The organism is Micromonospora sp. NPDC047521 (genome assembly GCF_055587305.1).
On the sequence record NZ_JBVJGN010000022.1, the window covers coordinates 1 to 56116 of the forward strand.

Annotated in this window: 54 protein-coding genes and 1 pseudogene (1 of these 55 cut by a window edge); 25 read left to right on the plus strand and 30 right to left on the minus strand. The window is 69.2% G+C overall.

Annotated elements, in window-relative coordinates; translation table 11 throughout:
• Positions 1–99 precede the first annotated feature (99 nt).
• Entirely contained in the window at positions 100–372 is a 273-nt protein-coding gene (locus tag ACZ6N8_RS29375; RefSeq protein ID WP_466014081.1) for a hypothetical protein, read from the plus strand.
• Positions 373–982: 610 nt separating this feature from the next.
• Positions 983–1960, plus strand: a complete 978-nt coding sequence (locus tag ACZ6N8_RS29380; RefSeq protein WP_466014083.1) for a GNAT family N-acetyltransferase — start codon at positions 983–985, stop codon at positions 1958–1960.
• Between the two features lie 222 nt (positions 1961–2182).
• Here the strand turns inward: ACZ6N8_RS29380 and ACZ6N8_RS29385 are convergent, their stop codons facing one another.
• The 6 genes from ACZ6N8_RS29385 to ACZ6N8_RS29410 form a co-directional block, all read right to left on the minus strand.
• Positions 2183–2956, minus strand: coding sequence for an AAA family ATPase (locus ACZ6N8_RS29385; protein WP_466014085.1), 774 nt, complete (start codon positions 2954–2956; stop codon positions 2183–2185).
• A 659-nt stretch (positions 2957–3615) separates the two neighbouring features.
• On the minus strand, positions 3616–3852 hold the full coding sequence (locus ACZ6N8_RS29390) for a hypothetical protein (RefSeq protein WP_466014087.1): 237 nt from the start codon (positions 3850–3852) through the stop codon (positions 3616–3618).
• Between the two features lie 435 nt (positions 3853–4287).
• Complete coding sequence (locus tag ACZ6N8_RS29395; protein WP_466014089.1) at positions 4288–5133, minus strand: DUF1963 domain-containing protein; 846 nt, start codon at positions 5131–5133, stop codon at positions 4288–4290.
• Positions 5134–5498: 365 nt separating this feature from the next.
• Positions 5499–5930 carry a hypothetical protein gene (locus ACZ6N8_RS29400; protein WP_466014090.1) on the minus strand — a complete coding sequence of 144 codons (432 nt, stop codon included), beginning with the start codon at positions 5928–5930 and terminating at the stop codon, positions 5499–5501.
• 381 nt (positions 5931–6311) lie between these two features.
• Positions 6312–6893: an HD domain-containing protein gene (locus ACZ6N8_RS29405; protein WP_466014092.1), complete on the minus strand. Its 582-nt coding sequence runs from the start codon at positions 6891–6893 to the stop codon at positions 6312–6314.
• A 344-nt stretch (positions 6894–7237) separates the two neighbouring features.
• The gene (locus ACZ6N8_RS29410; protein ID WP_466014094.1) at positions 7238–8497 is read right to left on the minus strand and encodes a glycoside hydrolase domain-containing protein; all 1260 of its coding nucleotides are present in this window, start codon (positions 8495–8497) and stop codon (positions 7238–7240) included.
• Between the two features lie 452 nt (positions 8498–8949).
• Between ACZ6N8_RS29410 and ACZ6N8_RS29415 the strand changes: the two genes are divergently transcribed.
• Positions 8950–9681 (plus strand): response regulator transcription factor, encoded by a 732-nt coding sequence (locus ACZ6N8_RS29415; protein ID WP_466014096.1) that lies wholly within the window; start codon positions 8950–8952, stop codon positions 9679–9681.
• A gap of 74 nt (positions 9682–9755) precedes the next feature.
• On the plus strand, positions 9756–11114 hold the full coding sequence (locus tag ACZ6N8_RS29420) for a HAMP domain-containing sensor histidine kinase (protein ID WP_466014098.1): 1359 nt from the start codon (positions 9756–9758) through the stop codon (positions 11112–11114).
• 57 nt (positions 11115–11171) lie between these two features.
• Here ACZ6N8_RS29420 and ACZ6N8_RS29425 read toward each other — a convergent pair whose 3' ends face one another.
• From ACZ6N8_RS29425 to ACZ6N8_RS29440, 4 genes and pseudogenes are all read right to left on the minus strand, one after another.
• The gene (locus ACZ6N8_RS29425; protein ID WP_466014100.1) at positions 11172–13166 is read right to left on the minus strand and encodes an MMPL family transporter; all 1995 of its coding nucleotides are present in this window, start codon (positions 13164–13166) and stop codon (positions 11172–11174) included.
• A gap of 903 nt (positions 13167–14069) precedes the next feature.
• Positions 14070–15215 (minus strand): hypothetical protein, encoded by a 1146-nt coding sequence (locus ACZ6N8_RS29430; protein WP_466014102.1) that lies wholly within the window; start codon positions 15213–15215, stop codon positions 14070–14072.
• Positions 15212–15784, minus strand: a complete 573-nt coding sequence (locus ACZ6N8_RS29435) for an RNA polymerase sigma factor (protein WP_466014104.1) — start codon at positions 15782–15784, stop codon at positions 15212–15214. The genes ACZ6N8_RS29430 and ACZ6N8_RS29435 overlap by 4 nt, the downstream gene beginning before the upstream one ends.
• A gap of 144 nt (positions 15785–15928) precedes the next feature.
• Positions 15929–16146: pseudogene (locus ACZ6N8_RS29440) on the minus strand (IS5/IS1182 family transposase); the annotation flags it as partial.
• Positions 16147–16448: 302 nt separating this feature from the next.
• On the opposite strand from ACZ6N8_RS29440, the gene ACZ6N8_RS29445 reads away from it, so the two are divergent.
• The gene (locus ACZ6N8_RS29445; protein ID WP_466014106.1) at positions 16449–17630 is read left to right on the plus strand and encodes a M23 family metallopeptidase; all 1182 of its coding nucleotides are present in this window, start codon (positions 16449–16451) and stop codon (positions 17628–17630) included.
• A 172-nt stretch (positions 17631–17802) separates the two neighbouring features.
• On the opposite strand, the gene ACZ6N8_RS29450 is transcribed toward ACZ6N8_RS29445, so the two are convergent.
• Both ACZ6N8_RS29450 and ACZ6N8_RS29455 read right to left on the minus strand, forming a co-directional pair.
• Complete coding sequence (locus ACZ6N8_RS29450; RefSeq protein WP_466014108.1) at positions 17803–18621, minus strand: hypothetical protein; 819 nt, start codon at positions 18619–18621, stop codon at positions 17803–17805.
• 196 nt (positions 18622–18817) lie between these two features.
• Positions 18818–19654, minus strand: a complete 837-nt coding sequence (locus tag ACZ6N8_RS29455; protein ID WP_466014110.1) for an SDR family NAD(P)-dependent oxidoreductase — start codon at positions 19652–19654, stop codon at positions 18818–18820.
• A 4-nt stretch (positions 19655–19658) separates the two neighbouring features.
• Between ACZ6N8_RS29455 and ACZ6N8_RS29460 the strand changes: the two genes are divergently transcribed.
• Positions 19659–20129, plus strand: a complete 471-nt coding sequence (locus tag ACZ6N8_RS29460; RefSeq protein WP_466014112.1) for a winged helix-turn-helix transcriptional regulator — start codon at positions 19659–19661, stop codon at positions 20127–20129.
• Between the two features lie 179 nt (positions 20130–20308).
• On the opposite strand, the gene ACZ6N8_RS29465 is transcribed toward ACZ6N8_RS29460, so the two are convergent.
• Positions 20309–21397 carry an epoxide hydrolase family protein gene (locus ACZ6N8_RS29465; RefSeq protein WP_357986520.1) on the minus strand — a complete coding sequence of 363 codons (1089 nt, stop codon included), beginning with the start codon at positions 21395–21397 and terminating at the stop codon, positions 20309–20311.
• A 210-nt stretch (positions 21398–21607) separates the two neighbouring features.
• On the opposite strand from ACZ6N8_RS29465, the gene ACZ6N8_RS29470 reads away from it, so the two are divergent.
• Positions 21608–22192, plus strand: a complete 585-nt coding sequence (locus tag ACZ6N8_RS29470; protein WP_466014115.1) for a dihydrofolate reductase family protein — start codon at positions 21608–21610, stop codon at positions 22190–22192.
• Between the two features lie 161 nt (positions 22193–22353).
• Here the strand turns inward: ACZ6N8_RS29470 and ACZ6N8_RS29475 are convergent, their stop codons facing one another.
• The 3 genes from ACZ6N8_RS29475 to ACZ6N8_RS29485 all read right to left on the minus strand — a co-directional run bounded on the left by ACZ6N8_RS29475 (position 22354) and on the right by ACZ6N8_RS29485 (position 24799).
• Positions 22354–23361, minus strand: a complete 1008-nt coding sequence (locus ACZ6N8_RS29475; RefSeq protein ID WP_466014117.1) for an RNA polymerase subunit sigma-70 — start codon at positions 23359–23361, stop codon at positions 22354–22356.
• Between the two features lie 200 nt (positions 23362–23561).
• Positions 23562–24023, minus strand: coding sequence for a nitroreductase/quinone reductase family protein (locus ACZ6N8_RS29480; protein WP_466014119.1), 462 nt, complete (start codon positions 24021–24023; stop codon positions 23562–23564).
• Positions 24020–24799: an SDR family NAD(P)-dependent oxidoreductase gene (locus ACZ6N8_RS29485; RefSeq protein WP_466014121.1), complete on the minus strand. Its 780-nt coding sequence runs from the start codon at positions 24797–24799 to the stop codon at positions 24020–24022. Before ACZ6N8_RS29485 ends, ACZ6N8_RS29480 begins: the two co-directional genes overlap by 4 nt.
• 128 nt (positions 24800–24927) lie before the next feature.
• Between ACZ6N8_RS29485 and ACZ6N8_RS29490 the strand changes: the two genes are divergently transcribed.
• The 3 genes from ACZ6N8_RS29490 to ACZ6N8_RS29500 all read left to right on the plus strand — a co-directional run bounded on the left by ACZ6N8_RS29490 (position 24928) and on the right by ACZ6N8_RS29500 (position 27387).
• Entirely contained in the window at positions 24928–25584 is a 657-nt protein-coding gene (locus ACZ6N8_RS29490) for a TetR/AcrR family transcriptional regulator (RefSeq protein WP_466014123.1), read from the plus strand.
• Between the two features lie 349 nt (positions 25585–25933).
• Positions 25934–27163 carry a cytochrome P450 gene (locus ACZ6N8_RS29495; protein ID WP_466014125.1) on the plus strand — a complete coding sequence of 410 codons (1230 nt, stop codon included), beginning with the start codon at positions 25934–25936 and terminating at the stop codon, positions 27161–27163.
• Positions 27160–27387: a ferredoxin gene (locus ACZ6N8_RS29500; RefSeq protein ID WP_466014127.1), complete on the plus strand. Its 228-nt coding sequence runs from the start codon at positions 27160–27162 to the stop codon at positions 27385–27387. Before ACZ6N8_RS29495 ends, ACZ6N8_RS29500 begins: the two co-directional genes overlap by 4 nt.
• 81 nt (positions 27388–27468) lie before the next feature.
• Here ACZ6N8_RS29500 and ACZ6N8_RS29505 read toward each other — a convergent pair whose 3' ends face one another.
• Positions 27469–28050: a dihydrofolate reductase family protein gene (locus ACZ6N8_RS29505; protein WP_466014129.1), complete on the minus strand. Its 582-nt coding sequence runs from the start codon at positions 28048–28050 to the stop codon at positions 27469–27471.
• 66 nt (positions 28051–28116) lie between these two features.
• Complete coding sequence (locus ACZ6N8_RS29510) at positions 28117–28440, minus strand: helix-turn-helix domain-containing protein (protein WP_466014131.1); 324 nt, start codon at positions 28438–28440, stop codon at positions 28117–28119.
• A gap of 258 nt (positions 28441–28698) precedes the next feature.
• Here ACZ6N8_RS29510 and ACZ6N8_RS29515 point away from each other — a divergent pair, with 258 nt between their 5' ends.
• Positions 28699–29352: a Type 1 glutamine amidotransferase-like domain-containing protein gene (locus ACZ6N8_RS29515; RefSeq protein ID WP_466014133.1), complete on the plus strand. Its 654-nt coding sequence runs from the start codon at positions 28699–28701 to the stop codon at positions 29350–29352.
• 90 nt (positions 29353–29442) lie between these two features.
• On the opposite strand, the gene ACZ6N8_RS29520 is transcribed toward ACZ6N8_RS29515, so the two are convergent.
• Entirely contained in the window at positions 29443–29790 is a 348-nt protein-coding gene (locus ACZ6N8_RS29520) for a VOC family protein (protein ID WP_466014135.1), read from the minus strand.
• A 104-nt stretch (positions 29791–29894) separates the two neighbouring features.
• Positions 29895–30752, minus strand: coding sequence for a LysR family transcriptional regulator (locus ACZ6N8_RS29525; protein ID WP_466014137.1), 858 nt, complete (start codon positions 30750–30752; stop codon positions 29895–29897).
• Positions 30753–30853: 101 nt separating this feature from the next.
• On the opposite strand from ACZ6N8_RS29525, the gene ACZ6N8_RS29530 reads away from it, so the two are divergent.
• Positions 30854–31732 carry an NmrA family NAD(P)-binding protein gene (locus ACZ6N8_RS29530; RefSeq protein WP_466014139.1) on the plus strand — a complete coding sequence of 293 codons (879 nt, stop codon included), beginning with the start codon at positions 30854–30856 and terminating at the stop codon, positions 31730–31732.
• A 291-nt stretch (positions 31733–32023) separates the two neighbouring features.
• Here ACZ6N8_RS29530 and ACZ6N8_RS29535 read toward each other — a convergent pair whose 3' ends face one another.
• The 5 genes from ACZ6N8_RS29535 to ACZ6N8_RS29555 form a co-directional block, all read right to left on the minus strand.
• Positions 32024–33289 (minus strand): prolyl oligopeptidase family serine peptidase, encoded by a 1266-nt coding sequence (locus ACZ6N8_RS29535; RefSeq protein WP_466014141.1) that lies wholly within the window; start codon positions 33287–33289, stop codon positions 32024–32026.
• A gap of 238 nt (positions 33290–33527) precedes the next feature.
• Positions 33528–34790, minus strand: a complete 1263-nt coding sequence (locus ACZ6N8_RS29540; RefSeq protein ID WP_466014143.1) for a Gfo/Idh/MocA family protein — start codon at positions 34788–34790, stop codon at positions 33528–33530.
• Between the two features lie 10 nt (positions 34791–34800).
• Positions 34801–35607, minus strand: a complete 807-nt coding sequence (locus ACZ6N8_RS29545; RefSeq protein WP_466014145.1) for a carbohydrate ABC transporter permease — start codon at positions 35605–35607, stop codon at positions 34801–34803.
• Positions 35604–36521 (minus strand): carbohydrate ABC transporter permease, encoded by a 918-nt coding sequence (locus tag ACZ6N8_RS29550; RefSeq protein WP_466014147.1) that lies wholly within the window; start codon positions 36519–36521, stop codon positions 35604–35606. The genes ACZ6N8_RS29545 and ACZ6N8_RS29550 overlap by 4 nt, the downstream gene beginning before the upstream one ends.
• A 16-nt stretch (positions 36522–36537) precedes the next feature.
• Positions 36538–37845, minus strand: coding sequence for an ABC transporter substrate-binding protein (locus ACZ6N8_RS29555; RefSeq protein ID WP_466014148.1), 1308 nt, complete (start codon positions 37843–37845; stop codon positions 36538–36540).
• A gap of 95 nt (positions 37846–37940) precedes the next feature.
• Here ACZ6N8_RS29555 and ACZ6N8_RS29560 point away from each other — a divergent pair, with 95 nt between their 5' ends.
• The 4 genes from ACZ6N8_RS29560 (at position 37941) to ACZ6N8_RS29575 (ending at position 42864) form a co-directional block, all read left to right on the plus strand.
• Positions 37941–39065: an ROK family protein gene (locus ACZ6N8_RS29560; protein ID WP_466014150.1), complete on the plus strand. Its 1125-nt coding sequence runs from the start codon at positions 37941–37943 to the stop codon at positions 39063–39065.
• 64 nt (positions 39066–39129) lie between these two features.
• Positions 39130–40416: a family 16 glycosylhydrolase gene (locus ACZ6N8_RS29565; protein WP_466014152.1), complete on the plus strand. Its 1287-nt coding sequence runs from the start codon at positions 39130–39132 to the stop codon at positions 40414–40416.
• Between the two features lie 147 nt (positions 40417–40563).
• Positions 40564–41721 carry a cellulose binding domain-containing protein gene (locus tag ACZ6N8_RS29570; RefSeq protein ID WP_466014154.1) on the plus strand — a complete coding sequence of 386 codons (1158 nt, stop codon included), beginning with the start codon at positions 40564–40566 and terminating at the stop codon, positions 41719–41721.
• A 30-nt stretch (positions 41722–41751) separates the two neighbouring features.
• Positions 41752–42864 carry a glycoside hydrolase family 53 protein gene (locus ACZ6N8_RS29575; protein WP_466014156.1) on the plus strand — a complete coding sequence of 371 codons (1113 nt, stop codon included), beginning with the start codon at positions 41752–41754 and terminating at the stop codon, positions 42862–42864.
• A 21-nt stretch (positions 42865–42885) separates the two neighbouring features.
• On the opposite strand, the gene ACZ6N8_RS29580 is transcribed toward ACZ6N8_RS29575, so the two are convergent.
• A complete protein-coding gene (locus ACZ6N8_RS29580; RefSeq protein ID WP_466014158.1) occupies positions 42886–43749 on the minus strand; it encodes a TIGR03620 family F420-dependent LLM class oxidoreductase in 864 nt (287 codons plus the stop codon).
• Positions 43750–43920: 171 nt separating this feature from the next.
• On the opposite strand from ACZ6N8_RS29580, the gene ACZ6N8_RS29585 reads away from it, so the two are divergent.
• Both ACZ6N8_RS29585 and ACZ6N8_RS29590 read left to right on the plus strand, forming a co-directional pair.
• A complete protein-coding gene (locus ACZ6N8_RS29585; RefSeq protein WP_466014159.1) occupies positions 43921–44682 on the plus strand; it encodes a cyclase family protein in 762 nt (253 codons plus the stop codon).
• A 13-nt stretch (positions 44683–44695) separates the two neighbouring features.
• Positions 44696–46327 carry a thiamine pyrophosphate-binding protein gene (locus ACZ6N8_RS29590; RefSeq protein ID WP_466014160.1) on the plus strand — a complete coding sequence of 544 codons (1632 nt, stop codon included), beginning with the start codon at positions 44696–44698 and terminating at the stop codon, positions 46325–46327.
• An 18-nt stretch (positions 46328–46345) separates the two neighbouring features.
• Here ACZ6N8_RS29590 and ACZ6N8_RS29595 read toward each other — a convergent pair whose 3' ends face one another.
• Together ACZ6N8_RS29595 and ACZ6N8_RS29600 are read right to left on the minus strand one after the other, a co-directional pair.
• On the minus strand, positions 46346–46495 hold the full coding sequence (locus ACZ6N8_RS29595; protein ID WP_466014161.1) for a hypothetical protein: 150 nt from the start codon (positions 46493–46495) through the stop codon (positions 46346–46348).
• 14 nt (positions 46496–46509) lie between these two features.
• On the minus strand, positions 46510–46719 hold the full coding sequence (locus tag ACZ6N8_RS29600) for a transglutaminase domain-containing protein (protein ID WP_466014194.1): 210 nt from the start codon (positions 46717–46719) through the stop codon (positions 46510–46512).
• Between the two features lie 142 nt (positions 46720–46861).
• On the opposite strand from ACZ6N8_RS29600, the gene ACZ6N8_RS29605 reads away from it, so the two are divergent.
• Together ACZ6N8_RS29605 and ACZ6N8_RS29610 are read left to right on the plus strand one after the other, a co-directional pair.
• Entirely contained in the window at positions 46862–48301 is a 1440-nt protein-coding gene (locus tag ACZ6N8_RS29605; protein ID WP_466014163.1) for a glycoside hydrolase family 43 protein, read from the plus strand.
• Between the two features lie 29 nt (positions 48302–48330).
• Entirely contained in the window at positions 48331–49806 is a 1476-nt protein-coding gene (locus ACZ6N8_RS29610) for an RICIN domain-containing protein (RefSeq protein WP_466014165.1), read from the plus strand.
• 57 nt (positions 49807–49863) lie between these two features.
• Here ACZ6N8_RS29610 and ACZ6N8_RS29615 read toward each other — a convergent pair whose 3' ends face one another.
• Positions 49864–51102 carry an MFS transporter gene (locus ACZ6N8_RS29615; protein WP_466014167.1) on the minus strand — a complete coding sequence of 413 codons (1239 nt, stop codon included), beginning with the start codon at positions 51100–51102 and terminating at the stop codon, positions 49864–49866.
• Between the two features lie 152 nt (positions 51103–51254).
• On the opposite strand from ACZ6N8_RS29615, the gene ACZ6N8_RS29620 reads away from it, so the two are divergent.
• From ACZ6N8_RS29620 to ACZ6N8_RS29630, 3 genes are all read left to right on the plus strand, one after another.
• Complete coding sequence (locus ACZ6N8_RS29620; RefSeq protein ID WP_466014169.1) at positions 51255–51689, plus strand: glutaredoxin domain-containing protein; 435 nt, start codon at positions 51255–51257, stop codon at positions 51687–51689.
• A 291-nt stretch (positions 51690–51980) separates the two neighbouring features.
• Complete coding sequence (locus ACZ6N8_RS29625; RefSeq protein ID WP_466014171.1) at positions 51981–53198, plus strand: cellulose-binding domain-containing protein; 1218 nt, start codon at positions 51981–51983, stop codon at positions 53196–53198.
• Between the two features lie 31 nt (positions 53199–53229).
• Positions 53230–53712: a hypothetical protein gene (locus ACZ6N8_RS29630; protein ID WP_466014173.1), complete on the plus strand. Its 483-nt coding sequence runs from the start codon at positions 53230–53232 to the stop codon at positions 53710–53712.
• A gap of 121 nt (positions 53713–53833) precedes the next feature.
• On the opposite strand, the gene ACZ6N8_RS29635 is transcribed toward ACZ6N8_RS29630, so the two are convergent.
• A complete protein-coding gene (locus ACZ6N8_RS29635; RefSeq protein WP_466014175.1) occupies positions 53834–55048 on the minus strand; it encodes a cellulose binding domain-containing protein in 1215 nt (404 codons plus the stop codon).
• 266 nt (positions 55049–55314) lie between these two features.
• On the opposite strand from ACZ6N8_RS29635, the gene ACZ6N8_RS29640 reads away from it, so the two are divergent.
• Positions 55315–55812 (plus strand): YcxB family protein, encoded by a 498-nt coding sequence (locus ACZ6N8_RS29640; RefSeq protein WP_466014177.1) that lies wholly within the window; start codon positions 55315–55317, stop codon positions 55810–55812.
• 137 nt (positions 55813–55949) lie between these two features.
• On the plus strand, positions 55950–56116 hold the 5' portion of the coding sequence (locus ACZ6N8_RS29645) for a DUF6069 family protein (RefSeq protein ID WP_466014179.1). The gene runs 247 nt beyond the window's last position; only the first 167 of its 414 coding nucleotides appear in the window; it begins with the start codon at positions 55950–55952; its stop codon lies beyond the right edge, outside the window.

A 56116-nucleotide genomic window follows, 5' to 3' on the forward strand; every position in this document is an offset into this window, starting at 1 on the left:
TTCGCCACCGCGGCAGTATCCACGGCGGCCATCGATCCTTCGGACATCAGGTGCTGCTCCTTGATCAGGAGTTACACCGTTCGTCTTACAGTCCCCATCGTGGAGAACGGCACCCCGAGCGGGTCACCGCGCACCGAGCAGGCACAGTGCGACTCACTGTCGGACATGCTCGGCGTCATCCTCACCGAACAAGAGTGGATGAACATCACCCACTACGAACTGTTCAGCCTCAGGGACGCCGACAGCAGCTCCACGGAACCCTTCGGGACACTGGGCATCGTCACCGACACCTACCGACCCAAGCCCGCCCTCGCCGTCTACCGCGACATCGTCCGCAGCACTGGCCCGCTGCCCGTCACCAGACATCCCTGAGCGCGGCGATCCGAACGCAGCGAGGCGGGTAGCCGACCTGCGTCCACGAGCAGTTCACCGACCGGATGGTTGACGGCTAGCGCGTTGGTTTCGGCCCAGGTGCCGTTCGTGGAGTACTTCTTCGACCTGTTTGACGATGAGGTGGACGTGATCCTCGCGGCCCCGCAGACCGGCCACTTCACCGGGGCCCAGGGGCGCGAGAAACTGGTCGGGTTCTTCAGCGTGTTCGCACCTGGTGCTAGCCGGCTCGACATGGTCGAGGTGATCGCCAAGACCGTCGCCGAGGATCGCGTCGTCTTCGAGGACTGGGCTCGGGGTGTCTTCTTCAATGAGCCATACGCGCCCGGCACCGCATTCACGTTAGGGTCCGGAACGGCAAGGTCGTCGGCTTCCACGAATACAACCGACTGCTCGACTGAACACCACCCGTCGGGGCGCTTTGACCAGGGAGATGCTGAGCCGCCAGGGACTGGAAGCCGGCGACCGGACCATCCAGCCGTTCCTCTCTTGACTGTGGACATGCCTGATCTGTGTCCAGCCGCGCCCTGCCAACCCGACGCTGCGCGACCGGCCCCCCACGCGAGGCGTTGGCCCGATAAGATGACCGTCGATGAAGATCCCGCCTTGGAAACCCGCCACGCTGGCCGATGCGGTGTCGCTGGCAGCCCTGTTCCGACGAGTCGAGGCGGTTGCGCCCGTCGGCCTCGAGCAGCACGCCGATGACGTCACGACGCGGCTGGCGGCTCTCGGGCCGGAACTCGGGTCGGGTACCCGGGTCGGCCGCGATGAGGACGGGGACGTCGCCGCGTACGGGGAGGTCGCGGAGATGGGCGAGGTCGATCATGTCCTCCGGATCCGGCTGGCCAACGTGGTCCGTCCCGACACCGCGAGCGACGTCCGTGCGGAGTTGTACCACTGGCTCCTCGGACAGGCCCAGCAGGTGCGGCAGGCCCGCGGATCCGCGCAGGCGGCCGTCCTCGGCACCCGGTGCGCCGAGAACGATCGCGTCGGACGCGAGCTGCTGGCCCGGCACGGCTTCGAGTTGGTCCGGCACGAGCGGGACCTGGTCCTGGCGCTGCCGGAGTCGCTGCCCACAGAAGTGCTGCCGCCTGGCCTGGTGTCGAGCCCGGTCGACGAGCGCTACGAGGAGCTGGCGCGGCTGGCCCACAACGAGGCCTACGCCGACAGCCCGTCCGCGATCCGACCAGACCCGCGCACCTGGCCAGCGCACGCCATCGCGCACCCCCGATTCCTGCCCGACCTGTCCTGCCTGGTGCTCGTGGAGGCGGACGGGGCCGAGAACCCGGTGGCCGGCTTCCTGTTTGCGCTCGCCGACGACGACACGGAGAAACCCACCGCAGTGCTGCACTGTCTGGGCAGCCGAGTTTCCTGGCGCCGCCGTGGCCTCGCCACCGCCATGATCACACACGCCCTCCGCAGGGCTCGTTCCGCAGGCTTTCACCAGGTTCGCCTCCGGGTGAGTGACACCAATCCGGCGGCTCTCGCGCTCTACCGCAAGCTCGGCTTCGTCGGCTCGGGGCGCGGGTACGCGGTGCTGATGCGACGCCTCGGCCCTGATCCCAGCTGACACTGCGTTGCTCGGCTCACTCGACCGGGCAGACGGCGTGACAGCGACTTCGGCGAGCTCGCGACCGGACGCCTGGCCATCGCCCGCGAGCGACCACGAAAGAGGGCATCGATCGCCATTACTCGACCATAATCCCAGTTCATGGCCATCCCGGAAGGCGCGGACACGGGACCGGGCGACCGGAGGCCGACCAACCCACCAGGCTCTTTGTCTCGCCCGGGTTCAGTTGCCATCGCGGAACAGGTGGTGCAGGTAACGCTGCGGGTTGGACAGAAACGAGCGGGTCAGTACTACCGGCTGAGCATCGTCGTAGTCGACGTGACGGATAACGCCCTCGGGTTCGATCTGCAGGATTCTGGCGTGCGGGACGGCCAGCAGGATGGGGGAGTGGGTGGCGATGACGAACTGTGCACCAGCCTGAGTGAGGTCGCGAATGCGAGCAAGCAACGCCAGGCAGCCATGCACGGACAGGGCGGCTTCCGGTTCGTCGAGCAGATACAGGCCCTGAGGCTTGAACCGGTAGGTGGCCAGGTCGAGGAACGACTCGCCGTGGGATCGTTCGTGCAGGCTGGTGCCACCGTAGCCGTCCACGACACCAAGGCGGTCGACCTCGGTGGCCACGTTGTAGAACGACTCGGCCCGCAGGAAGAACCCGGTGCGCGGCTTCCTGGTGCCGCGTACCAGTCGTAGGTGTTCACCAAGAGACGACTCGGTGGCCCGCGTGCTGAACCGAAAGTTGGCGGATCCGCCCTCGGGGTTGAACCCCGCCGCTACCGCGATCGCCTCGATCAGAGTTGACTTGCCGGTGCCGTTGCCTCCGGCCAGGAACGTCACCGCCGGATCCAGCTCCACTTGGCCGGCCGCCCGTAGGCCGGCGACGACGGGCAGCGTAAACGGATAGGCGGACCGGTCCGCGTCGTCATCGGTCAGCTCCACGCAGCGCAGGAACCCACTGCTGTCTCGACGCGAGTCCGAATCCTCGTCTCCACTGGCCATCAGGTTACCCCTTCGCGCCGCCGTTCTGTCTACCATTTCGACCGTGTGTGACCAGGCCGGAAGATGCTCCGACGGTACGCCCGTTACGCGGCTTCTGCTGTCACCGTCCGCAGGCAGATGCTGCCGCCCTTGCTTAAGCGCGCGCGGGACGCGGGCGAGGATCTGTACTGCTGGTGCTGCCTGTGACTTGCAAGGGAGCGGTGCCAGGCCCGGATAGGTGGAGCGGACTGGGAGCAGCGGGGCACCCTGAACGGCCTTGAACTGCATCCAACGGCGTTGAACGGCGCTCAAATGCACCCACCCCTACCTGTGACTACACGTTCAGGCAGGTCAGAGCGGGCCCGGCGTCCTGTTTCACACCGAAGAGGTCGCTGGTTCGATACCAGCATCGCCCACTCTCAGTTCTTGCAGGTCAGAAGCCCGTTGCCGGAATAGCCGGTAACGGGCTTCGCTGTATGTGCCGCTTACATTGGGAGCAGCGCGGTTGGCTCTGGGTTCGGACCGCCATGAGCCGGCCGCTGTGAGACCTGATTTGCGGTCCCGAGCGGGCCTGCTGGCTAGTTGAGGAGTCGGGGCGACCGCTGCCGGTGCCGCGTGGCGATGGGTGTCCCCGGTTATGGCTCATGGGTTGACTGGTGGCCGACGGTCCGGTGGTTGGCTCATTCGGCGGTCCACATTGCGAGGTCGTGTACCCAGGTCTCGGTGCTCTGCCGGGACTTGGCCGCCCACTTCGTTGCGTTCCGTGACGCGAAGTGGTCCAGGACCTTACGGTCAGTCGCAGTCCATGCGGGAAGCTGCGCTAACCATTCTTCCGCCTGTTCGGCGCTGTGTCCGCTGCCGATCAGCCACTGGACGAGCAACGCGAGTTCGCCCCATGCGGCGGCTTTGGTTGCCACGCCCAATCGACGATCCGTAGGCCGAGTGGCGTCACGATCAAGTTGGCCGGGTCGAGGTCGGAGTGGATAAGTGTCTCGCCGTCCATCGCGGGGTGTGCGAACCCGAGCCGGGCTGCGGGGGTGAACCACATCTCGCCGGGCGACAGGTCGGGGTGGGGACCGGCAAGATGCTCGGTCCCCACCACCAGCCAGCCATCGGACTCGAAATGCCACAGGACTGCCGGCGGGTGCCGGCCGATGGCCCGGGTTGTCGCCAGTTCGAAGCGCAGCGACGCTCAAGTCGCCGGCGGCCGCCTTGACGAAGATCCGCCCAGCGGGTCCGGTCACCGTCGAGGCGATCGCGGGCGCAGCAGGCCGAAGGTGGTCCGTTTCGTCTCAATCGTCGTTCAGATTTCGGCGAGCGTCAGCGTGACGTGCGCCGCCTGCCGCATCGGATCACGCTCCGTCCAGGTGGACGTAGACTCGGTCGAAGCGCAGTTTGGCCAGATCCTGGCGCGGAATCACCCAGCTGATGAGGTTCTGCTCCCCGCCGTTGACCATGTCGGTGCCATCCGCCGAGGCCAGCAGAACCCAGTCCTCGTCCTTCGGTGGTTCCGTGCCGGGGACCGGCGGCCGTGCGCCGCCGATCGAAGCCGTCGGATCGGCGGCCCCCAAGGCTGCGTCAATGGGACCGTTGTTGAGCTCGATGGGACAGCCGCCCAACTGCACCCCCCTTTCGCCGAGCGGGTATTCCTGCGATTCTTCCCACGCCCTGGCCAGGTCCTTGCCGCGCGGATGCTCGGGGATGTTGCTGTCGTCGGCAGGGTGGAGAGGGTGATAGGGGACGATCGTCAGACGCAGACTCTCCACGGGCCACGGGCCATCTCCGTCTTCATTGTCTTCGTTCTCGTCTTCGTCTTCATCGCTCCAGGGCCGCTCGGCGACGGCTGCTCCGGCGGGGACATACAGCACCGTGCCTCCAAAATCGCAACACCCGTCGCCGTCGTCGTTGGAGAACAGCAGCAGCTGACCGTCGGAGGGCAGGGGCAGGTCTGTCGCCTCGGCAGGCAGGGCCGCGCAATCGATCGAGGCGACAAGAGTGAACGGTGGGTGGGGCACGTCGGCCGGAAGCCACGGGTTGCCACCCCACCGGCCCGCCACCGGCCCGTCTCCGCAAGGGAGGAGCGTCGCAAACGGGCGGAGGTCGCTAATCCATCGTTCGACATCGGCGGGCGGAATGCTCTGCTCGGCCGCCTTGGCGCGGAACGGATCGATAAACTTTTGCGAGTACGTGGAACTCATGCGCGCGCAGTGTAGAGATGAGCCCCGACAGGCCAGGGTGAGGGTGGCTGTGGATCACTGCCATGTCGTCCACAGGACGCGACAGAGGCCTTAAGCAAGCCCGACAAGGCGCGGCGATCGTGGGCGTGCTTCCCGATCGATCGATGCGGCTGCGGGAGCCAGCGCTGGCGCCAATCAAGGTACTGGGCCGGCCTTCTCTGCATCTCCGCGACCTTGCCGTGCGACACCCGTACCGGCGGCACCCGGCGCACCTTGCCGGAGCCGGTGACGACCTTGACGAAGGGGGTCAGAACGCCGTCGATCGGCCGCTTGGAGGAATCCAGACGACGCTTGCCTGGGACCGTTCAAACTGTTGATCATGGCGATCATCGGCCGACGGCCTTCCCGGCGGCTTGGATGAAGCGGTCCACCGATTCGCGGTGTGCTCTCCAGGCCGCATCGACAAGATCGTCCTTCCGACCTGGCAACCGCCACGCCCTGCCCAGCTGCTTTCCAGCAGCATCCAACGTATCGACAGCGGCGGCAAGGCGTCGATCGGGGCAGAGGATCCGCAGACGGGCTTCAGCTAGGCGATACTGGTGGAGATCCCAAGCTGCAACCGCGCCGACGGCATCAAGGTGGCGTTCTTCCCATACGCGGTTTCGATAGTCTTCGGAGAGCGCCACCACCGCGGCACAATGATCGAGAAGCGCCGCTCTGGCCCGTTCCCTGGTGTCCGAACGGCGGAGTAGGTACTGGCCCAACAACGCCATCGCGGCGCCGGCGAGAGCGCCCAATAGACCAATCCAAGCTGCCACAGTGTGACGGTAGGTGGTAGCGGCAACACCCTTGGCGGCCCGTCGTTTGATGGAGACCTTCGGCGACGGTGCCACCGGAGACCGCGTTGTCAGGAATGACGACCACAAGCGGGCCAATTCGAACCTCTGCCGGCTCCTTCGGGAGTTCAACGGGCAGCAAGCACCGACGGCCGACCAGCGCTAAGCGGTGGTGGTCTCGTTGCTGTCGACAGCAACGGGGCGGGACGAGGGCAGCCTACGGCAGCCGGGCGCGGACAGCCGTCCGAGGTCGGAGACGCGGACGGACCCTTCCGGACGGAGCACCCAGAACTTGCAAGCGAGGGGTCAAGGCCGGCGGGGCCATGAGCCCCTCGACGGTAGATCTAGGGATGTTCCTTTGACTTACTCCGGCAGCGGTGGAGGGGTGAGCCAGGCGAGGGGTTGTCCGCTGAGAGCGGCGTCGGCGAGGCGATGGGCACTCGCTGTCTTGAGCGCCGCTCGTGAACTGTCGATCCAGCGCTGCACGTCGTCGACGCCCTGGTGGCGATACTCGACGGCCTGGACGAGGCATTCCAGCTTGTCAGCGTCACGAGCGACGATGGCTTCGAGGGTCTCACCCCCCTCGTACTCGGCAACTGCGGAGTTGATGGCGTCGGCGACGGCCGGCGGGCAGGCAGCGACCTGGTCGGCGGTCACGGCGGTGTTGGGTACGGCGGTCAGGTAACGCTTGGCGATGTGCGGGATGTCGGTGATCCGGGTTTCCTGGGTGTCGTGCAGGACGCACAACATGGACACCTTGGCCGGGTCGGCACCTTCCATGGCCGCGAGCATCATCCCGATGAGTGCGGTCCGGAACGAGTGTTCGGCAATGGACTCGGGGTGCTTGACGCCGGCGGACCACCAGCCGGTCCGGGCGGCACGTTTGAGGACACCGGCCTCGAAGATGAAGGTCATCGCTCCGGCGGCGTCGCGATCCTCGGTCATCTACCCGTCCCCGCTGCACAGACGCTTCCTCGGCTGGCTTCGGTGAGCATCCTGCGGCCCGGCGACGAGAAGTTCCACTACAGCGACGGCTCCCACAGGTGGATCCCACCGGACCCGGACTACGACCAGGAGGTCTGGGACGAGCAGGTCCGCCAGGGGAGGTGGCCATCCTGCTGCCGTACACCGGAATCGGGTAGATCTCCATCGTCACCGAAGAGCGGGCACGCCGGAGCACCTGCATGGCGGCCCGCGGGTGGACGTCCAGGTCGACCAGCAGCGTTGCCAGGTGCGGCGCTGCGGTCCATGTCGACAGCCGGCGGGCGTCAATTGTCCAGTGAGCGAGTTCAGACCCGGGTGATCCGTACGGCGTCGGCGACCACGAGGCCGGTGCCGCTGGTCCAGCGACTCACGCCGACCTTGTTGCCCGTGCCCGCCGCCAGGGTGAACACGCCGATCGAGACCCACCTACCGCCGTTGACCCGCTGGTTGACGGAGACGGACCTGCTGCCTGTGGTGGTCTCCACAAGGTATGGCGTCTGGTTGTTGTAGCCCGCGTCGGCCGGGTACCACACCGAGATCTCATAGCTTCCGGTCGCCGGGATTGTCGACCGGAACCAGGCGACGTCGCTTGACGACACCGGACTGGTGAACCGGTAGTCGGTGCCGAACCGTTGGCCGGAGTAAGCCGACGTGCCCCATTCAGTGCTCGCGGTGAACCCGCCCGAGGCGCTGTTGTCGATGGTCGTGGTCCACTGCTGCGGCGGGGTCTGCGTAACCCTCACGTCGAGGTAGTTGCGGTCGATCTTCATCGTGACGCCACCCCACGTCTCGGTGACCTCCCCGGCGTACTGGTGTACGCGTTGCTGGTTCGCGTAGTAGGCATCGGCGCAGTAACTTCCGGCGTCCGTGTCAGCCACCCCGTTCCACCAGGCGATCCAGATCTGGTCGAGTCGCGTGTAGCTCGGGTTGTCGTATGCCTCGCAGACGTCCTTGATGCCCGACGAACCGCTGGAGTACATGCCGGCGAGGTAGCCCCGTACGTGCAACTGCTCGGTCCAACCGGACAGGAACGACAACACGGCGGCCCGGCACGACGCGTTCGACGGGTACTGCTCGATGTCGTTGTAGATGGTGCTCGCAGTGCCGATGCCCAGTGCCTGGGCGGCATTCGCGGCGCTGTTGGCCGCGGAGACGCCTTGCGACCGGGCGGTGGTGGGATCGGCGGACATCTTCGGCGTGCGGGTGCCGCACGGTGCCTGGTAACCCAGTTCGATGGGAATCAGCCGCCATCCGTTGCTGGTCTGGTTGGCCACCCAGCTTGCGGTGAGGTTGGGCTGGGAACAGGAGCGGCTCGCCCCGCTGATGTAGATGCCGACCGCGCCGTAGGGCGAACTGGCCCGCCACGCGTTCATCGTGGCCTGTGACGGAGCGGCGCAGGTGTCGAATCCCCGGCCGGTGAAGGTGCCGGGTTGCGGGCCGGTGGCCAGCGGCGTCACTGCGGTTGATGCTTGTGTGGGTGTCGCGGCCACAGCAATCGACTCGGCGGGCGCCACGATCACCGCGGCAACGGTGAGACTCGCCAGCCACCCGGCAGTGACTCTCACGTCGCCTCCATGTGAAGAAATTATTGCCTGGGAACGGGCAGTGCGAAAGATTTCTACCATGAATCGATGAGCAGCAATAGAGGGCCGCCCGGCTGCTCGGCGTTCCAGCCGCACCGCAGACGGAGGCGGGTCGGGGTTCGTCCGGGCCGCTGATCCTCATGGTGACCGGTCTGCTGTACACCGATGTCCGGTCGCCGACTTCCGCCCTGCCGGACCAGTGGCAGGGCCCGTTGGCAGAGACGTCGATCCCACTCGCGATGCCGTGACCAGCGCATCCTCTGTGGCGACCTCTTCGGCACACCCGAAGGCATCGACCTTCGAAGGTTCAGGTCATCACCCCGGGACGCACGCTCGCTCATGCCGGCAACAGCGCACCTGATCATGGCGATGGGAAGCTGCGGTCCACCGTGCGCCCAGACCTTCTAATCCTGGCCTCAGGTTGATCGGGGACCATGAGCGGCAAAAGCATCGACTGGAAGGGGCGCGTCGGCGTGCGGATCATGATCGCGGATGATGAAGCGGCCATCCGTGAGTCGCTGGAGCGGGTTCTCCAGGTCGAGGGTTACGACACCAGTACCGTCGCCAACGGTCTCGCCGTACTCGACGGGGTCGGTCGGGCCGGCGGTGACACGCTGGATCTGTTGATCCTCGACGTGATGATGCCCCGCCTCGGTGGGCTGGAGACCTGCCGGCGGTTGCGGGCGGCGGGTCGGGATCTGCCGGTGCTGATGCTGACCGCTCGTGACCAGGTCTCGGACCGGGTCGCAGGGCTGGACGCGGGCGCCGACGACTACCTGCCCAAGCCGTTCGCCACCGAGGAGTTGCTGGCCCGGGTGCGGGCCTTGCTGCGCCGGCGCACGCCGGGCGACGGGGAGTCGCAGGTCCTGTCGTTCGCCGACGTCCGGCTCGATCCCGACAGGTTCGAGGCGTGGCGGGGCGGGCGGCCACTGCGCCTGACCCGGACCGAGTTCTCCCTCCTGGAGGTTCTCGTGCGTAACGCGACCCGGGTGTTGACCCGCGACGCGCTGTTCGAGGCGATCTGGGGCTTCGACATGAGCGCCACCGCCAACAACCTCCAGGTGTATGTGAGCTACCTGCGCCGCAAGATGGAGGCCGAGGGTGAGCCGCGATTGATCTACACGCTGCGCGGCCTGGGATACACGTTGCGGGAAAGCCCTCCGTGAGCAGGCCCGCCGACCGAGAACCGCGCCGGCTGACCCGATGGTGGCGCCGGCGGTCACTGCGGACCAGGCTGACGGTGATCGCGGCGACGGCCATCGCGGTCAGCGTGTTCATGGCCTTCCAGGTAGCCAGCGAGCTGCTGGACTGGGAGCTGCGGGACACCGCCGAGGATCAGCTGCGCGCCGACTCCCACGTCCTGGCGACGGACGCGGAGCGCGCCGGTCTGGCGCAGGTCCAGCTACCGCCGTACCCCGGATCCGGTCGACTGGTGCGGGTCATCCTGCCCGACGGCTCGACCCGGACGCCGGCCGGCCAACCCGCGCTGCCCCCGGTCAGCCAGCACGCCGGGCGCGTGGCGCAGGGCGCGTCGGCCGACCTGATGGAGTCGAACGACATCGACGAGGACGGCTACCTCATCTACACGCTGCGGGCGGGCGACGGCGCGGTCCAGGTGGCCCGCGTCGCCGACGACAGCCCGATCAACCGGTTCGGGTTCGGTATGCTGCTGATCGGGCTGCTCTGCGTGGTCGGCGGCGCCCTTGTCGGGCGGACCGTGGCGCGGGCCGGGCTGGCACCGATCGACCGGCTGACCGCCGCCGCGGTACGCGTCGCGCACACCCAGGATCTCGACGCCGACATCCCGGATGAAGGCGGCGGGGAGATCCGGCGGCTGATCCGGTCGATCAACGACATGCTCGCCGCGCTCCGGGACTCCCGGCGGTCCCAGCGGCTGCTCGCCGAAGACGCCGCCCACGAACTCAAGACCCCGCTCACCAGCCTGCGCCTCAACGTCGAACTGCTGATCCGGCTCGATCGGCGCGGCACCCTGGACAGCGCGCTGCCGGCGGAGAGCCGGACCCGGCTGCTCAACGACCTCGGCGCCCAGGTAGCCGAGTTGAGCACCCTCGCCGCCGAACTGACGGACCTGGCGCGCGGTGACGTCACCGACGAGAGCACCGACCTGCTCGACCTCGCCGACGTGGTGGTGGCCGCCGCGACCCGGGCGCGTTCCCGCGTGCCCGACATCGAGGTCGCGCTCGACGTCACCTCCGTGTGGGTGAGCGGGCGTCCCGCTGCGCTCCAACGGGCGGTGCTCAACCTCATCGACAACGCCGGCAAGTGGTCTCCCGCGGACCAGCCGGTCCAGGTCCGGCTCCGTGCCGAGGGCGCGTCGGCGGTGCTCGAGGTCGACGACGCCGGGCCGGGCATCGACGCTGCCGACGTACCGCGGGTGTTCGACCGCTTCTACCGTGCCGACAGCGCCCGGGCGTTGCCAGGATCCGGTCTGGGGCTGTCGATCGTTCAGCGGGTCGTCGACGCCCACGGCGGCCGGGCCACCGTCGCCCGCTCCGCACGCGGTGGCGCGCTGCTTCGGATCGACCTTCCGGCCGCGGCCCCGCCCGGTCGAATCACGCGGCCCACCGCCGGGTCATGAAAAAGATCCGGGACGGGGCCTGAGGCTCCGTCCCGGATCTCGCCCGTGCCGCCGCGCTCACCGTGGCAGCGCGGGCTCCTCGTCGTCGGCGAGCGACTGTTCCCCGTCCGGCGGCTCCACCGGTCGGGACAGCCGGCTCGGCCACCACATCCGTCGGCCGATCAGCAGGGTGAGGGCGGGCACCAGGACCGATCGCACCAGCAGGGCGTCGAGCAGCACGCCGAAGGCGACCAGGAACCCGACCTCGATCAGCATCACCAGCGGAAGTGAGACGAGGACCGCGAACGTGGCCGCCAGGACCAGGCCTGCCGAGGTGATGACGCCACCGGTGGCGGAGAGGGCCTTGAGCATGCCCTCTCTGGTGCCGAGACGCACGGCCTCCTCCCGGGCACGGCTGGCCAGGAAGATGTTGTAGTCGACGCCGAGCGCCACCAGGAACAGGAATGCCAGCAGCGGCACCGAATAGTCGATGCCCTTGAACCCGAGGATCGTGTCGAAGACGAACACGCTGCCGCCGAAGGCTGCGGCGAATGAGACGACCACGGTGGCCATCAGGACCAACGGGGCCACGACGGCGCGCAGCAGCAGCCCGAGCACGATCAGGACGACGGCGAGCACCAGCGGGATCACCAGCTTCTCGTCGCGGCTGGTGGTCACCTCGGTGTCGAGGTTCTCCGCACTCGGCCCGCCGACGATCGCCTCCGCACCGCTCACCGCGTGCACGGCGGTGCGCACCCGCTTGATCGTGTCGTACTCCGCGACGGTGTCCGGCGCGTCCGTCGGGAACACGGAGATGTCTGCCCAGCCACCCGTGGTCTGACCCGGGATGGCCATGGCCACACCACGGGTGCCCTTGACGATGTCGAGCACCCGCTCCTGGTACGCCGGCCGGATGAAGATCGTCATCGGCTGGCCGCCGAGCTCCGGGAAGTGCTGGCGGAGAACGGTGAAGCCGGTGACCGACTCCGGCGCGGACAGGAACTGGTCCTGCTCCCGCAGGGCGCCGGTATTGCCCGCCAGCCCGAGGGCGAGCAGGCCGAGGACTCCGAGCGAGCCGAGCGTCGCCATCCACCGGCGGCGGCTGATGGCGGTGCCAAGCCGTCCCCACAGCCCCGGCTTCTGCTCGGCGGTCGTGCTGAACCGCGGGATGGCCGGCCAGAAGATCCGCCTGCCGAGCACCACGAGCACCGCCGGGAACAGCGTCAGCATGGCCACCAGCGCGCACAGAATGCCTGCCGCACCGATCGGGCCCAACCCGCTGGTGCTGTTCAGGTCCGCGACGAGCAGGCAGAGCAGGCCGGCGACCACGGTGGCCGCGGACGCGACGATCGCCGGCGCCGCGCCGCGCAACGCGTGGACCATCGCAACCCGGACGTTCTCGTGGTGGTGCAGTGCCTCCCGATATCGAGCGATGAGCAACAGCGCGTAGTCCGTGCCGACGCCGAATACCAGGATCGTCAGCAGCGCCGAGTTCTGGTCGTTGACCACGATGCCGAAGCCTTCGACGAGCAGGTAGACGGTCGCCATCGCGGTCAGTGCGGCCGCGCTTACCACCACCAGCGGGATGAACCACAACACCGGGCTGCGGTAGGTGAGGATGAGTAGGAGCGTGACGACGACGATGGTGGTGAGGAAGACCTGCAGGTCGATGCCGTCGAAGACGGCGTCCATGTCGCCGTCGACCGCAGCCGGGCCGGTCACGTCGAGTTCCAGGCCGGCGGGGCGGTCCATCGCGGCGTCACGCAACGGCCCGACGACGGCCTCCGGTGCGCCGTAGGTCGTGCTCACGTCGAGGGTGAACATCATCGCCTTGCCGTTGGTGGAGAGTCTCGTCGGTGGGCCCTCGTCGTCCTCGCCGGCCGGGGCCGCCACCTTCGGCGGGTACCGCTTGGCAAGGGTGTTGTAGTGGCGCTCGACCGTCGCGCGGTCGGCGTCGGTCATGCCGCCGGCGCGGTGGTACACGAACACGAACGTGTTGTCCTCACCGCCGGGGAGACTGTCTTCCAGCACCGCCACCTTGGTGGACTCGGCACCGGCCGGCAGGGTGTCCACGGCTCTGTCGGTAGTGACCGAGCTCAGCTTTCCGCTCAACGGCACCATGACCGCCGCCAGCGCCACCCACAGGCCAATCACCAACCACGGCACCCACCGGCCTGCCAACCGACCGGCCGGCGCTTCCCCGGACGGCGCTGCGTTGACTGCCATCACTAGCCTCCTACAGACGGGTCACATCGCTTATCTGATGCCGACTTCGTACCGAGCGAATCTGAGACGACTGTTAAAACGGCGCTCAGGCCGGTTGGCCGAACCAGGTGCCCAGCGCACGCGCCACGGTGGTGGCGTCGAGGGCCTGCCCGGTCGGCAAGGCCCAGGCGACACAGCCGTCGGGCCCGGATGAGCAACGCGTTGACGTCCACCGGGTCCGTGCGGGCAGCGACGGTGTAGACCCGTCCGGTCCACGCGGTCGCGGCGGTGTCGATCGAGCGGGTCCGGGACGACATCGTGGTGGGACGTCGGTGCCGCTCACCCGCCGAATGTCCTGCAGTCCCTCGACGTGAGCGGCTGCACCTGCCGCGGCCGCACCACGTTGACACCACCCTTGACCAGCAGCCGACGCCGCTACACCGCCGCGTGCACCCAGGCACCTCGCTCTTGTCCGGCTATCCGCCGCCCGATGCCTTGGCGTGGCCTGGCGCAGTTGGCAGGCACATGACGCTCGACGCAGGGCTTGACCGGGCGTCACTCGGCGGTGCGCTCGGTTCGAGGCTCGACGTTGCCGACGTTTACGGTGATACCAGCCCGATGGTGAGCAGCCTTCTGCCAGGTGCACACAACCCTCGGCCGTGCGAACAACCAAAAAACGGTGCGGGCCGCCTCCAGGCGGCCCGCACCGTTACCGAACGCCGGGCGCATTACGCCCGTCTGCCGGAATGCTGGCGGGTGGGAGTTCCCGGCCTACAGGTCGGCCTTCGTCACACGGGAGGATTCGTACGTCGTGAAGGCCTGGGGGAGGCCCGGAACGGTGGAGACGTTCTTGACCAGCATTCCGGTCTTGGCGTCAATGGTCAGCACCTCGCTGACCTCGCCGCCGAACACCTCGGGGCCGGCGGTGATCGTCAGCGTGGCCTTGCCGTGGGTGGTCGAGTTCTTGACGCTGACCCCGGAGACGGTGGACAGCAGACGCAGCACACCGGCCCGGACCTGCGTGTTGCCGTCGCCGGCGGACAGCGCTTGGGTGCTGTACGTCCACAGGGCGTTGTCGAAGTGCCGCTGAACGGCCTCGGGGCTGTACGGCTTCGGCTTGGCGTTGCCGCCCTTCTGCTTGATAATCACCTGGGCGGCCGCCTGCTGCTTGTCCCACACCGCCTTCTGCGCCGCGGGGTCGAGGCCCACCAGCGGATCCTTGGCTGCCTTGAGCATCTGGGTCCGTCCGTCGGCAGGGCTGCTGTCCGCCGCGGCGACGGCTGCCTTGAGGAGCGGAGCGTAGCCGCCGTCCGTCATCTGATCCTGGTGACGGGCGATCGCCCGCTTGATGTCCTTCACGCTGTTGCCCGAATAGATCGCGTGACCGTCGGTGTACAGCGTGTAGACGACCTGCATGGTCTTGGTGCCGTGGACCTGCGTCGCCTTCACCAGCCACGCGTCGCCCGCCGACGGGGCGACCGTCTTGATGGACCCGGCCAGGGTCATCAGCGGCGCGCGCTCGGCGGACCCGTCGACGGTGGTAGAGCCCGAGGTGGCGGCCGACGAATCCTTGCCGGCCTCCACGCCCCCGGTCGCCGGCGAGTTGAGCACCACAGCGACAACTGCCGCCGCTGCGGCAACCCCCACCCCGGCGCCGATGCCCAATCGGCCCGCGATACCGACCCGGCGGCGGCGCTGAATCGCCGGGCTGGATTCGTCGTTCCGCGTGGTTGTCGTCGTTTCCATGGTTGAAGTCGCCTCCATAGTCGTGTCCTCCGCTGATATCGCGCCCAGCAGCCGCACGGTTCCGGGGTCGGCCATAGCCGCCCGCAGCATCGCCCGCGCCCGCTGATACGCCTCCGGGCGGAGTGGTTCTGCGCTGCCCAACGCACCGACCAGATCGAGCTCGTCGGTCATCGGTGTCTCTCCTTCGCGCTGTTGCGGTCCTTCAGAAGCGCGGACACCCCCGGCGCGTCGCGCAATGCCGTCCTGGCCTGGCTCAGCAGCCGCCGCGCGGTGCCGGCCGGTATGCCGAGTGCCCGCGCGGCGTCGGCCGCGGTCAGGTCCTCCCAGGCGACAAGCCTCAGGACCTCCCGCTCTTCGGGTTTGAGCCGCGTCAGGGCCGACCGGAGCACCGCCCGCGCGTCCACGCCGAGGTCCACCGCCGACCACGGATCCCATCCAGTAGCCACGTCCGGCACGTCCGCGACCAGGTCCTCGGCCGGCCGGGACCGCCAGTAGCGCCGCAAGCGATTCAATGCCACCCCGTACAGCCACGGCCGCGCATCGTTGTACGACCGGTCGTACAGTCGCCGCGACTCGAACGCCGCGACCCAAACCTCGCCCAGCAGGTCCTCAGCCGCCTCCCGCCCCGCCCGGCGAACGAGGTACGAACCGACGGCGGCCTCATGACGCTCGACCACCTCCACGAAGGCGTCGACATCGCCATCCAGCGACCGGCCTATCAAATCCGCATCCGAAGCCATGGCCCTCCTCGGCAAAGTCCGCGCTTCAACCTGTCATTGCCGATCAGTCGGGGAAGTGTTCAGGCACCGAGGTCCGAGGGCGAGCGGAGTTGTCGCCGCACCTGCTCCGCGGATTGGCCGTCAAAGTCGATCTCACGTCGCTTCGGGCAGTGCGGCCGAAGCCCAGACGAGACGCCCGGCCGCGTCGGCGATGACCTGGACCTTCACGCCATGGCGTTTGTGCTTTCCGGAGGAGCACGGCTTCTGCTCGGCGACGCGGTCGATCGGGATCAGCGTGCCGCCCAGTATCGCGTAGGCAAGCCGCCGTATGCGTTTATGGGGGTGTCCAGGTCTTCTGCAGTCGCGCTGAGCAGGACGATCGCTGCCCGTGGCGCTGGTCTAGCTCGCTCACCTCGTGGTGATCGGCGGCCCGCGGTCGGGTCGCCGTAAGGCGTACCGGCAGGTACCGCAGACGCCTGCGCCCACCTTGGCGCTCCACCCGTCGCCGACCGAGGGTGAACAGTCAGTGCAGGGGTTCGCCGGACCGTAGTCCGTCGACGAGGAGCGCGACCATGCGCCGGCCGTAGTGGAACAGGTAGACAGGTTTTCATATACGTACATCGATCTCTCGTATATCGTCCTCCAGATATGTGTCAGCCTCTCAACCCCCTCTGGAGAGGACATGATGAGTACTCGACCCTGGCTCGGTACCGTCCTGGCGGTCCTACTCGTTGCCACCATGACCAGCACCGTGCCGAGCGGCGCCCACGCCGCGCCGGCCAACGACGTCACCACCGCCGTACAGCAGAAGCTGCTCGCGGAGGCCGCAGTCGCGGCGGACCAGGCGTTCCGGACCGCCGACGTGGCCGACACCCGGGTGACCGTCACCCGCAAGGACGGCCGGGCCTGGGCCTTCGGCACCGCCGTGCTCGTCGCCCCGCAGGGAGAGGATTTCCACCCGTCCGGTTGGCTCTTCGTCGCCCGGCAGCAGCGCGGCGGCTGGCAGGTCGCCTTCGAGGGCGAAGCCACCTTCGCCGAACTGACCGCGGCCGCGCCCGCCTCCGTCGTCGCCGAGCAGGAGAGGGACACCTTCACCGCTCCGAAGACGATGGCCGCCAACGGGGACTTTCGCACCGGCATGCGCCTGCCGTTCACCGTTGGCCAGTCCTGGATCCTCCGGGGCGGCCCGCACGGCTGGTCCGGCTCCCCGCGACCGTTCAGTTCCATCGACCTCTACGGCGGTGACGAGCGGGTGCTGGCCGTGCGTGCCGGCACCGCGTACACGATGTGCAAGGGCTGGATCCGGGTGGTCCACGACCGGGGGTACGCCACGGACTACTACCACCTCTGGAACAACATCAACGTCGACGGTGCCTCCGTCTCGGCGGGCACCTTCCTCGGCAACACCGGCACCGACATCACCTGCGGCGGGAGCGCCAGCAGCCGGCACGTGCACCTGGGGCTGCGGCAGAACAGCGCGTACGTCGCGGTTGCCACCCACAACCTCGGCAAGTGGGTGCCGCGAGAGGGCAGCGCGGCCTACGAGGGCTACGCGCTGCACGGCTCGAAGCGCGTGAACGTCAAGGGCACGCTCTACAACTACGGCGCGCTCGGCTTCACCGAGGGCATCGTCGACAGCAACGGCGGCACGTCGGTCAGCCGGCGGTCCGGGCCGGGCACCGGGTACAGCGTCGTCGGCTCGATCGCGGACGGCGCCACGGCGGCGGTGGCCTGCTCGGCGAACGGCACCACCCAGAGCGGCCGCTGGGGCACCACCACCCTGTGGAACCAGCTCACCGACGGCACCTGGATCCCCGACGCGTACCACTACACCGGAGCGGCCAACCCGGTCAACGGCTGGTGCTGACGCCCCGAGCCACCCGGCGCTGGTGACCGGCAGCGCCACATCGACGGCCGGGGCGGTCACCCTGCGACGCGGCGAGGTGGGAATCGCCGCGTCGCAGGGACATGACCGACGATCTGGTAGGGGACGCTCCGCTCACGGGGACGCCGCCTGCGGGGCTGTCGGCGTGCCACGATCAACTCCAGGTAAAGCCGGCGAACTGTTGCTTGAACTGCTTCAGAGTCAAGCCGTGGCCCTCTGGTGGTTCGAGCGACAGGGAGTAAGTGACCTGCCCGACCTCCCACCAGACCGTCCAAGAGCCCGTTGTGTCGTAGCTGGTGATGATGCCCCGTCCTGAACGGACCGGGACCGTGGCGATAGTGGCCGATCGGTGTGCGCTGGTCGTCGGCTCCGCGTTGATGACCAGCATTGTGCCGCCAGGGCCTCTGTAGCGCTGAGACCAGCGTGCGTCGCGGGACGTCAGGTGTCCGCCGGAAGGGTCCCACCGCTTGTCTGCAAGGACGTCCGGCACATCTCGTTCGTAGTACGTCGGATGCGGCTGCGGGGTGGTGGCGTCGCGCAGAACTCTGTCACCCAGGGGTTCTTGTAACGACACGAAAGCCTGCGCGGCGTCACCGGTGACGGGGCATTCTTCTTCGTCTGCTCGTACGGCGCTCATGGTCACCGAAATGACCACCTGGGTGCCATCCTGGTGGGTGATCGTCGCTTGCGGTAGAAGCTCGGGCTCCCCGTCGCAGATCACCCTGTCCATGCTGGTGGCCACGGTGATCGAGGTGTCATTGCGAGCGACGAGCGCTGCGACCCATGGCAGCGCAACGGGTCCTCCCGGTGTCGAGCCTCGGGTTCCGTTTTGTGGTGCCGCCGACGCGGGGGATGTCGCCTCCTGCGGAGGCTCGGCTGCGGCGTCTCGGCGATCTGTTCCGCAGGCACCGCACAGCAGCGTGACGAGCACTGCTGCGGTGATGCGCACAACCTTGCGCGAGCTACTCAGCACGGCCCGAGCCTGCCACGATGTTCAAGCTGCCGCTGACCCCTCGCCGCATCCTGGACGTGACTCCGATCTGCGGTTCAGCCCCGACAGGGACTGTTGAGCGTGACGCTGCTCGGGCCGCGCGAGGTGGAGCGCCACGAACGCGAGGATCACGGACCTACAGTCGTTTGAAGCCGCGATGGCGGGAGTCACCATCTCCCTACGGACAGGGGAACACCTCATTCAGAAGTTTCTCCGTGAGGTCCATCAACCGCTCGGCGTCGCGGGGGTCGAGGGTCGGAAAACTGGGTGGAAGTAGCTTCCCCCGGTCTATGGCGGTCACCGGCGCGGCCGGCGGCGCATCCACGAACTGGTGAATGGGCGCCACTGCGTCTGCGACAGGTCGGGCCGCCACCGCTGCCACCGCCAGCAGCCCTCGGACCACCAGCGGGAGGGGGCTTCGGTCGCCGCTCCTGGTGAATCCGGGATGGTAGAGCACGTACCGGGCGCGGCTGCCGGACCGCTGGCCGAAGCCCACGCCGAGCAGGTCGATTGCTCGACCGGCCTGCAGCTGTGCGGCGATGGCCGAGTAGCCCGACGCCAGCTGCAGGTCGGCCCAGTGCAGCCGGCCTTTGGTGACCCCGACACCAGCGACGTTCACGATCACCGGCGCGGTAGCCCGATCCAGGGCCGGGCGCAGGCCGAAGCTGAGCAGATATCGACTGAGGTAGTAGAGCGCGAACGTGCGCTCCAGGCCCTCGGCCGTCACGATGCGTCGCGGTGCCACAGCATTGGCGAACAGCGCCAGCGCGTCCACGACCTCGTACTCGGTAAGGATGTGCTCGATGACCTGCCGCGTCTCGGCCATGCTGGACAGGTCGACGCGAAGGAAAGCGATCGAGCCCCCGGCCAGGGCCTCGCCGCGTTCACGGCTGCGGCCGAGCACCAGGACGCGATCGCCGCGCTCGGCCCGCCCCAGGGCCAACGCACGTCCCATCCCGTTCGTGCCGCCGCTGACAACCACGACGCCCATCTCGTCCCCCTTATCGTTGCTCATCGGCGTGCTCATTCTGGGCAGCCCGCCGACGGAGGCGAAAGAAGGCATCTTCATGTCCATAAGTAACATCGGTGTGAGTGCCTCACTGCACGACCATCGCCTGCCGATGCCCGTTCCGGTCGGCGAGTACGAGCGTTGTCCGGTCACCGACGTGCTGCGCCGGGTGAGCGACAAATGGACCCTGTTGCTGGTCACGATGCTCGGCCGACATCCGTACCGGTTCAACGAGTTGCATCGGGCCGTGGAGGGCATCAGCCCGCGCATGCTCACCCGAACCTTGCGGACGCTGGAGAGTGACGGCCTCGTCGAACGTGAAGTGTTTCCGACGTTGCCGCCGAGCGTCGAGTACCGGCTGACGCCGCTCGGCGTCAGCCTTCTAGAACCGCTCTCCGCGTTGGCCGACTGGGCGGTCGTCCACCACGCCGAGATCGCTGCGGCACGTCAGCGGGCGGAACACTCGGTCGCGCGTACCTGATGACGGCCAGGCGACCTGCGTCCGCGAGCAGTTCGCCGACCGGATGACTGACGGCTAGCGGGCGGTCTTCGGCGCTGTGGACGCTGCCGATCAGGCATCGGACGAGCAACGCGAGTTCGACCGGGTACGCGCGACCGGTCCGCCACCCGCGCGGAACTGCCGCCGGTCGAGTTCCGGGATCACCGCAGCGCGCTGAAGAAGGCGCGCAGGTCGGCAGCGAGCAGGTCGGGCTCCTCCTGGGCGAAGAAGTGGCCGCCGACCCTGGGCTCGTGCCAGTGGGTGAGGTTGGCGTAGGTGCGTTCGGCGAACGACCGGGGCAGGCCGGCGTCCTCCACGCTGACCGTGATACCGGCGGGCACGGCGACCATTGGCAGATGTGGGGCCAGACGGTCGTCACGGTAGGGCCGGAAGGACGTGCCGATGCAGTTGGTGACCCAGTACAGCATCACGGTGGTCAGCAGTTCGTCGAAGCCGAACCGGCGGGAGATGTCGCCGCCACAGTCGCTCCAGCGCTGGTACTTCTCGATGATCCATGCGGCCAGTCCGGACGGCGAGTCGCTCAGCGCGGCCGCAAGGGTGTCGGGCCGTGTTTCCTGGAGGATTCCGTAGCCCCAGTCATCTTGGGCCTTCGCGTCGAGCATGGCGATGAACGCCTCCTCGGCTGGGCTGAGGTCGCCCCTGCGGTCCGCTGGCGGGAACTTGATGTGCTGCGAGAAGACCCCGATGACCCGATCTGCGTGGCGGGCGCCGAGCCACGTCGACACGCCGGACCCGATATCGCCACCGTAGGCGCCGAAGCGGTCGTAGCCCAGACGGGTCATCAGCTCAGCCCACACGTCCGCGACAGCCGCCTCGGTCGTCGGGCCCTCGGCGAGTGGTCCGGAGAAGACAAAGCCCGGCAGGCTCGGTATGACGAGGTCGAAGTCTGCGAGCCGGGAGACCAGGGGCAGCATCTCCGTGTACGTGCTGGGCCAGCCATGGGTCAGGGCCAGCGCCGTGGCGTCGGGCGATGCCGAGCGGACATGAACGAAGTGCACTGGCGTGCCTCGGATCGTGGTGACGAACTGAGGGTACCGATTGAGGGCACGCTCGACCGCACGCCAGTCGAATCCATCGAGCCAGTACCGGACCAGACCTGCCAGGTACCCAGGGTCGGTGCCGGCGGCCCACGGCTCTCCTGGGGCGGCCGGCGCGAGTCTTGTCCGCGAAAGCCGAGCCCGCAGGTCGTCCAGGACGGCTTCGGGCACATCGATGTGGAAGGGCGTCACCCGATCATGATTCCATCGCAAGGAGTCACTCGGCAGCCGCCCGAATGGGCAGAGGCCCGGACGACGCCACGGCCGCGCCCGGGATCGGGGGGAGCAGCAGTGTGAGCCGCCATTGCCCGCGTCGGGCCCACAGCCGTGAATGCGGGACTCCGATTAGGTTCCCGCGCCGCGCCCGTCTGTACCTGTGAGATCGACCTACGGGAGGCTGGCATGACGCGGAAACTGACCTTTGGCATGAATGTGACCCTGGACGGCTACATCGCCGCGCCCGGCGGCCACCTTGGCTGGAGTGGGGGTGACGGGCCGGACTCGTCGTCGGGCGACGAACTGTTCCAGTGGTGGTCCGACCGGGTGGGGGCGACGGACCTGGCGCTGTATGGGCGCAAGCTGTGGGAGGCGATGAGTTCCCACTGGCCGACCGCCGACGAGCAGCCCGGCGCCACGCAGGCGGAGATCGAGTTCGCCCGCCGCTGGCGGGACATGCCTAAGGTGGTGTTCTCCTCGACGATCAGCACGGTCGACTGGAACACCCGCCTGGTCACCGGCGACGCGGTCGCCGAGATCACTCGTCTCAAGGCCGAGGACGGCGGCCCGATGGACATCGTCGGCGCGACGCTCGCCGGGGCGGCCATGCGGGCCGGGCTGATCGACGAGTACATGCTGGTCACCTACCCGGTTCTGGTGGGCGGTGGCACGCCGTTCTTCACCGCGCTGGACAGCTGGGTGCACCTGAACCTTCTGGAGACGCGGGCATTTCCCGGCGGTGTCGTGCTGACCCGATACGAGACGAGGTGATGAGCACGCGTCAGCTGCTCGATTCGTGAGGCCAGATCGGAATCCTTACGAGGAACGACGGCGTCGTCGATGGTGACGATGTTCTTCGGGAGTGACGGCGCCCCGCCGGCAACGCCGGCGGGGCGGTGGCCTTCGTCTTGTGGACGAGGGGACCTGTGTGATCACAGGGTCTGGGGCAGGTCCAGCCATGGTTTGTCGCTGGCGTCGAATCCGGTGAGCTCGGCGATCTTCCCGTCGACGATGCGCAGGACCGCGATGGCGAACAGCCGGTGCTCCGGGTCGTCGGGGGTGCGGAGGTACAGCACGGCGGCAGGCGTGCGGTTGACCGTCGTCGTGACACCGCGCCAGTCGTCGTAGCCGGGCTGGAAAAGCCCATTGGCGACCCAGCCGTCCACCGCGTCCTTGGCCGTGATGACCGAGGTGCCCGCCTCGGGAAGCATCGCGAAGCGCAGGTCGTCGCGGAGCAGGGACATCAGCCCGTCGAGGTCGTTGCGCTCATGGGCCTCGATATATGACCTCACCACGGCGCGCTCGTCGTTCGACAGCTCGTGCGTGGCGGGGCTCCGCCAGTCGAGGCGGCGGTCGGGCAGCTGCTCGCGCATCGTCACGCGCGCACGCTGCAGGGCGCTGGTCACCGATGCGACGGTCAGCTCGAGGGCTTCGGCGGCCTTCGACGCCGGCCAGCCCTGGACGTCGCGCAGGATGAACACCGCCCGCTGCCGCGGCGGCAGGTGCTGGACGGCGACGATGAACGCCAGCTCGACCGTCTCCCGCGCCACCGCCGATTCCTGCGGGTCCTCCGGGAGCATCCGGTCCGGGTAGGGCTGCAGGTATCGCACTTCCGAGCCCACGCCCGGCCGCTCGGCAGTCACGGGTGTGCGGTCGTTGCGCTTCGCGAGGAAGTCGAGGCAGGCGTTCGTGGCGATCCGGTACAGCCAGGTCCGCAGGGCCGCGTGGCCCTTGAACGACTCCCGCTTGTTCCACGCCCGCAGGAACGTCTCCTGCGTCATGTCCTGGGCGTCCTCGTAGTTCGCGAGTATCCGGTAGCAGTGCACCTGCAACTCACGCCGGTGCCGCTCCGTGATTCGTGCGAACCGCGCCGTGTCGCCCGAGCGGACCGCCGCGATGAACGTGGCCTCGTTGGCGCCCAGCGGTCTAACGTCGGTCATGGTCGTCAATCCTTCCAGTGTTGCGAGAGAGCTACCAGGACTGACGACGTGGCGGACGATTTATGATCGGTGCTAAGAGACGCTTCCCGGGTCCGAGAGGTGGCTTTCTGAACACCAGGTCGATTTCGTGCCATGCGGTGGCTCCAGCATCTGTTCCGTTCGTTCCGATGACAGTGCGGTCTCGCAGCATGCGGGGCGGCTCAGTCGAAGTCGATTCGCATCAGCCTGCTCGCGGCCCAGTCCTCCAATCGGGTCGGCCTGATGGTGCCAGGGTCGTGGGGCTGGTTGAGGTCATCGACGATGGCCGCGATGACTGAGGTCCGTTCGGTGGGATCGGTGACCGTTGTCGCGTGCGCCGGCAGGTCTGCTCTGACGCCGTTCTTGAGGTGGAAGGTGAAAGCGGGGTTCGCTCGTAGGTTCGCGTACCAGCCGGTCGCGCCTCCGCCCGCTCCGCTGCACAGATAGGTCGCGCCGTTGGCGCGATAGAAGAAGATTTCGATACGGCGGGGTCGTCCCGTGCGCCGGCCGGTGGTGGTGATGTCCACGATTCGTTCGCGGGTTCCGGCCGCGGGTGTGATCTCGATGGCGCGCCTGACCTCTTGCGGCAGGTGCGCAAGTGGATCGGGTGCGCCGCTCTCACCACGCTGGTCTGCGAAGTTCATGCGGTCTCCTTCTGTAGAGCGGGGCCGAGGAGCAGTCCGCCGTCGATGACATACTCGGCGCCGGTGACGAAGGCCGCGTGCGGTGAGATGAGGAACAACAGCAGCGCAGTGATGTCCGCGGGCTGCCCCAGTCGCGGGACGGCGAACGGTTCGGGCGAGTAGAAGTCGGCGATCGGGGCGGCGCTGCCGGCCGCCGGCTCGGTGATGAACGGGGTGGCGACAACGCCGGGGTGGATGGCGTTGACGCGGATGTTGTCGCGGCCCAACTCAAGGGCAGCGGTCTGCGTGAGCCCTCGGACCGCCCACTTGCTCGCCACATAGGGCGCGTAGAAGGCGGTACCGCCCATGCCCATGGTGGAGGCGATGTTGACGATTGCTCCTCCCCCCGCGCGACGAAGCGCCGGTGCGGCCGCCTTGATGCCGAGGAAGGTGCCGGTGAGATTGATGTCGAGGATGCGATCCCACGTAGCCCGTCCGGTGGCCTCGATGAGGGCCGGCGGGTTCTGCACCCCGGCGTTGTTGACCAGGACGGTGAGCGCACCGAAGGCCTTCTCCGTCTCCGCGACGGCGGCGGCCCACGACTCCTCCTGAGAGACGTCGAGGCGGACGAAACGCGCCAGGTCTCCCAGTTCGGCGGCGAGGTCGGCGCCGCGCTCGGCATCGATGTCGCCGATGACGACGTTGGCGCCTTCGGCGTGCAGGGCGCGAACGTGGCTGGCTCCCTGCCCACCGGTGCCGCCAGTCACGAGAACTGTCTGATTGGCGAAGCGGGACATCTGATCCTCCACGTACGTACGAGGGGCGGCAACCCGTGGAACTGGGTGGTGAGTCGCGCGACTCACCACACCGAAGCTACGCCGCGGGGAGTGGTGAGTCAACCCACTCACCTCGCTATGATGGGCGCATGACCCCAACGCCGTCGGCTTATCACCAGCGCGTGGCGGAGGAGAAGCGCGCGCTCATCGTGCAGGCCGCTACTGAGCTCTTCCTCGAGTTGGGCTACGACCGGGCGTCACTGGCGCGTGTTGCCGACAGTGCTGGCGTGTCAAAGGCAACGCTGTTCAAGCAGTTTCCGACAAAGGCGGCGTTGTTCGACGCCATCGTCATCGACTCCTGGGCCGAGAACGACATCGCCGATGTGCCGCCCGCCGGCGACCTGACGGCCGGCCTGACGGTTCTGGGACGGCGGTACGCGACCCTGGTGAGCCAGCCGGAGATGAGGGACCTGTTCCGCATCGTCATCGCCGAACTGCCACGCTTTCCCGAACTGGCCAAAGCGCATTTCTCGCAGGGCAAACTGCCGTACTTCGAGTCTGTCCGGATCTACCTCCTGGCCGAGCGCGACGCGGGAGTGGCGGATATCGCCGACCCGGAGCTGGCCGCCACGCAGTTCCTCGGGATGATCTCCAACTATCTGTTCTGGCCGAGCCTTCTGCTCCCGGACTGGACGGTGAGCCCTGAGCGCACAACCACGGTTGTGGAAGAGGCCGTTCGAACCATGGTTGCCCGGTACGGCGTCGATGCTCACCACCGGGACCGCGAGGCGCAGGGCCGCCGATAGGTCCTCGCCACAGACCTCAGGCGTTGGCGCACGGCGCAGGGCTCGGGCGTGACGGCCGACGGTGACGCCGGGCCGGTGCAGGGTAGGCGGGGTGGACCCGCCAGACAGGCCGCACTGGCGTGCTCGACGAGCGCCGGAGTGGACGCGGTTCGCCACGAGAACGCTGTCGCGTACGGACGCGGACCGGTCGCCATGGCGATCATCGACGTCGGTCGCTACGATCCGATATCGAAACATCACTGAGCGTTGATGTGCGCTGCCTACGAGCCCTGGACGCTGCCAATCCGGCCCCGCCCCGCCACATGGTGCCGGCCTCGAGGATCACGCCGTCTCGACGAAGGGAACCCGGATGACGGAGAGCCCGCAGACCACCGAGAGTCGAACAGTTCCGCCCGCGCGGCCGTACCCGTTCAGTGTGCCCGACCGCCTCGTCGTCGATCCGACCTATGGCGACCTGCGCGAGAACGAGCCGATGACCCGGGTGAAGCTCCCCTACGGCGAGGAGGCGTGGCTCGCCACCCGGTACGACGACGTCCGTACGGTCCTCGGCGACGTGCGGTTCGGCCGCGCCCCGGCCGTCCAGCGCGACGAGCCCAGGCTCACCCCGCGCCAGCAGTACAGCGGCATGCTGACCATGGATCCGCCCGATCACACGCGGCTGCGCCGGCTGGTGGCGAAGGCGTTCACGGCACGTCGGGTAGAGGCGCTGCGCCCGCGAACCCAGGAGATCGCCGACGCACTGGTCGACGACATGGTCCGGCTCGGTCCTCCGGCCGACCTGGTGGAGCACGTCGCCACGCCGCTGCCGATCCAGGTGATCTGCGAGCTGCTCGGGGTCCCGTACGCCGACCGCGACCGTTTCCACATCTGGTCCGAGGCGATCGTCTCGACCACCTCCCTGCCCCTGGAGACCATCCAGGAGTACCTGAACAATCTCTGGGGCTACATCGGTGATCTGGTCGCCGAGCGCCGCCGCGAGCCGGGGATCGACGACCTGCTCGGCGCGTTGGTGCGGGCCCGCGACGAGAATCAGGACCGGCTCAGCGAGACCGAGCTGGTGGAGCTGGCTGGAGGGCTGCTCGCGGCCGGCCACGAGACCACGGTGACCCAGATCCCCAACTTCGTCTACGTCCTGCTGCACAACCCGGACCAGCTGGCTCGGCTGCGGGCCGAGCCGTCGCTGGTGCCGGCCGCGGTCGAGGAACTGCTGCGGTACGTGCCGCTCGGCGTCGGCTCGTCCTTCGCCAGGTACGCCAAGGAGGACGTCGAGGTCGGCGGGGTGCTGGTCCGGGCAGGTGAGCCGGTTCTCGGCTCCCTGTCGTCGGCGAATCGGGACGGTGCCGTCTTCGCCGACCCGGACCGGCTGGATTTCGACCGCGAGCAGAACCCGCACCTGGGCTTCGGGCACGGCGTACACCACTGCGTCGGCGCGCAGCTGGCCCGCATGGAGTTGCAGGTCGCCGTCGCCACCATCGTGACCCGCCTGCCCGGACTGCGGCTCGCCGTACCGGAAGCCGAGCTGCGGTGGAAGCGCGGCATGTTGGTGCGGGGCCTTCTCAGCATGCCGGTGGCCTGGTGAGTGCCGCGTGGCGGATCGGGGTGGACTCGCGTCGCTGCATCGGCACGAGCATCTGCGCCGGTACCGCGCCCGAACACTTCCGCCTGGTCGACGGCCTGTCCGCGCCGCTGGCCGACGTCGTCGCCCCGGACGACGTCATCCTCGACGCCGCCGACTCGTGCCCGGTGGAGGCGATCACGGTCCGCGACGCCACCGACGACAGACTGATCGCGCCGGAGGATTGACCCGGAACCGCGCCCGGCCGCCTGGTGGGAAGCCGATGCCGTTCGCGGTGCCCGCCAGCGGCTCCGAAGGCACCATGAGGGTCAGCGGCGTACCCGGTAGCGCAGGTGGAGCACCCGGTTGCCCTGGATCACCACGTCCGGATCCTCCAACAGGTGCTGCGCGTCGACCGACCCGAAGTAGCGCTTGCCGGACCCGAACACGACGGGTACGACGTCCATGCGTACCTCGTCGACCAGGCCCGCGGCGAGCACCTGGCCTCCGACGTCGCCGGCGGCGACCTCGACCACGCGGTCACCCGCGAGGTCCTGCGCCGTGGCCACTGCCGCCTCGACGCCGTCGACGAAGTGGAACGGCGCCTCGGGGTCCCAGCCCTCGGGCGCCGGCCGGTGCGTCACGACGACCACGTGGTCGATTCCGCTCGGAGGCTTCCCGTCCCAGCCCTCCGTCAGGTCGAAGACGTGGCGGCCCACGACTGTCACCCCGATCTGGTCCCAGTACGGCCGGATGTAGTCGAAGGACCTCTGCGACACCTTCAGCGCGCCGCTGGAGTCCAACGGGACGTCGCCGCTGGACAACCAGTCGAACAGCGGCCCGGGCTGGTCATGTTCGTCTGCCACGAAGCCGTCCACCGACACCGAGCTGTACAAGACCACCGTGCCCACAAGGCTCTCCTCTGCGTCGGGATGCCCACAAATTAGCGTGTCGTGAGCTGCCACTCTTGTAGGAAATCAATCCAACGGCAGCGGCCAGCCGTCCAGCGCGTTGCCGGGATGTTCGCGCAGGAACCGCCGTCGGACGTCGAGGTACCGGGTCGGCGTGAGCCCGGTGAACGCCCGGAACTCGTGGCCGAAGTGGGCCTGGTCGAAGTAGCCCGCGCCACAGGCGAGATCGCCCCGGTCGATGGGTCCGGCCGGGTCGATCGTCGACACGGCGGCGGCGAAGCGCCAGGTGCGGGCCAGCCACTTCGGCGTGACGCCGATGATCTCCTTGAACCGCTGCGCCAGATGGGTGTTGCTGACACCGGCTGCCACGCTCAGGTCGCCGATCGCCACCGCGCCGCCTGTCGCTTCGATGACCCCGCTCGTGTGGCTGATCAGCCCCGTCCGGCGGCGGTCGCGACACTCTGGACACGTACTCCACGGCCACAGCATCACCGACGCCCCGCCTGCACCGCACGCCGGGACGGTCCGGCCCGGCGAAGCGGCGACCTGCGCATCCTCTGTTTCGCTAGGGTGTCCAGTCTGTGCTCCCCTGCACCGGATCTCTCCACTCTCGGGGGAGCGTCATTACCGCTACGTACGGGAGTAAGCGTGAAACTTCTTCTCACGTCCGCGGGCGTCATGAACCCGAGCATTCGCGATGCGCTTGTCGACCTGCTGGGCAAGCCGATCGCCGACTCCAACGCCCTCTGCATCCCTACGGCTGCACACCCGATGGGCGGGCCAGCCTCGGCCTGGCGCTTCATCACCGGGCAGACACCCCTGCCCATGTGCGACCTGGGCTGGAAGTCGCTTGGCGTCCTCGAGTTGACAGCGCTGCCCAGCATCGGCGAGGAGAGGTGGGTCCCCTGGGTCCGGGAGGCTGACGTCATGCTCGTGGCCGGTGGCGATACGACGTACCTGTGCCACTGGATGCGGCAGTCCGGGCTGGCGGATCTCCTACCGTCTCTGCGGGACACCGTCTGGGTGGGGTTGAGTGCCGGGAGCATGGTGCTGACCCCCCGGATCGGTGCGGACTTCGTCGAGTGGCAGTCCGCGCCCGACGACCACACGCTCGGCGTCGTCGACTTCTCGATCTTCCCGCACCTGGGTCTCGAGCCGGACAACACCATGGCTTGTGCCGAGAAGTGGGCGGCCGAGATCGCCGGTCCGGCGTACGCGATCGACGACCAGACGGCCATCAAGGTGATCGACGGCACCGTCGAGGTCGTTTCCGAGGGGCACTGGAGACTGTTCCCCGCGTAGCCGCGACCAACAGTGATCGGCGTGGCGAAGCATCCACTCCAGAAGCGACGAGGGGCTTGCTGGACGGTAGGCCGTCGGCCCTTCTGCCGGTCAGCGATGGCTGACGACGTTCACCACCTTGCCGTCCGGGTCGCGGACGAAGAAGCGCCGGACGCCCCACTGCTCGTCGGTAATGGGGTGCACGATCTCTGCGCCCGTCGCGCGTACCGCCTCGTAGGCGGCGTCGACGTCATCGACCTCCACGCTGAGGTCCGGGTTCACGGAGGCAGCCGCATCTTTGGTGATGAGGATGATCTGGGCGGTGGGGTCGGACGGTGAGACGAGGTTGACCACCCAGCCCAGGTTCATCTGCTCACGGAAGCCCAGAAGCTGGTAGAAGCCGCTGCTCGCGACAGGGTCGGTGGTCGTGATGTCGGGTACGGCGCGGCGAATCGTCATTCCGGATTCTGGCATGTCAAGTACTTCAGATGGGGGCCACTCCCACTCGCCTGTGGAGTCCCGGACACGCCACAGCGAGGAGGGTTGGCGTCGGGCGGCGCGCCTCAGCTGCGGAGCAGGTGCTTCTCGGGTGCCTCGGCGATCTGCCGGGCCACGCGTACGAAGGCCGCCACCGCGGGCGAGCGCGACTCGGAGGGCCAGGCCACCTTCAGCGTCACCGGTTCGAGCTCCGGCACCGGGCGGAAGGCGGTACCCGGCCGGGCGTACCGTCGAGCCACCCACTCCGGCAGGAACCACACGGCGGTGCCCACCTCGACCAGATTGAAGATCTGCGCGAGGTCCAGCGGCCGCTGGTTGCCCACCATGCGGGCCCGTTCGGCCGGTGACCCGTCGGGGAGCCGCCGGCCGGCCAGGTCGGCCAGTCGGATGGTTGTCCGCGCGGCAAGCGGGTCGGCAGCCGGTAGCGCGACCATGCTCGGCCCGGTCAGCAACAGCTCGCTGTCCAGCCCGTCCTCGTCGCCGAGCGCCGGTATCAGCGCCACGTCGGCACGCCCGTCGCGCAGCGCCGGCACCTGCTCGCCGCGCCCGCCGAGCAGCAGCTCGACAGGCATGACGTCGTACGCCTCAAGGATCAACGGCAGCAGGCCGCCGTCGTAGTCGGCCTTGAGCGCCAGCCGTAGGGCCGGCGTCTCCTGCCCGGCCCGGCGGGCCCGGCGTTGGGCGGCGCCGATCGCGTCCAGTGCCACCTTGGCGTCGGCCAGCAGGGTCTCGCCGGCCGGGGTCAGTGCCACCTGCCGCGTGGTACGGATCAGAAGCTGCACGCCGAGCTGCCGCTCCAGATCACGGATGGCGCGCGACAGCGGCGGCTGGGCCATGCCGAGCCGCTCGGCGGCCCGGCCGAAGTGCCGCTCCTCGGCGACCGCCACGAAGTAGCGGAGCTGCCGCGTCTCCAGATCACTCATACCGCCACGGTATCAATCCAGAGGAAGATGGTCTTTCCGCTCTGCCGCCGATCCGCGTTGACTGGAGTCGTCAGTTACCCCACCGAACAGGGATGAAAGCCATGATTGTGGTAACCGCTCCGACCGGCCACATCGGCGGCCAGCTGGTCCAGGATCTACTCGAGGTCGGCGCGCCCGTGCGGGTGGTGGCCCGTGACCCCGCGCGGCTGGCGCCGGGCGTCGCCGAGCGGGTCGAGATCGTTCGAGGTTCGCACGGCGATCCGACCGTCATGGCCGAGGCGTTCGCCGGCGCCACTGCCGTCTTCTGGCTGGTGCCGGCCGACCCGCGGTCGACAAGCCTGGACGAGGCCTACTCCGGCTTCACCCGCCCGGTGCTCGAAGCGCTGGCCGCCGTGCCGCGCGTGGTCGGCATCTCGGCGCTGGGCCGTGGCACGCCGGTGGCCGGGCGGGCCGGGCACGTGACCGCGACGCTCGCGATGGACGACCTGATCGCCGCGACAGGCGTGGCGTACCGGGCCTTGACCATGCCGTCCTTCATGGACAACGTGCTGTGGCAGCTCACCCCGATCACCCGGCAGGGAGTCCTGTACGGGCCCGCCGTGCCGGACCTGTCCGCGCCCACCGTGGCCACCAGGGACATCGCCGCGGTGGCCGCCCGCCTGCTGCGCGACGACACGTGGACCGGCTTCCAGGAGGTGCCAGTCCTCGGCCCCGAGGACCTCACCCACAACGAGATGGCCGCCGTCATCGCCGACGTGCTCGGCCGTCCCGTCCGCTACCAGCAGGTTCCCGGCGAGGCCTTCAAGGAGAACATGCTGCGGACCGGCGTCTCCGAGGGCATCGCACAGGGCAGGCTGGACATGGCCGTGGCCAAGAACGAGGGCCTGGACAACGGCGTCGCCCGCACCCCCGAGTGGAGCACACCCACCACCTTCCGCCAGTGGTGCCTCGACGTGCTCAAGCCGGCCGCCGACGCATGAGATGACGTCATCCGGCTGCCTGACATCAGGCAGCCGGATGGCTGCGTGAGGGGCTCGGACACCGTTCGCCAGCGGTTGCCTCGGCGCGCGGCGCCGCCATACAGATGGACACCTGAGCCCCCGCCGGGCATTGGCCTGTGCGGCGCCGCGCGCGCCGCGCTCCACCGCACACGTACCCGCTGGACGACGAGCACGCTCACACCATGGCCCACGGCCACACGTCCCGCCAGCCCGTATCCGTTCATGCCACGGCTACGGATGCGCCACGGTGGCGGGTGTGGACACGGCTGATCAGCGGTGACGGCGGACCATCCACTGCCAGATGTGTTTGCCGTTGTGACTCGGGTCGTTGCGGGCCACGTAGATCCAGGACCAGTGGCCGGGGAACTGGTAGCCGTTCCAGACGACATGGTCGTACAGGGTGATCAGTGATCCCGGGATGAGGTCGTGGGCGTGGATCGTGTTGGTTTCCGGTGGCACGGTGTCGTCGTCACGCGAGGTGACCAGCCATGTCGGGGTCTGGATGCTCGCCAGCTCCGCGTCGGTGATCAACGGCGGGCCCTCCCCGCTGAGCGGCTCGACGACGCCGCAGATCGGCACCGACGCGGCGAACAGGTCGGGATAGGCGACTGTCATCTCCAGCGACATGTAGCCGCCGTTGCTGCAACCGACCACGTAGATCCGGTCGGGGTCGACACGCTTGCGGCGTACGAGGTCGTGGACGACCTCGCGGATCAGCGGGGCGAACCGGGGGCCGTCCTCCATCCAGTAGGAGGTGCTCTGCGGAGCGACGACGTACGCGCCGGAGAAGATTCGTTGAGCCTCCGGGGTGGCGAAGCCCAGTGCCCCGCGGTTGGCGCGCAGCGTGGTCTCGTTGTCGTAGTAGTCGTCGGGCAGTGAGGCGCCCTCGCCGCCGCCGTGCAGCCAGAGGATCAGCGGCCGCCGACCGTGCCGGGGCGAGTGGTCGGGGGAGTACAGCCGGTATTTCAGGCCCGAGCCCGAGACGTGGTGGCTGAAGGCGTCCACCTCCGGGTTCGACAGCCGCCCCTGCACGAAGCGCGTGATGGTGAGCGGCGGGCCGTGTCGGCGGACGAGCGGGGTGTTCTGCGTGATGGTGTAGACGAGATCCAGCCGGACGTTGCGGCCCCTGCTCACGATGTAGCCGAGGGTGCCACCGCCGAGTTGACCTTCGGCGGAGCTGAGCTCCAGCACGATGTTTCCGTGCCGGTCGAGCCGGGCCGCGGTAACCGTGCGGTCCAGGTCGTACTCGCTGAAGATCAGGTCGCCGGGAGCGATCGGGATCGGGCTGGTGGCCTTGGCATGCACGGTGAACGTGCCGGGGCTGAGCCCGGCGGGATCGATCGGGCCGAGCCGGCTGGTGTCGAGGGTGACCGAGGTGACCTGCTCACCGCCGTCGAGCGTTCTCGCGTCGAGGGTGAAGCTCACGCTGGCGCTGCGGTGGCCACCGGCCTGGACGGCGGTGCCGGGCAGCGCCAGGCCCACGGCGGCACCGGCGCCACCGGCCAGGACGGCGCGACGAGTGACAGACGCGGACATGCGGGCCCCCGATGTTTGCAATGTAGACGCTCGTCGATCAGTTCCAAGCTAGTGCCGCAGAGATCCGCTGGCAACCGGTGCCGGCACGGGGTGAGCGGAGCGCCCTGGCCGCTGAACCTGGCGCTGTCGAGAGGCGGTAGGGCGGCGTCCCCCATGCTCCTGACTCGACAGTCCTCCCGCCCGGGGCGATCACCTGTCGATCACCCCGGGTTCCGTTCGGCGGTCGGCCCGCCCGTGCCTACATCGCCGTGGCGGGACTGAGCTCGACGACGCTGCCCGTGGCGCGGGACTGCTCGGCCGCCCAGACGACCCGGTGTGAGGAGATGCTCTCCTCGGGCCCGGAGGTGACCAGTGAGTGGTCCCCGGTGGAGACCGCCGCGATGAACGCCTCGATGAGTGCCCCGTCAGCGCCGCCGTGTCCGTCGGCGGCCGAGGCGTCGCCGGCGGGATCCAGGTCGATGGTTTCGACGGTGTCGGTGAGGAAGTCGTGGACGCGCAGGGTGCGGCCGTCGCCCTCGATGCTGCCGAGCGTGCCGAAGATCCGGGTCTTGCGGAAGTCGAGCGCCGTGAAGGCCGTCATGGTGAACGCGACGGTGGTGCCGCCTTCATATTCGAGATTGACCACCTGGTGGTCGACGACGTCGTTGCGGCCCGCGTAGACGCAGACGCCGTACGGGCCGTCCTCCAGGGCTTTTCGGACGCCGTCCGCGCTGACGTCGTCGGTGAGTACGCCCAGCGGCCACGCCTCGTGGACGGGGTCACCGAGAAAACGTTCGTAGATCCGGACCGCGGAGTAGGCACACGATCGTTCGACCGGGCAGTCGACGCAGCGCGTGGTCGCCCCGGCCGGGCGGTTCTCCGGCCGGAAGTGGGCGAGGCCGCCGAAGGAGGAGACCCGCCGGACCGGTCGGTCGATGAGATGGCCGAGCCAGTCGATGTCGTGACACGACTTGGCCAGCAGCATCGAGGAGGACTCGGCCTCCACCGCCCAGTTGCCACGTACGTAGCTGTGGGCGTGGTGCCACCAGCCGACGGGCTCCAGGTGGTCGATGCTGACGATGGCGCCGATCCGTCCGGTGTCGAGCAGCCCCTTGAGGATCCGCGAGTAGGGCGTGTAGCGGAGCACGTGGCAGACGGCGAGGAGAACGTCGTTGTCGACTGCCGCATTGACGATCCGCTCCGCCTCGTCGGGCAGCGGCGCCATCGGCTTCTCCAGCAGGATCGCGTAGCCGAGTCCGGCGAAGGCCACCACCGGCTCGACATGCGCGCGATCGGGGGTCGCGACGATCACCGCGTCGGCGAGCCGGGGGTGTGCGGCGAGGTCTTCCCACGAGGCGAACCGGTGCTCCGCGGGTACGTCGAACTCGTCGGCCAGCGCGGTGCGGCGGGCGGGGTCGGGATCGGCGACAGCTGCGATCGTGGCTTCTGTGGTGCCGGCGGCGAGCCGCGCGTACGCAGCGCCTCGCGCTCCGGCACCGACGATCGCCAGAGTGATGGACATCAGGTGTCTCCTATTTGATGGCGCCGGAAAGGATGCCTTTGACGAAGTGGCGCTGGAAGAAGAGGTAGAGGATGACCACGGGCACAATGACGATGATCGTTCCGGCACTGAGCAGCGGGATGTTGCGGCCGTAGGCCTGGATGAACTTGCCGAGCCCGGACGGTGCCGTGCGCATCGCCGGGTCCTGGATGAGGATCAGCGCGAGCAGGAACTGGTTCCACGCCCACATGAAGTAGAGAAGGCCGAGAGTGGTGAGCGCCGGCCGTGCGGTGGGCAGCAGGATCCGGCGCAGGATCTGCCCGCCGGACGCGCCGTCCATCTCGGCGGCCTCGGTGAGTTCCCGGGGCAGCGACTCGAAGTGACTGCGCATCCAGAACACCCCGAACGGCATGAATGCCCCGATGAGCGGCAGGATGACCGCCCAGTAGGTGTTGAGCAGACCGATCGACTTGAGGTCGTAGTAGAGCGGGATGACTATCGACTCGTACGGCAGGGCCAGGCCCAGCATGAGTAACGCGAAGATCGGTCCCCGGACGGCGAGCCGCATCGTCGCCAGCCCGTATCCGGCGAGTGTCGCGAGCACCACCGCGAGGGGTACGACGCCGAGCGCGATGATCAGACTGGACCGCATGAGGTCGGCGAATCCGCCGGTCGACCAGGCGTCGACGTAGTTGTGCCACTGCGGATCCGACGGCCACGCCAGCCCTGGGCTCAGATTGTCCTGTGGTTGCAGTGATGCGGCGAGGATCGCGTAGAAGGGGACGAGCACCGAGGCCGCGGCGGCCAGCAGCGACAACCGGGTCAGCGACCGGATCATGGCTTCTCCCGGGTGAGGCGGTTCAGGGCGAACATGATCGCGCAGGTCAACAGGGACAGGACGACGGCGAGCGCGCAGGCGGTGCCGACCTGCCCGGCGGTGAAGGTCAGCCGGTAGATGGCGACGCCGGGCACCATCGTCGACTCGCCGGGGCCGCCGGCGGTCATCACGTAGACGACGTCGAAGCTGGCCAGGGCGGCGATCACGGTGACGGTCGCCGCCACCGACAGTTCCCGGCGCAGCCCTGGCACGGTGACGTGCCAGAACTCGTGGATCGCGCCGGCGCCGTCGAGCCGGGCGGCTTCGTAGAGGGACGGGTCGATCTTGCCGATGCCGGAGTACAGCAGCAGGAAACAGAGCCCGGTCGAGACCCAGGTGCCGACGACCCCGACCGCCGGATAGGCCCAGGTGAAGTCGCCCAGCCAGGCCCGGGTCAAGTCGGACAGGCCGACCGCGCTCAGCAGCGCGTTGAACGGTCCCTCATCGTCGAAGAACAGCTTCCACACGCTGCCGACCGCGACGAGCGGAAGGATCTGCGGCAGGAAGATCACGGTCCGGATGAAGGGCATGCCCTTCCAGGGAACGTTCGCGACGAGCGACGCCAGCACCAGGCCGAGACCGATCGGGATGACCGAGTAGAAGATGATCAGCCCGAAGGCGTGGATCAGGGAGAGCCGCAGCGCCGGGTCGGCGAGGATCTCCCGGTAGTTGTCGAGCCCGGCCCAGGTGGCGACGCCGATTCCGTTCCAGTCCCAGAACGAGATCCACAGGCTGTGCGCCCAGGGTGCGATCACGAAGGCCGCGTAGAAGAGCAGCGCCGGCGCGGTGTAGAGCAGCGGTACGAGTCGTGCCCGCGACCGCCGGGCCCGCACCGGCGTCGCGGGTGCGACGACGGTACGGTCCCGGACGGTCACGCGGTTCGCGAGGCTGTCAGCCATGCGTCTTGGCCCAGTCCGCCTGGACGGCCCGGACGAACGCGGCAGTGTCGCTCTTGCCGGCGATCAGCTTCTGGGTCTCGGCGACCAGGGTGTCGTTCATGGTCGCGGTGGCGTTGTTGTTGAACCCGATGAGCCCGTCATCGGCGTTGACCTTGTTCCACGCGGCGACCAGTTCGGCGGAGATCGTGCCCGGCTCGGCGGTCACGGTCGAGGCGTCCGAGGGCAGGAAGCCCTGGGCGAAGGAGGCCTTGGCGGCCTCCGGGCCGCGCAGGAAGTCCAGGAAGGCGGCAGCGGCCTGCGCGTTCTTCGACTTGCGCGAGATCCCGTACGCGACCGAGGTGCCGATCGCGGTGGCCTTCGGGCCGGGGAAGGGCACGAAGCCGGCGTCGCCCTTCAGTGCGTCGCCGATCTTCTTGGAGTCCCAGGATCCGTCGACGAAGAAGACGCCGTCGCCCTTGGTGAACTTGTCCACCGCGCCCTGGAGGTCGATGCCGTTGGCGTCCTTGGAGTAGTAGCCCTTCGTACCCCAGTCGGTGATGCTCTGGGCGCCCTTGGCGTTCCCGGCGGTGTCGAAGGTGGCTCCGCCCTCGCCGAAGACCCACTTGGCGTACGCCCCCGGGCCGTCCGTGGACTGCCCGATGAGCTGGATCGGGAAGGCGGCGTGGCCCTCCTTGTTGCCGAGCTGGAGCGGGGTCTCACCGCCGGCCTTGGCCTTGGCCAGCGCGGCCTCCAGGTCCTCCAGTGTGGCCGGAGCCGCGGCGATGCCGAGCTTCTTCAACTTGGCCTTGTTGTAGTACAGGCCGACCTGGGAGAAGGACGCCGGTGCCGCGTACAGGTCGCCGGAGCCGAGGGTGGTGCCGTCCTTGGCGACCCGCCACTGGTTGAGCTGTCCGGCCGGGTACGCCGACTCCCAGCCGTACGCCTTGGCATAGGGCTGGAGGTTGAGGATCAGCTGGTCCTTGACCGTGGTGCCCACCGCGTTGAGCAGCACGATGTCGGGCGAGGTGTCGCTGGACAGCGCGAGGTTGAGCGACTTGTTGTAGTCGTCGTACGTGGTGTCGACGTACTTAATCTTGACGTTGGGGTGCTTCGTCTGGAACGCCGGGATGATGTCCTTCATGGCGGCCCCCGACTCGGGGGTGGCGATCAGGTTGAGTTCCACAGGTCCGCTCGGAACGCCGGTCTGGACGGGCGTGTTCGCGTCGGCGGCCGGTTCCTCGCCGGAGGAACTGCCGGGTGCGCACGCGCCGAGCGCGAGGAGCACGGCTGCCGCGCTGAGCGCACTCTTCACGGATGTCATGGACTTCATAAGGTCTCCCAGGGCAGGAGTAGTTTCGAAGGAAACTTGCGTTCGCTATAGTGAGCCGTCTACGAACGCACGTCAAGGGGCAGCGAATGACCGTAGGTGATGCTCTTCCAGGCGGGGACCAGAGCGCCTTACGGCACCTGAACACGCGTCGTGTGCTGCGGCTCCTCTACGAGGGGCCTTCGCTGACCATCAGCGGTGTCGCCCGGGAGGCCGGGCTGTCCCGCCCCACCGTGCAGGGCATCCTGACCTCGCTGGTGGAGTCCCGGCTCCTGGTTCTGGACGGATTCGACAACGCCCCGACCGGAGGACGGCCCGCGCAGCGGTACCGCTTCGCCGCGGACGCGGGCATCCTGGCCGGCCTCGACATCGGGGCGCACGCGGTGTCGGTGCGGATCACCGACCTCGCCGGCGCGCAGGTGGCGGCCGCACGGGCCGCCATCCACCCGGACCTGGACCCGACCGGGCGCATCGACGCCGCTGTCAACCTGCTGCGACGGACGATGCCGGCCGACTCGCCACGGTTGTGGGCGGCCTGCGCCGGCTCCCCGGGCATCATCACCGACGGTGTCGTACGGCTGAGCGTGGCCATTGCGGACTGGACCGGCACGGCACTGGCCAAGGAACTCACCGCCCGTCTGGACTGCCCGGTGAGCGCTGTCAAGGACGCGAACCTCGCGGTCCTGGCCGAGCACCGGGTCGGTGCCGCGCAGGGGGTCGACCACGTCCTGTACGTGCATGCCGGGCACCGCCTCGGCGTCGGCGTCCTGGTGGACGGCAGGCCGTTCGGCGGCGGCCGCGGGGCTGCCGGAGAGATCGGCCGGCACCCGGGCCTGGGCTGGGAGGCGGCACCCCGCAAGCTGCTCTCCGACGCGGGGGTCGCTCCCGGCATGAATTCGCGCGAGTGGGTCTTCGCGCAGGCCAGGCGGGGGGACAGGCGCGCGGTCGAGGCCGTCGACGACTACGCGCGGGCACTCGCCGAGGGAGTGGGCGCCATGGTTCTCGCCATGGACCCGCAGTTGGTGGTGGTGGGCGGCGGCGTCGCGCGCGCCGGTGAGACGGTGATGGAGCCGGTGCGGCGTCACCTCGCCGAGATCCTGTACGAGTTGCCAGGTCTGGCGATCTCCGCGTTGGGAGACGACGCCGTGGTCATCGGCGCTGTCGAGACCGCCCGGGACGCGGTGCGCGCAGAGCTCTTGACCGATGGCTCTTGACAGCGCCAGAGCTCACCGGCATATTCCGAAAGAACTTTTCTTTCGTTTCCCCCGGGAGTGCCTCATGGCGCATCGCTTTCGAAGAGTTCTAGCCGCAGCGGGCTCGATGATCCTCGGCGTCACCCTCGCCGGCGTCGTCACCGCCCCGTCGGCCCAGGCAGCGGACACCCCGCCCAGCCCGCTCGCCAAGCCGGGCTACACGCTCGACTTCTCCGAAGAGTTCGACGTCAGCACCCTCGACACGAACCGCTGGCTGCCCTACTACCTGCCGCACTGGACCTCCCCGGCCAACCGGGAGCTGGGTGCCAAGGCGCGCTACGCCATCGCCGACGGCGTGCTCACCCAACGGCTCGACGCCGACACCCCGGCCTGGAATCCGCAGTACGACGGCACGGTCAAGATCTCCTCGATCCAGACCTACAACAAGGACTACTGGCACAGGTTCAACGGCTCGATGCCGTTGAACCACCACGAGCCCGACTTCAACGGCTACACGTTCCAGTACGGCTACGTCGAGCTGCGCGCCAAGAAGTCGAACGTCGGCGGAGGTGGCCACCAGGCGCTCTGGCTGGTCGGCACCGGGGACACCTCCAGCGCATCGCGCAACCCCGAGGTCGACATGGTCGAGACGTTCTTCAACGAGCCGAACAACTGGCGGATCGCCGCCCACGGCTGGGGCGACCCGAACTTCCTGTCCAGCTCGTACGCGTCGATCGCGCCCGTTCCCAGCGGGTCGCCGACCACCGAGTTCCACACGTACGGCATGGAGTGGTCTCCCACCGACATCAAGTTCTACTACGACGGCCAGCTCTACCGGACGATCAACGATGCCCCCAACATGCCGATGGGGCTGATCATGGGCATCTACACCGACGCCGGCTCCGGTCAGCACAACGACGTCTGGCCCAAGACCTGGAGCGTCGACTACCTCCGCGTCTACAAGAAGGACGGCGGCTACCCGTTGTCCTACCAGCGGCTGAAGAACCGGCAGACCGGCCAGTACGCCAAGGACGACGGCAGCGGCACCGCCAGGTACGTCGCCGCTTCCGCCACCGACCAGTCCGCCCAGTGGGCAGTCGAGAACGTCGACGGTTACGTCCGGCTCAAGAACCGTGCCACAGGCAACTACCTGCACGTGGAGAACCAGACAGGCAACCTGCAGACCGGTGTGGTGCCCGGCGCCTACTGGTCGGCGCAGTGGACCCAGGAGTCCGTCGACGGTCGCCTGCGCCTGAGGAACCGCTGGAAGGGCACCTATGCCCATACCGAGAACATGACAGGCAGCATCCAGTACGGCGCCGCGCCCGCCAACTGGTGGACCAGCCAGTGGTCGTTCGAGCCGGTCTCCTGACCGGCCGCGACAAGCCTGTTCGGTGAGTGGAGCGACGCGGTCCCCGCCGCCGTTGTCAAGGGGCGGGGGCGCGTCGCTCCGGCACGCCGATGACCGACTGCTGGGACACGTTGGCGATCATCGATGTATGGTCGCATTGTCGTACGTATGACAGGTGTCTCCTCGTCCCCGCTGTTCCGCCTCATGGTGGCCGCCGTCGCCCTGTCGACCGCGGCGCTCGGCACCGCTCTGAGCGCCGCATCGGCGGCCGACGCCGGCACCGGGACGCCCGCCGCGTACCCCGGGGTCGCCCCGGCGGCCGGGGTGGCCGCGGAGCCGGCCACGGCCGCGCGGGCGATGCCGATCACTGCGGCCAGCACACCGAACACCTCGCCGTTCCCGCCGGGCGCGCCCACGAACCTGACCGCCGCCGAGGTACGGACCACGGCGGTAACCCTCACCTGGACCGCGGCAACGCCCGGCTGCTGCGCCATCGCCGGCTACGACATCGCGTACTACCAGGAGTTCGGCGACCTGGGCTTCAGCACCAGCGTCGGGGACGTCACCACCACCACGATCACCAACTACATCGGGCCGGGCCAGCAGTACACGTTCCGGGTGTCCGCCCGGGACAGCCTCGGACACCGCTCGAACGTCAGCAACGCGTTGACCGTGGTCACCCCGGTGACGGACACCGGCCCGGACACCACCCCGCCGAGCGCGCCGCAGAACCTGACCCTCGGCGAGGTGACCGCCTCGACCGCCACGCTGTCCTGGTCCCCGTCGACTGACGACGTCGGCGTGCTGGGGTACAACATCTACGAGTTCGACGGTTGGTTCACGTCGAGGCTTGCCGCCACCGTGCCGGAGACGACATACACGGTGTCGCTACCCCTGTCGAATCCGCTGCGGAACCGGTTCTACGTCCGCGCCAAGGACGCCGCAGGCAACGTGTCCATCGCGTCCAACACGGTCACCCTGCCCACGACGCCCACCCCGCCGCCCTCGACCTGCCGGGTGACCTACCGAAACCAGTCCGAGTGGCCTGGCGGTTTCGTGGCCACGGTGACGGTCCAGAACACCGGTTCGGCACCTGTCGACGGCTGGACCGTCACCTTCAGCTTCCCCGGAGACCAGCAGGCCACCTCGGGATGGAACGCCACGGTCGGCCAGACCGGCGCCGCCGTGACCGCCCGCAACGTCGACTGGAACCGGGTCCTCGCGCCGGACGGCTCGGCCACCTTCGGCATCCAGGGCCGGTGGAGCGCCAGCGACACGCCGCCCACCGGCTTCTCGCTCAACGGCGCCGCCTGCACCGTGGGCTGAGCGTGGCCCGTCAGCTGTGAAGGAGGACCCGTGAGCGCCAGGGCACTGATCGGGGCTGTCGCGGCAGGCGTGCTCGCCGTCTCCACCACGCTCGCGGGTACGCCCGCGCCCGTCTCCGCCGCGAACACGCTCAACATGCGGGGCGCCGACGTCTCCTCGTTGCAGCGCAGCCTGGATGTGGGCGCCAGGTACTACGACGCCGGCGGTGTCGCCCGCGACCCACTGGACATCCTGAAGTCCGTAGGCGTCAACTACGTCCGGCTGCGCGTCTGGAACAACCCGGTCAGCGGCTACAACAACAAGAGCAGGGTGCTGGCCCAGGCGGCGGCGGCCAGGGCGAAGGGCCTCAAGGTGCTCGTCGACTTCCACTACTCCGACACCTGGGCGGACCCCGGCAAGCAGTACAAGCCGGCCGCGTGGGCCGGCCACAGCCTGAGTCAACTGCGCACCGACGTGTACGCCTTCACCTACGACGTCTGCTCCAGCCTCAGCAGACAGGGCACCCCGCCGGACAGTGTGCAGATCGGCAACGAGATCAACGTCGGGATGCTGTGGAACGAGGGCAGGGTCGTCAAGAACGACTTCGCCCCGCTGGCCGGCCTGCTGAAGCAGGGCTACAACGCCACAAAGGCGTGCGGCAGCGGAATCCCCGTGATGATCCACACCGCGAACGCCGACAGCAACGCCAACGCCCGCTGGTTCTACGACGGCATCCGCGCCCAGGGCGTGCAGTGGGACATGACAGCACTGTCCTACTACTGCATGTGGCACGGCAGCCTGGCGAACCTCTACGACAACATCGTCGACCTGCGCGGACGCTACGGAAAGCCGGTGGTGATCGTGGAGACCGCGTACCCCTTCACCCGGAACAACGCGGACAGCGAACCCAACGCCATCGGCGACGCGACCTGCGACGGCATCGGCGCGACCTGGTCCGGGCAGGCCCAGGAGTTCGACTGGGTCCAGAACACCGCCCGCAACGCGGGTGCCGTCGGTGTCTTCTACTGGGAACCGACCTGGTACGCGGTCCGCGGCAACGGCTGGGACCCGGCCAACATCAACGGCACCGGCAACCAGTGGGACAACATGGCGGTCTTCGACTGGTCCGGGCGGGTGAACCCGGGCGTGCGCTGGACACCCTGACCTTCGCCGGTCTTCTGAGAATCAGATCAGGGCTGCGGCGAGAGCGCGGAACGCGTCGGCGGGGAACGCCGTGGCGTCGCCGCCGTTGAGTACCTGGATCGCCACCTCGTCCGCGCCGGCCTGGTAGTGCTTCTCCAGCCCGGCCGCGACCTGCTCGACCGTGCCCCACGGGATCAGGGCGTCGACGAGGCGGTCGCTGCCGCCGTCGGCGAAGTCCTCGTCGGTCCAGCCGAATCGCCGCAGGTTGTTCGTGTAGTTCGGCAGTGCGAGGTAACCGCTCGTGTACTGCCGCGCGGTGGCACGGGCGGTGGTGGCGTCCCCGTCGAGGACCACCGCGACCTCGGGAGCGAGCAGCCGGTCCGGCCCGATCGCCGTCCGGGCCTCGGCGGTGTGCTCGGCGGGGACGAAGTACGGGTGCGCCCCTGCCGAACGGTCGCGGGAGAGCCCGAGCATCCGGGGGCCGAGAGCGGCCAGGACGCGCCGCTCGGCAGGGAGCCCGGCGGCGTCCAGGCCGTCGAGGTACTCCACCATCCGTGAGTACGGCTTGCGGTAGTCGGTGCCGCCGCCCTCCACCACCACCGCGTGGCTGGCGCCGAGACCGAGCAGGAACCGGCCGGGGTGGGCCCGCTCCGCGTCCTGGGCGAACGTCGCCACCTCGGGCGGCGACGAGTGCCAGATGCTCACGATCCCCGACGCGACCCCGATGCGCGCGGTCCCGTCGAGAAGCTCCCGGAAGCGTGGGGCGACGTTCTCTCCGAAACCGCCGGAGAACCAGATCCGTGCGTAGCCGAGGTCCTCCAACTCGGTCGCGGCATCGATGGTCGCGCCCTGACTCTCGCAGGCCAGGAAGAACGGTTGCCACACGCTGACGAGTCGTTGTGCCATACCGGAACACTACGACCATCAGCCTCCGTGCAACCGCATCGCCCGACAGAATCACACAGGCTGTTCCTCGCCGCCCTCGTCCTGCCGGCGACGGTGACCTGACGTCCAGTCGCCGACACACCCTCCGTTCGACGGTCCATCGTGGATCACGCTGCGGTGTACCGTCGCCGCATGACGGTGCTGCAGGAGTTTGTCGCCGCTCTTTCCAGCGGCCGGATCCAGGTCGTCGACCTCACCGCTCCGCTGTCGGACCAGACGCCGATCCTCGGTCTGCCCGAGCAGTTCGGCCAGACCTGGCCGTTCCAGCTCAGCGAGATCAGCAGGTACGACGACCGTGGTCCCGCCTGGTACTGGAACAACTTCTCCACGGGCGAGCACACCGGCACCCACTTCGACGCCCCGGTGCACTGGGTCAGCGGCCAGCAGGGCGCGGACGTGTCGCAGGTCCCGGTGAGCCAGTTGATCGCCCCGGCGGTGGTGATCGACCACACCACGGACGCCGCCGACAACCCCGACTTCCTGCTCGAGGTCGAGCACGTCAAGGCGTGGGAGGCGGAAAACGGCGCCCTGCCCGCTGGCGGCTGGCTGCTCTACCGCACCGGCTGGGACGCGTACGGCGACGACCCGGAGCGGTACGCCAACGCCGGTCGTACCCCGGGCATCTCCGTGGAGTGCGCCCGCTGGCTGGCCGAGGAGTCCCCGATCCAGGGTGTCGGGGTGGAGACGGTCGGCACCGACGCGGGCGCCGCGCACTCGTTCGACCCGCCGTTCCCGTGCCACTCGTTCCTGCTCGGCCAGGAGAAGTACGGCCTGACCCAGCTCCGCAACCTGGCGCAGCTGCCGCCGACCGGCGCGGTGGTGATCGCCGGGCCGCTGCCGATCGTCTCCGGGTCCGGCAGCCCGTGCCGCGTTCTCGCGCTTGTCGAACGGTAGGACCTGACCGCAGATGCTGGTAGCCGAGGTGGTCGGGCGGGTGCTGCACGGACACGGCGTACGGCACGTCTTCGGGGTGGTCGGCAGCGGTAACTTCCACGTCACGAACGCTCTCGTGGCGGCCGGCGCCCGGTTCGTGGCGGCGGCCCACGAGGGTGGCGCGGCGAGCATGGCCGACGGTTACGCCCGCACCTCCGGGACGGTGGGAGTGCTGTCGGTGCACCAGGGTCCGGGTGTCACCAACGCGCTGACCGGCCTCACCGAGGCCGCGAAGAGCCGTACCCCGATGGTGGTCCTGGCTCCGGAGGCGACCGCGCCGCGCTCGAACTTCTTCATCGACCTGCCGGCGCTCGCCGCCGCGGTCGGGGCCGACTTCCATCGGGTACGCGCGACGCACGCGGCAGAGGACGCGGCGGCGGCCTACCGGGCGGCCGCCCGGGGCGCGACAGTGGTGCTGGGCCTGCCGTTGGAGGTGCAGCACAGCGTGACCGAGCCGTGGTCCGGCCCGGTGCCCGCGATCGCGCCGACCCCGGCCGCCGTCCCGTCTGTCGAGCCGTTGCTGGCCGCGCTCCGGGCCGCACGGCGACCTGTCTTCATCGCGGGGCGGGGCGCCCGGGGCTCCCGGGAACCGCTGACCCGGCTCGCGGACGCGTGCGGCGTGCTGCTCGCGGTGTCGGCGGCGGCGAAGGGGCTGTTCGCCGGGAACCCGTGGAACCTCGACGTGGCAGGCGGCTTCGCCACCCCGCTCACCGCCGAGCTGATCGGCGCGGCGGACCTGGTCGTCGCGTGGGGGAGCACGCTGAACATGTGGACCACCCGGCACGGGGAACTGATCCCGCCCTCGGCCGTCGTCGTGCAGGTGGACCGCGACCCGTCCGCGTTCGGGGTGAACCGCCAGGTCGACCTGACAGTGGCCGGCGAGGTGGCGGCGGTCGCCGAGGCGGTGCTCGCCCGGCTGGGCTCCACCGGGCCGGTGGACGGCGGCTGGCGTACGCCGGAGCTGGCCCGACGGATCCGCGACCACGGCCGGTGGCGGACGGTCCCGTACCAGGACGAGGGTGGTGGCGCGCCGGCGACCATCGACCCGCGGACACTCTCGGCGGCCCTGGACGACCTGCTGCCTCCCGAGCGGACGGTGGTCGTGGACTCCGGCAACTTCATGGGCTACCCGTCGATGTGGCTCGACGTGCCGGACGCGGCCGGCTTCTGTTTCACCCAGGCGTTCCAGTCGGTCGGGCTCGGCCTGGCCAGCGCGCTCGGCGCGGCGGTCGCCCGACCGGACCGGCTCACCGTCGCGGCGGTCGGCGACGGTGGCTTCGTCATGTCCGCGACCGAACTGGTCACCGCCGTCCGGCTGGCGCTGCCCCTCCTCGTGGTGATCTACGACGATTCGGCGTACGGCGCCGAGGTGCACCACTTCGGCCCGGACGGGCACCCGCTGGACACGGTCACCTTCCCCGAGACGGACCTGGCCGCGATCGCCAGTGGTTACGGCTGCGACGGAGTGACCGTCCGGACCGTCGACGATCTCGGGCCGGTACGCCGATGGCTCGCCGATCCCCGTACCCGGCCGTTGGTGGTCGACGCCAAGGTCAGCTCGGCGCGTGCGTCCTGGTGGCTGGAGGAGGCGTTCCGTGGCCACTGAGCCACCGCCGCCCGTATGTCACCTCAGGAGCGTGGTGGGCACCGCGAGGTCCGCCGAGGCGTAGAGGTCCGCGACGGGGCCGGCTTCGTCGGTGGCGCAGGTGGCGGCGATCGCGTCGATGAGGTCGTCGTAGTCGGGGCCGGTCCTGCCCTGGTAGGAGGCCTCCACCGGCCGTCGTGCCGCTACTCGGTGATCCAGTGGTCCACGCCGTACCCGGGTTGGAAGTACGTGGCGAAGCCGCAGCGGGCTCGGGCCGCGATCCCGCGGTGGCGCAGCAGGGCGCAGTTGAGCACGGCGAAGTGACGGCAGGTGCCGATGAGTCGCCGGTCGCGACCCGGAGCCGCTGCCCCCCGGGCCTGTGGGACACGCGTTGTCCAATGACCATGGTCGATCCCTTGACACTCCTGATGCGGTCGCTAACACTTGTCCGCAACACGAATGTAACGAGATGGTTCGATGTCCCTGAGCCGTGCGAGGCTCCCACGCTGTTAGCGCTAACGCCGACGTGCGTGCGCGCGAGAAGGAGACAGGCCAGTGCGGAAATCTCTCGCCCGGATCTGCGCGGTGGCGGTCGCCGCGTGCCTGCTGTTCACCACCTGGTCGGCGACGACGCCGAAGCAGGCGTCCGCACTCGACCCGACAGTCGGCTACCTGATGGCGCACTTCACCGGCGAGTCGTCGACCGACCAGCAGATCTACCTCGCGCACAGCACCGACGGCCTGCGGTGGACGGACCTGAACAACGGTGGGCTCGTCCTGCGGTCCACGGTCGGCACCCGCGGCGTCCGCGACCCCGCCCTGGTGCGCTCGCCCGGTGGCGACAGGTACTGGATCATCGCCACCGACCTGTGCATCGGCTGCGGCCAGGACTGGTCGGCCGCGATCAACAACGGCAGCCGCAACCTCGTCGTGTGGGAGTCCACCGACCTGGTCACCTGGTCGGCGCCGTGGCTGCTCAACGTCGCCGGCGCGATCCCGGACGGACGCAACGCGTGGGCTCCGGAGGCGATCTGGAACCCGTCCACCGGCGACTACGTCCTGTACTGGGCGACCAACGTCCCGCTCAACGGGGCAACCAAGCACCGCGTCTACTACGCGCGCACGGCGGACTTCCGCAGCATCACCACGCCGCAGGTCTACGTCAACAGGCCCGGCAGCCAGGAGATCATCGACACGCAGATCGTCGAGGTGCCCGCCGGCGTCGGTGCCTACCGCTACGTCCGGGCCTCCCGCGACGGCCAGATCACCCTCGAGGGCAGCAACTCCCTCCTGGGCACCTGGACCACGATCGGGAACCTGTCCGGCATCGGGCTGACCGGCTCCCAGGTCGAGGGTCCGATGTGGATGCGGTTCAACGCCCGCAACGAGTGGGTCCTCTACCTCGACCAGTACGCGAGCGGGCGCGGCTACCTGCCCGTCCTGACCACCGACCCGTCGAACCCGGGCAGCTACCGGCTGCCGTCGTCCGGCTCGTACGCCATGGGTGGCACCAGGAAGCGGCACGGCTCGATCCTCAACCTGACCGCCGCCGAGCAGAGCCGGGTCCTCGCCCGCTGGCCCGCCACCGCCGTCAACCGGATCCAGTCGTACAACTTCCCGGACCGGTACGTGCGGCACTACGACTACGACGTCCGCATCGACCCGAACGTGAGCCCCGCCCAGGACGGCCAGTGGCGGCTGGTGCCCGGGCTGGCCGGCTCCGGCACGGTGTCCATCCAGTCGGTCAACTTCCCGGGTCGCTACCTGCGGCACTACGGGTTCGACTTCCGGCTGGAAGCCGACGACGGCACCGCCACGTTCGCCGCCGACGCCACCTTCCGGCAGGTCGCCGGCCTCGCCAGCTCCTCGTGGACGTCGTTCCAGTCCTACAGCCATCCGGACCGCTACATCAGGCACTACAACTACCTGCTGCGGCTCGACCCGGTCACCGACGCGCCGAGCCGTGCCGACGCCACCTTCCGCGTGACCAGCTGACGCTGGCCCCTGTTCAAGGAGTTCCGACTGTGGCACCACATCGACGGGCGTTGTCCGCCCTGGTGGCCCTGCTGACCGTGCTGGTTGGCGTCGTCGTCGCCGTGGCGTCGCCGGCCGCAGCCGCGACCAGCGGATTCCGGGGCATGAACTGGGCGGTGCTTGGCGACAACTTCAGCACCGGCCCGCTCGTCGTGCAGGGCCTGAGCGCCTCCGACAGCAACGCGACGGTGCGCGCCAAGGCGAACGCCCTCTACGACGACATGGCCGCCACGATGGGCGTCAACACCGTCCGGCTGCCCATCAACACCCACACGGTGGGAACTGCCTGGTGGGACGCCTACCGGGGCGCCATCGACGCCGCCACCGCCCGCGGCTTCAAGGTCATCCTGGCGTACTGGGAGGACGGCGCGGCCTCGGGCGGCAGGATCACGAACCTCGCCGCCTGGAACGCGATGTGGTCCACGGTGACCAACACGTACGGGGCGAACCCCAACGTCTACTTCGAGCCGATGAACGAACCGCACGGCTACAGCTCGGCGGAGTGGCGCGACGTCGCGGCGAACTGGCTCAGCTACCACTACTCGGCGGTGCCCGGCCGGGTGCTCATCGGCGGCACCGGCTTCAGCCAGGACCTGCGGGACGTCTGCAACGACAGCCGCTTCGCCTCGACGCTGCTGTCCTTCCACCACTACGCCTTCTTCTACGGGGCGATGACCTACGACGCCTTCCGCAGCCACATCCAGACCCGCCTCGGCACCTGCGCGTCCCGGGCGGTGGCTACCGAGTTCGGTGCCCCCATGAACGACGGCCGTAACTACGCCGACGCGGGCAGCACCGACAACTTCGTACGCCACATCCGCGCCATGGCCCAGGTCATGCGCGACAACCAGATGGGCGGCACCTACTGGCCCGCCCTCGGTGGCAAGCCCGGCACCATCGGGTACGACTGGTACTCGATGTTCTCCCTCAGCGGCGGCGGCACCGACCTGAACCTGACCGTCCGCAACACCTCCGGGGCCGACCAGATCCGGTACGCGTGGGGCGACACGATCGGGGGAGGCCCCACGACGCCCCCGCCGTCGACGGGGTCGTTCTACCGGATCACGGTGCGGCACAGCGGCAAGGCCATGGACGTCCAGCAGCCGAACACCGACAACGGCGCGCGCGTTGGTCAGTACACGTACGGCGGCAACGCCTGGCAGCAGTGGCAGTTCCAGGACGCGGGCAGCGGCTACTGGCGCATCGTCAGCCGGCACAGCGGAAAGTGCCTCGACGTGGTGGGCGCCTCGACCGCCGACGGCGCGGACCTCATCCAGTACACCTGTGGCACCGGCGGCAACCAGCAGTTCCAGATGGTCGCCAACGGCAGCTACTTCCAGCTCCGGGCACGGCACAGCGGCAAGTGCGTGGACGTGCCGGCCTCGTCGACCGCGGACGGCGTGGTCCTCAAGCAGTACACGTGCAACACGGGCGCCAACCAGCAGTGGTCGCGGACGGCGGTCTGACGGCGCGCGCGGGCCGGCCGGGAGCGTCCTGCGCCGGCTGGCGTACGGGCGTCGGAGCTAGGACGGCGTGACCGTCCGGGCGGGAGGGCTCTGGCCCGTGGAACTCGTGGGGCCGGTGGCCGCCGGCGCACGTCCGGTGGCCCTGGCCCGCCGGGCGTCCACGGCGAGCAGCAGGAGGGCGACAAGAGTCAGCAGCCCGCCCACAAGTGCCAGCGGACGTGCCCCCGAGCTGGGCAGGAGGGCGCCGCCGAGCAGCGATCCGCCGGCGATACCCGCGTTGAAGGCGGTGCTGACCCCTGCCGACGCGATGTCCGTGCTACCCGGCGCCAGTTGCAGCATGCGACTCTGCACGGCGGAGCCGAACGCCGCGTAGGCGAGGCCGAACCCGGCGAGTAACGCCACCACGCCGGGCCGCAGCGCGCCGAGCGCGTACAGGCCGAACAGCGAGGCCGTACCGATGGCCAGCGGCGTCACCAGGGACGTGACCGGCCGGGAGTCCAGCGTCCGGGCAGCGGCCAGGGTGCCGACGACACCGGCGGCACCGGAGACGAACAGCAGCGGCGCCAGCACCGCGTCGGCGAAGCCGCTGACGTCGAGCAGGAACGGTGTGACGTACGTCTGCAGAGTCATGAAGCCGCCGATGCCGAAGGCGGTCGCGATCAGCAGCAGGGCGAACCGGCGCCCGTCCGGCGCGGTGCCCCGGGCGGCGCCACCGGCGGCCGGGGGATAGGAGGGAAGAAGGACGAGCACCGCGGCGGCGATCACCAGACCGACCCCGGCCAGCACCGCGAACGCCGACCGCCAGCCGGCCTGCTGCCCGAGCCAGGTCCCGAGGGGTACGCCGAGCACCGGGGCGAGCGTCGCCCCGGTCGCGAACAGCGCAACCACCCGGCCGCGCACCGCGACCGGGAAGTGCCCGGTCACTGTCGCCGTGGCGATGGACCAGAACAGCGCCTGGGCGAGGGCTGTCACGAGGCGGGAGCCGGCCAGCACGGCGTACGTCGACGCGAACGCGGCGACGGCGTTCGCGGCGGCGAACAGGACCATCGTGACGCCGAGCAGCTGACGCCTGGGGATCCGCTGGGTCAGCCGGGTCAGCGGCACGGACGCCAGCACGACCACGATGGCGTACCCACTGACCAGCAGGCCCACCTGCGAGCGGGACCTGTCGAGATCGGGTGCGATCCGGGTCAGCAGGCCGACGGGCAGCAGCTCGGTCGTGATGAACGCGAACGCGGCGAGGGAGAGCGCGACGAGCACCGCCCATGCCCTTCGCGGCGACAGCTCCGGCGCCATGTCCCACCCCCTCGTTTTGATCACCGTAGCGAAGGGTCCTCCAGCCCATGCCGCTGACGCCCGCAGGAGTGACAACCCCCATTCGCCACGTCGGCGCTGCCAGGGCGGCCGGCGGCGTCGAGCGGGCCCGCGTCCGGGGGTAGGGTCCCCACGTGCTGCGACGGTGGGGCCCGACGATCGTGGTGGCGGTGTGCGGCGTACTGGTGGGGGTGCGGCAACTGTCCGCCGGTCTGCCGGTCGTCGGCGGCGTCGAGCTGCTGATCTTCCTGGCGCTCGCGCTGCTGCTGTCGCCGTGGGCGTTCCCCCGCTCGGTGTCCGCGGTCGACGCGCAGCGGGCCAGCGCGGCGGACGGCCGGCCCGTCGTGTACTGGCGCCCCGGCTGTCGCTACTGCCTCCAGCTCCGCTTCTCCCTCGGCCGGCTCGCCCGGCGGGCGCACTGGGTCGACATCTGGCACGACCCGGCGGGCGCCGCCGCCGTGCGGGCGGTGGCGGGCGGCAACGAGACGGTGCCCACAGTCGTGCTCGGTGGTCGGGCTTTCGTGAATCCCGACAGGTCCTGGCTCCGCGAGCAGCTCCGCTCGTCCTGAGCCGGTCGACGCCGCATTCGCCGGGTCGGTCGGGCGGCCGGCCAGCAGCGGCGCAGCGCTTGATTCGATCGGAATTCGTCAATAGATTGGGTGTGGGCACCGCCGAGGTCCGGGACCGGGCCGTCGGCGGCTGACAGGTCCACCCGAGCCGGGCACGTCGGTGGTACGCACCGACCAGTCGCTGTCGCGCACCGCCGCACCGCATCCAGGGCGCGTTGTCGCGCCGCGTCCGTCCGGGACGCGCGCCGCCATCCCGCCTCCGTCCGCTCGTTCTTGGCAGAAGGACCTTTCATGACCATTTTCCGTGCCCGCCCCGCCCTGACCCTGGCGGTCGTCGCCGGGCTGGCCGCAGCCGTGACCGCGACCGGAACGGCCCTGCTCACCGGCCCGGCGACGGCCGCACAGGGCTGCCGGGTCGACTACACACCCAACCAGTGGCCAGGCGGGTTCACCGCCACCATCAAGATTTCCCCCGGTGACACGGCAGTGTCCGGTTGGACCGTCACCTGGACGTACGCCGGGGACGAGCGCGTCACGAACGGCTGGAACGCCACGGTCAGCCAGTCCGGCTCGGCGGTGACCGCCCGAAGCCTGTCGTACAACGGCAGCATCCCGGCCGGTGGCTCCGCCGAGTTCGGTGTGCAGGGCACGTTCGGTTCCAGCGGTGGCGCGCCGACCGGGTTCAGCCTGAACGGCGTACCGTGCAACGGCGCCGGACCGACCCCGACCACGCCTCCGCCGACCACGCCGCCACCCACGACGCCCCCGCCGACCACCCCGCCGCCGCCCACGACGCCCCCGCCGACTACGCCTCCGCCGGCTGGCTGCGCCGGGGCGCTGCTCTGCGACGGCTTCGAGAGCCAGACCGGCTCGACGCCGTCAGGTGACTGGGCAGTGGTGAGCCCGGACTGTTCCGGCGCCGGCACGGCCACCGTCGACACGACCACCACGCACAGCGGGAGCCGGGCGGTCCGGATCAACGGCGCGGCGGGCTACTGCAACCACGTCTTCATCCGGTCCACGAAGAACCTCAGCAGTGTGGGCGGTGTCCGCTACGCCCGGATCTGGGTACGGCACACGACCGCCCAGCCCACCGATCACACCACGATGGTGACGATGGCCGACGCCGCCGACGGCAACAAGGACCTGCGACTGGGCGGCCAGAACGGTGCCCTGCAGTGGAACCGCGCCTCCGACGACGCGACCCTGCCCGAGCAGAGCCCGGCCGGGGTGGCGCAGAGCCTGCCGCTACCCACGAACCGATGGGCCTGCGTGGAGTTCATGGTGGACGGTCCGGCCGGTCAGCTCCGTACCTGGCTGGACGGCACCGCCGTCACCGGACTGACCGCGGACGGCGCACCGACGCACGACATCGACGGCCAGTGGTACAACCGCACCTGGCGTCCGCAGCTCACCGACCTGAAGCTGGGCTGGGAGAGCTACGGCGGTGGCGCCGACACCCTCTGGTACGACGACGTCGCGGTGGGGTCCAGCCGGATCGGTTGCTGAACCTTCGGCGTGGGATGGCTACGGTGCCAGCATGGACAATCAAACGATCGTGTCCGTGGGTGCGGCGTTTCTCGCCGACCGTCCTGCCGACGGCGTCGACCTCAGCCTGTTCGGGCAGTTCGTCGGGTCGTGGGTCCTGGACTGCACGGAGTACGAGCCGGACGGCTCGTCGACAGTCAGGCGTGGCGAATGGCACTTCGGGTACGCGTTGGGCGGGCGGGCGACCACCGATGTCTGGATCCTGCCCGGGGTCGAACACGGCGTCAGCGTCCGGTTTCCCGATCCCTCGGCGGGTGCCGGCGTCTGGCGTTCGACGTGGGTGGGGCCGGGTCGCCATCGGGTGCACACGTTCCTGGCCTCCCGCGTCGGCGCGGACATCGTGCTCGACGGTGACGACAGGCGCTGGACCTTCTTCGACATCGAGCCGGACGCCTTCCGCTGGCGCAACGAGGCGCGTCAGCCCGACGGGGCGTGGGGTCTGGTGCAGTCGTTCCAGGTGTGGCGCCAGAGGTGACCTCGCGCCGCCGACCCGGTAGGTGACCGAGAGATCGTCGTCGGGTGGCGGAGCCCTAGGCGGGCCGGTGTGCAGGCACCGGCCCGCCGGAGGGGGGTGGTCGTTCTCGTCAGGCCGTGTGTCAACTTCCGGTGCAGGTGGCTGTGGTGCCGCTTCCGTTACCGGTGCCCTGGAATCCGAAGCTGGTGGCCTGGCCGGCGGCCAGCCGTCCGTTGTAGCTCTGGTTGGCGACGGTGATCGTCCCGCTGGTGCCGCTGGCGACGCCGTTCCACAGCGAGCTGACCGATGCTCCGCCCGGCAGGGTGAGGGTGACCCGCCAACCGGTCAGGGCGGTGGTTCCGGCGGTGACGGCGACGGTGGCGACGAATCCGCCGTTCCACTGGTCCTGAACCGAGTAGGCAGCGGTGCAGGCGGTGGTGCCGGGCGGTGGAGTGGTCGGGGGATCGGTGGGTGGCGGCGTGGTGGGCGGCGGGGTGGTGGGTGGCGTGCCGCCGTCCAGCGTCAGGTTCCTCTGCTGCACGGTCCACTGGCTGCGGCACAGACCACAGTCGGCGCCGACGAAATTGGCCCCGGCGGAGGTGTCGCCCTTGAGGCGCCACTTGAGGTACAGCACGGCGACCCGGCCGAACTCGCCGCCGTTGGGCTGGTCGTACGTGCCGCCGTGCCCGACGTTCAGGTTGCCCATGAAGGCGGGCAGCCCGGCGGGGAGCTTGCCCCAGTCGTCCATCGCGTTCGGGTAGGCGATGTCGCTGGGCCCGCCGACGAAGTACGCGATCGGCTTGGTCAGCCTGCGGAGCTGGTAGTCGTCGGCGTCGTTCAGCAGTCCGCTGCTGAAGATGCCGGTCGTGGTGACGCGCGGGTCGTTGGAGACGGCGTACGCCTCCAGACCACCACAGGAGAAGCCGGCCACGGCGACCCTGCTCGTGTCCAGCCGGTTGTAGTACTTGCTGCCCTGGCGGGAGTTCTCCGCGACCGCCCAGTCGATGGACTGGGTGAGCATCTGGGCGTTTGTGGAGCCGGACCCGTTGGGTGCTCCGTTGGCGATGGCGAGGAAGCCGTGAGAGGCGATCTCGCGCAGGAAGTTGCCCTGGGAGAGGCCGTTGGCCGAGCAGGCGCCGTTGCCCCACACGAGGATGGGGAGGCGCTCGGACGGGAGCGTCTGGGGACGGAAGATGGTGTGGTTGGCCAGGCTGGCCGAGGTCTCGTAGTCGGCGGGGTAGGGGCCGGAACCGCCGACCGCGGCACCTGCAGGTGACGCTCCGATCGCCATGATCACGGTGGTCACCGCGACGATGCCTGCCGCCAGCCCTGCGTACACCTTCGATGTCTTTCTCATTCATCCTCCAGCGGATGTCACGACGGCGCTCCCCGCGGCGGCGGTTCTCGCTCGCGCCGGACCCGGGACGGAAAACGCTGGCCGCGGGCCGGGTGGATGTGGGCGGCGTCCACCACCCGGCCGCGGTTCCCACGGGTGATCCGAGGGGAACTGTGTGCAGTTACTATCACTGCTGTAACGATAAGTGTCAATCTTCCGGTGTGCGGGGAGGACGGTCGGATCGCGATGAGCCGACCGCTGCACCCCGGTGGCACTATCGTTCTGACGTGCACATCCGTTTTGGCGTACCGGCAGATCCCGCCTACCCCGGTCGGGTGGCCGCCGCGCTCGGCGGTGTCCGGCTGCGCAGGTACGGCTACGTCGGCGCGGTGCTCGCCGTGGTCGGGGCGACCGGTCTGGTCGTCTCGCGGAGGTTCGACTGGAGCGAGCAGGCCTCGCCGCTGTGGTTGGCGATGCTCGTGGGTGGCGTGCTGTCGATGCTGTATCGGCCGTGGGTGGTGTTGCGCGCCAGGCGCCGCTCCGGTCGCTACGCGGTCGAGGGTGCCTACGACATCACCGACGACAACATCATGATGCGCAGCGGCTCGGAGTCCGGTGGCATCGCCTGGGACGGCGTCAGCCAGGTGCAGGACACCGGTGAGTTCTGGATCGTGTATGTCGGACGGATGCCGGCGACGGTGATTCCCCGCCGGTTGATGTCCGTCGAGGACGCCGAGACGTTGCGGGCCTTCATGGCCGCGCGGGGGCTGCTCGAGCCTCGGTGAGGTGTTCCCGAAGATCGACGCTCCGCCTCGATGATTTTCGAAAAGATCTGGGCGTACGTGTCGATCGGGGCCGGCTCCGTTCGTAGCCCTGGTGAGAGCCCGGCACGAGACGGGCCACACACCCGCTGGAGGGCACGATGACCACCACCGCGAACACGACAGACGCCACCACCTCGACCCTCGGTGCGGTGATCCGGGCCGGTGTCGTCGCCACCGTCGCGGCGAGCGCCGCCACCATGGCCGTCGCCGCCGCCGGCCACGCGGCAGGGGTCAGTCTGGATGTCGGCGGCGCCCCGATCCCCGT

What these genes read in the sequence shown, in the direction of transcription:
- ACZ6N8_RS29380 (WP_466014083.1), top strand. Translation starts at nt 983, where the DNA reads ATGAAGATCCCGCCTTGGAAACCCGCCACGCTGGCCGATGCGGTGTCG.
- ACZ6N8_RS29385 (WP_466014085.1), bottom strand. Translation starts at nt 2,956, where the DNA reads ATGGCCAGTGGAGACGAGGATTCGGACTCGCGTCGAGACAGCAGTGGG.
- ACZ6N8_RS29395 (WP_466014089.1), bottom strand. Translation starts at nt 5,133, where the DNA reads ATGAGTTCCACGTACTCGCAAAAGTTTATCGATCCGTTCCGCGCCAAG.
- ACZ6N8_RS29405 (WP_466014092.1), bottom strand. Translation starts at nt 6,893, where the DNA reads ATGACCGAGGATCGCGACGCCGCCGGAGCGATGACCTTCATCTTCGAG.
- ACZ6N8_RS29415 (WP_466014096.1), top strand. Translation starts at nt 8,950, where the DNA reads ATGAGCGGCAAAAGCATCGACTGGAAGGGGCGCGTCGGCGTGCGGATC.
- ACZ6N8_RS29430 (WP_466014102.1), bottom strand. Translation starts at nt 15,215, where the DNA reads ATGACCGACGAGCTCGATCTGGTCGGTGCGTTGGGCAGCGCAGAACCA.
- ACZ6N8_RS29435 (WP_466014104.1), bottom strand. Translation starts at nt 15,784, where the DNA reads ATGGCTTCGGATGCGGATTTGATAGGCCGGTCGCTGGATGGCGATGTC.
- ACZ6N8_RS29445 (WP_466014106.1), top strand. Translation starts at nt 16,449, where the DNA reads ATGAGTACTCGACCCTGGCTCGGTACCGTCCTGGCGGTCCTACTCGTT.
- ACZ6N8_RS29455 (WP_466014110.1), bottom strand. Translation starts at nt 19,654, where the DNA reads ATGAGCAACGATAAGGGGGACGAGATGGGCGTCGTGGTTGTCAGCGGC.
- ACZ6N8_RS29470 (WP_466014115.1), top strand. Translation starts at nt 21,608, where the DNA reads ATGACGCGGAAACTGACCTTTGGCATGAATGTGACCCTGGACGGCTAC.
- ACZ6N8_RS29475 (WP_466014117.1), bottom strand. Translation starts at nt 23,361, where the DNA reads ATGACCGACGTTAGACCGCTGGGCGCCAACGAGGCCACGTTCATCGCG.
- ACZ6N8_RS29480 (WP_466014119.1), bottom strand. Translation starts at nt 24,023, where the DNA reads ATGAACTTCGCAGACCAGCGTGGTGAGAGCGGCGCACCCGATCCACTT.
- ACZ6N8_RS29485 (WP_466014121.1), bottom strand. Translation starts at nt 24,799, where the DNA reads ATGTCCCGCTTCGCCAATCAGACAGTTCTCGTGACTGGCGGCACCGGT.
- ACZ6N8_RS29490 (WP_466014123.1), top strand. Translation starts at nt 24,928, where the DNA reads ATGACCCCAACGCCGTCGGCTTATCACCAGCGCGTGGCGGAGGAGAAG.
- ACZ6N8_RS29495 (WP_466014125.1), top strand. Translation starts at nt 25,934, where the DNA reads ATGACGGAGAGCCCGCAGACCACCGAGAGTCGAACAGTTCCGCCCGCG.
- ACZ6N8_RS29520 (WP_466014135.1), bottom strand. Translation starts at nt 29,790, where the DNA reads ATGACGATTCGCCGCGCCGTACCCGACATCACGACCACCGACCCTGTC.
- ACZ6N8_RS29525 (WP_466014137.1), bottom strand. Translation starts at nt 30,752, where the DNA reads ATGAGTGATCTGGAGACGCGGCAGCTCCGCTACTTCGTGGCGGTCGCC.
- ACZ6N8_RS29530 (WP_466014139.1), top strand. Translation starts at nt 30,854, where the DNA reads ATGATTGTGGTAACCGCTCCGACCGGCCACATCGGCGGCCAGCTGGTC.
- ACZ6N8_RS29535 (WP_466014141.1), bottom strand. Translation starts at nt 33,289, where the DNA reads ATGTCCGCGTCTGTCACTCGTCGCGCCGTCCTGGCCGGTGGCGCCGGT.
- ACZ6N8_RS29540 (WP_466014143.1), bottom strand. Translation starts at nt 34,790, where the DNA reads ATGTCCATCACTCTGGCGATCGTCGGTGCCGGAGCGCGAGGCGCTGCG.
- ACZ6N8_RS29545 (WP_466014145.1), bottom strand. Translation starts at nt 35,607, where the DNA reads ATGATCCGGTCGCTGACCCGGTTGTCGCTGCTGGCCGCCGCGGCCTCG.
- ACZ6N8_RS29555 (WP_466014148.1), bottom strand. Translation starts at nt 37,845, where the DNA reads ATGACATCCGTGAAGAGTGCGCTCAGCGCGGCAGCCGTGCTCCTCGCG.
- ACZ6N8_RS29560 (WP_466014150.1), top strand. Translation starts at nt 37,941, where the DNA reads ATGACCGTAGGTGATGCTCTTCCAGGCGGGGACCAGAGCGCCTTACGG.
- ACZ6N8_RS29565 (WP_466014152.1), top strand. Translation starts at nt 39,130, where the DNA reads ATGGCGCATCGCTTTCGAAGAGTTCTAGCCGCAGCGGGCTCGATGATC.
- ACZ6N8_RS29570 (WP_466014154.1), top strand. Translation starts at nt 40,564, where the DNA reads ATGACAGGTGTCTCCTCGTCCCCGCTGTTCCGCCTCATGGTGGCCGCC.
- ACZ6N8_RS29580 (WP_466014158.1), bottom strand. Translation starts at nt 43,749, where the DNA reads ATGGCACAACGACTCGTCAGCGTGTGGCAACCGTTCTTCCTGGCCTGC.
- ACZ6N8_RS29585 (WP_466014159.1), top strand. Translation starts at nt 43,921, where the DNA reads ATGACGGTGCTGCAGGAGTTTGTCGCCGCTCTTTCCAGCGGCCGGATC.
- ACZ6N8_RS29590 (WP_466014160.1), top strand. Translation starts at nt 44,696, where the DNA reads ATGCTGGTAGCCGAGGTGGTCGGGCGGGTGCTGCACGGACACGGCGTA.
- ACZ6N8_RS29615 (WP_466014167.1), bottom strand. Translation starts at nt 51,102, where the DNA reads ATGGCGCCGGAGCTGTCGCCGCGAAGGGCATGGGCGGTGCTCGTCGCG.
- ACZ6N8_RS29625 (WP_466014171.1), top strand. Translation starts at nt 51,981, where the DNA reads ATGACCATTTTCCGTGCCCGCCCCGCCCTGACCCTGGCGGTCGTCGCC.
- ACZ6N8_RS29630 (WP_466014173.1), top strand. Translation starts at nt 53,230, where the DNA reads ATGGACAATCAAACGATCGTGTCCGTGGGTGCGGCGTTTCTCGCCGAC.
- ACZ6N8_RS29635 (WP_466014175.1), bottom strand. Translation starts at nt 55,048, where the DNA reads ATGAGAAAGACATCGAAGGTGTACGCAGGGCTGGCGGCAGGCATCGTC.